Genomic DNA, 41,314 nt, shown 5'->3' with positions numbered 1-41,314 from the left:
CCCCGCCCGCCCGCCCCCCCCCCCCCCCCCCCCCAGCGCCCGCCGCGCGGGGGCCGCCCCCCCCCCGGGCCCCCCCCCCCCTTCCGTATGAGGGGGTTCTACAGGTTGCGAACCGTGTTGATACCGAGCGACATTCCGGCCAGCCCGCGCTGACGGACGGCCAACTTGTCGGCGATGTCCTTGAGTGCGATGGCTGCGGGTGAATCGGGAGCGCTGAGGACGATCGGCGTCCCGGCGTCGCCTGCCTCGCGGACGGACGGATCCAGCGGGATCTGTCCGAGAAGCGGAACCTTGGCGCCGACGGCCTTCGTGAGGCGATCGGAGACGGTCTGCCCGCCGCCTTCGCCGAAGACGTCCATGCGGGTGCCGTCGGGAAGTTCGAGCCACGACATGTTCTCGACGACGCCGGCGACGCGCTGGCGGGTCTGCAGGGCGATGGCGCCCGCTCGCTCGGCGACCTCGGCAGCGGCCTGCTGCGGTGTGGTGACGACCAGGATCTCGGCGCTCGGGATGAGCTGAGCCACCGAGATGGCGATGTCACCGGTGCCGGGCGGCAGATCGAGCAGCAGCACGTCCAGATCGCCCCAGAACACGTCGGCGAGGAACTGCTGGAGTGCGCGGTGAAGCATCGGTCCGCGCCAGACGACAGGAGTGTTGCCCTGGGTGAACTGCGCGATGGAGATCATCTTCACGTCGTGTGCAACCGGCGGCATGATCATGCGCTCGACCTGAGTGGGCTTGGCGTCGGTGCCGAGCATGCGGGGGATCGAGTGACCGTAGATATCCGCGTCGAGTACGCCGACAGACAGTCCGCGCGCGGCCATTGCTGCCGCGAGATTGACTGTCACACTGGACTTTCCGACGCCACCCTTGCCGGAGGCTACGGCGTAGACGCGGGTGAGTGAACCCGGCTGGGCGAACGGGATGACGGGTTCGGCGGAATCGCCGCGAAGCGACTTGCGGAGCTCGGTCCGCTGGGCGTCGTCCATGACGTCGAGTTCGACGCGGATCGCACCGACCCCGGCGACGTCGGCGACGGCCTTGGTGACGCGTTCGGTGATCTCGGTGCGCATCGGGCAGCCGGCGGTCGTGAGATAGATGCCGATGTCGACGCTGTTGTCACTGGAGAGGGAGATCCCCTTGACCATCCCCAGTTCGGTGATGGGTTTGCGGATTTCTGGGTCCAGAACTCGCGCGAGCGCGGAGCGAACGTCGGACTCGGTCAGTACAGACATGACTCCATGGTAAGTCCAGGTAGGTCAGTGGATGCGCGGCAGGTCCGATGCGGCGGGCACGATGCCGGTGGAGTACCCGAGCGACCAGGCCAGAACGTTGGCGACGTAGGCCGCCGAGTTGTTGTAGCGGTGGATCGCGGAGGCAACCTGGGTGACGTCCTGCATGTTGAGCCCGCCGTCGCACAGGTACTTGCCGGTGGTCAGTGCGGAGTCGAAAAGGTTCTGGGGGTCGGCGATTCCGTCACCGTTGCCGTCGCCGGCGTACTGGTTCCAGGTGGACGGGATGAACTGCATCGGGCCGACTGCGCGGTCGTAGACGGTGTCGCCGTCGAGGGCGCCGCCGTCGGTGTCCATGATGACGGCCTGGCCAGGCAGGCTGCCGTTGAGTGGCAGGCCGATCACGGGCTTGTAGAGGTTGCCGTTCGCGTCGGCGTCCTTGCCGTCGTTGGCGTGGCCGGATTCGACGCGGCCGATACCGGCGAGGAGCGTCCAGTGCATGTTGCAGTTGGGCTTCTCGACGGCGAGGATCCGCTCGGCGTTCTGGTAGGCGGCGACGCTCACGCTCGGGATTCCGAGTGCTCCCTCGGCCATGGACGCGGGGAGCGGGGGAGTGGCCTGCACGGGAGCCAGCGGCGCGGGTTCCGGCGCGGGGGCGGGAGCCGGCTCGGCGATTGCTTCGACGGCGGGCAGAATCTGCGCCTGCGGTTCCTGCGTGGCTTGTGCGGCGGTGTCCACCGTTTCGGCGGAGCTGGTGTTGAAGAACGGGACCTTGGGAGCGGCGCCGGCCGTGTTGGCTGCGGTGACGAGTCCGATAGGGATGAGTCCGGTGAGCGCGATGACCGAATTTCGACGGATGTGCGAATCTGTCTTCTTGCTGTGCCGACCCACTGTGTATGCCTCCTGAACCTCCGCGAGGAGGTTTTCCGTTCAACTGACGGAGTCGAGGCTACCTGATTTGTTGCGTTTCCGTTATTCAACCGTGATCTAGAAGGGCAGTTTGGGGCATATGCACTGTTCTTTCGTGATTTTTCGGTTACAGAGCGGGCATGCCGGGCAGGCCCGGGAAGAACGGCACGAATGCCGGAGCCGGGGCCGGAGCGGGCTCCGGTGCGGGTGCGGGTGCCGGTGCGGGCTCCGGCGAGGGGGCGGCGGGCGGAGAGGATTCCGCGGGAGCCGCGTCGGTGGAGGCGGGTGCCGTGGCGGCCACTGCCATGCCCGGGATCGTGCACGGCAGAAGGATGCCGTCCTGCAAGCCGTCGAGGGCTGCGGGGTCCGGAAGGATCACACACATGTCGTCGGGCCAGCGCCATCCCTCGGCCGTCAGAATCGGCCACACGAGACCCCGTGAGGTGAGGACGGGGAGCGGGATTATCGGACCGGGAGCTGCGTTCCGGGCGGCGTTGGGTCCCGGAGCGGGGCTGGTCGGCATGACGCCCGGCGGGATCAGTGCCTGGATCTCGGGTGAGAGTGCAGGCATGTCCGGCAGACCCGGGAAGAGGGGAGTGGTGGTCGGGGTCGGCGTCGTCGACGCTGATTCCTTGTCGCCGGCCGCCGGATCGGTAGCTGCAGCCGCGGCGAGTACGGCCGAAGCGGCGGAGTCTGCCGAGGCGGCGGCGTTGATCGCGGAGCTGCCGGTGTTGATGCCCGAGGTGTACGGCAGCTGACCGGAAGGAATGACACCGTTCTTGTATGCCGTCGACCACATGATCACGTTTGCTGCGTAAGCGGCCGAGTTGTTGTATCGCAGAACAGCTTTGGTCTCCTGGGCGACATCGCGCAGGTTGAGTCCGCCGCTGCAGAGGTACTTCGCTGCCGAGAGTGCCGCATCGAAGACGTTGTTGGGGTCCTTGATTCCGTCCCCGTTGCCGTCGCTGGCATATCCGGCCCAGGTGGCCGGAATGAACTGCATCGGCCCGACGGCGCGGTCGTGAGTGGGGTCGCCGTCGATTGCGCCCTTGTCGGTGTCCCGAATGACCTCGTTGCCTGCCAGCCGTCCGTCGAGGACGGGGCCGAGGATCGGGGTGACCGTCGTACCCACCGAGGTCGTCTTGCCGCCGTTGGCGTGACCGGATTCGATGCGTCCGATGCCGGCCAGAAGATGCCAGGGGATTCCGCATCCCGGTGCCTCGGTCATCATCACCAGCTCCGCGGAGCGGTACGCGTTCAGGACGATCTCGGGGATGCCCAGAGAGGTGAGGACGACGGCCGCAGCGTTGGGCGCTGCCGGGGCGCCGGCGACCGTATCGCTGGGCGGGGCCGATCTTTGCGTTCGGACCGTGCGGGGCGTCGGGAGGAAGTCGACAGAGTCCGGCTGCGCAATCGAGGCGGAGCCCGCCAGTGCGATCGGAACCTGTGACCCTCCGGTCGGTGCGCTTCCGGCAGTGAGGGCCGCTGGACCTGTGACGACGAGCAGTCCCCCCACCAGTGTGGATGCTGCAATCATTCCGCGTACTCGCACGATTCCCCTTTGCTGGCGCTCCCGCTCCGGAGTACCCACCGTGATATCCATATTGCTGTGACTTACGTTACATATCGGTCACGGTGCGTGCAGCAAAACTCAGCGAACGCTCAGCTAGTTGTGACTTTGTTTCGCAGTATTCGAGTCACGGTGCTTCTTCTTCGGGGTCGGTTCGCCGTCGGCAGCAAGGATCGACTTGATCTCCTCGAGCTCCCGTCGCAGGTAGTCGCGGGTGGCAACCTCGCCGACGGCGATACGCAGAGCTGCGAGTTCTCGGGCGAGGAATTCGGTATCCGCCTTGGTTTGCTCGGCGCGTGAGCGGTCCTCCTCGAGCGAGACCCGGTCGCGGTTCTCCTGACGGTTCTGGGCCAGCAGGATCAGCGGCGCCGCGTAGGCGGCCTGGGTGGAGAAGGCCAGGTTGAGCAGGATGAACGGGTACGGGTCCCACTGCAGGGCCACCGCGAACACGTTGATCAGGATCCAGACGATCACGATGATCGTCTGGATTGCGAGATAACGCCCGGTGCCGAGGAAGCGGGCGATGCGTTCACTGACGCGCCCGACAGCTTCGACGTCGAAATCGAGATTGAACCGGCGGCTTCCGCGGGGCGTTTCCAGTCGTTGCCGTGCGGTCGTGCTCGACGCCCGTTCGCTCATCGGAGTAGTTCCTCGTCGTCGGAGTAATCCTCACGCCAGTCTTCCGGCAGGAGGTGATCGAGCACGTCGTCGACCGTCACGGCCCCGATCAGGTGGTTCTCGTCGTCCACGACCGGCCCGCATACCAAGTTGTACGTCGCGAAATACCGGGTGACCGACGCCAACGAGTCGTCCGGGGCCAACCGGGGCATGTCGGTGTCGAGTAGTCCGCCTACCAGGCTGGCGGGAGGCTCGCGGAGAAGCTTCTGCAAGTGGACGCAGCCGAGATACCGCCCGGTCGGAGTCGCCGTCGGCGGACGTACGACGAAGACCATGCTCGACAGCGCCGGGGTCACGTCGTAGTTGCGGGCGCGGGCAAGGGCCTCCGCGACCGTCGTCGAGGCCGTCAGTACCACCGGTTCGGGCGTCATCAGACCACCGGCAGTGTCCGGGGAATGCTCGAGCAGGCGTCGAACAGGTTCGGAATCCTGCGGGTCCATCAACTGAAGCAGTGACTCGGCCTCGGTTTCGGGCAGCTCGCCCAACAGGTCGGCGGCGTCGTCGGGATCCATCGCTTCGAGTAGATCGGCGGCGCGTTCGACTTCCAGGTGCATCAGCAGATCGGTCTGGTCGTCCGCCGGCAGTTCCTGCACGACGTCGGCGAGGCGTTCGTCGTCGAGCGCCACGGCCAGTTCGTGGCGGCGCTTCTCCGGCAGTTCGCGCATGGCGTTGGCCACATCGGCGGGTCGCATGCCTTCGTACTGGAGAAGCAGGTGAGCTACGCCCTGGCCGGGGAGTGAGAGGTCGCTCTGGGTGAGGCCGGCGACGTGCTGCCAGTCGACGATGTGAATCGCCGCGCGTCGACCGAGGCGTCCGCGATGGCCGCGAACCGCGACCTTGGAGACCACCCAGTCTCGCGTCCGCGTCGATTCGATTCCGAGATCGACGACTATCGTGTCGACGCCGTGAAGCTCCTCGAGTTCCGGGTCGTCCACGCGCACATGCGAATCGAGTACCTGCGCCAGAGCGAGCACTTCGCCCGGGCGCTGGTTGAAGCGCCGCAGACTGACGTTGCCGGTGGTGAGGGTGACTGCACTCGGTTCGATTGCTGTCACACGCAACATTGGAACGAAAATGCGTTTGCGCGTGAACATTTCGATCACCAGACCGAGAACGCGGGGTTGCTGGCGTCCGATGCGGACCGTGATGACGACGTCGCGCACACGACCGATCGATTCGCCGTCCGGGCCGAGTACAACCAGGCCGGCAAGCCTGGCTGCAAATACCTTGCCTGCTGCTGCCATGATTGCAAGGCTAATTCGTCCAGCGTCAAAATCTGCAACGGCGCCACCGAAAATCGAGAAGGGCAGTCCGCAATGACTTCACGCAACCGTTCCCGTCGATCGGTATTGGCAGTTCCCGGCAGCAGTCGGAAGATGATCGACAAGGCGAAGGGATTGCCCGCCGACGAGATCTTTCTCGACCTCGAAGATGCGGTGGCGCCGCTGGCGAAGCAGGCGGCCAGGGAGTCGATCGGCGACGCGTTGGCCGAGGACGGGTGGGGCAAACAGGTCAAGGTCGTCCGGGTCAACGACTGGACCACCGAATGGACGTATGCCGACGTCGTGGAGGTGGTGGGCCGCGCCGGAGCGCATCTGGACGCCATTCTGCTGCCCAAGGTTCCCGATGCGAGTCACGTCCAGGCGCTCGATTTGTTGTTGACGCAGGTCGAAAAGGCCAACGGTCTCGAGGTCGGCAGGATCGGGATCGAACCGCAGATCGAGAACGCGATCGGCTTGACCAACATCGACGCGATCGCCACCGCGAGTCCCCGCGTCGAGGCGCTCGTGTTCGGCCCGGCCGACTTCATGGCGAGCTTGAACATGCGAACTCTGGTCGTCGGTGAGCAACCGGACGGCTACGACCGCGGTGACGCGTATCACCACATCCTGATGACCATCTTGATGGCCGCGCGGGCGCACGGCGTCCAGGCCATCGACGGGCCGTACCTGCAGATCCGCGACGTCGAGGCTTTCACTCGGTCGGCTGCGCGAACGGCAGCGCTCGGTTTCGACGGCAAGTGGGTTCTGCACCCCACGCAGATCGAGGCGGCCAACGAGGTGTTCAGTCCGCGCCAATCCGATTACGACCGTGCGGAACTCATCTTGGACGCGTACGCGTTCCACACCTCGGCTGCCGGGGGAGGGCGGGGCGCCGTCATGCTCGGCGACGAGATGATCGACGAGGCGAGTCGCAAGATGGCACTGGTGATTTCGGCCAAGGGTCGCGCCGCGGGGATGGCGCGCACGTCGGAATTCACGCCGCCCGAACACGCCTGACGCTCGCATAGCCGAACGAATCAGGTCTGTAAAGGGCACAATAGGGGGTAGATGTACTTGCGTCATCCGCGTGGATGACGTGCCCGAAAAGAGGAGCGCAGCCAGCCATGTCCAATCCGCTCGGTCAATCGTCGAATGGGTCGCGCCGTGGAGCGTTGCCGACACCGCCTTCGGGATGGCCCATCGGGTCGTACCCCACCTACGCCGAGGCGCAGCGCGCAGTCGATTACCTCTCCGATCAGGAATTCCCGGTTCAGGACGTCACGATCGTCGGCGTGAACCTGATGCAGGTCGAGCGAGTTCTCGGTCGGTTGACGTGGGCCAAGGTGATCGGTGGCGGCATCGTCTCCGGTGCTTGGCTCGGTGTCTTCTTCGGCCTGGTGCTCGGAATCGTCACCGGTGGTTTCCTCGCTCCGCTGATCGCGGGCATCGTGGGCGGCATCATCTTCGGTGTCATCTCCACGACGATTCCGTACGCCGCGACGCGTGGGCAGCGGGACTTCGCCTCGACGATGCAGTTGGTCGCCGGACGTTACGACGTACTGTGTGAGCCCAAGACGGCGGAGTCGGCGCGCGACCTGCTCGCCAAGCTCGCCATCTGACATTCTCGCTCGGGCTGCCAACTTGTGTGATCTCGGTTACTTTATGTACACGCGGGCGAGGTAGTACTCGCTTCCCGTGACCGTTTGCCGGACAAGGAAATAGGTCCCTTCTCCGGCAAAAGTGCCGATGTGTGGTGCGTCGGCCAGCCGTAACGACTGCGCCGTCTCGCCGCCCGAGGAGGACGGCTGTGCAGAACAAGAGATCGCGGGCGGGGCAGAACGAGAGATCGCGGGCGGGACAGAAGAAGAAATTGCGGGCGGGGCTGCTCGGCGCGGCAACATTGTTGTTGGCGCCCTTGCTCAGTGCGTGCGGATCGGACAATGACGACGGCGTGGTGCTGTCCTTCTACACCGCTGCCGACGGCGCCGAGCAGTATGCGGAGGCCGCCGCCAATTGTTCGGCGGCGTCGAACGGCGCGTACCGGGTCGAGCAGAAAACTCTGCCCAAGGGTGCCGACGACCAGCGACTTCAGTTGGCCCGGCGTCTGACCGGCAATGACAAGTCACTCGATCTGATGACGCTCGACGTGGTGTGGACTGCCGAATTCGCCGAAGCGGGATGGGCATTGCCGCTTCCTGACGACGTGGCGGCCGAGGTCAGCAACGGGACGCTCGAGGGTCCGCTGGAGTCGGCGAAGTGGCAGGACCAGCTCTATGCGGCGCCATTGAACACCAACACCCAATTGCTCTGGTATCGAAAGGATTTGATGCCGGACGGGCAACCACCCCAGACCTGGGATCAGATGATCGACATCTCCGAAGGCCTGGCCGCGGAGGGGCGCCCCAGCTGGATCGGTGTGCAGGGCAAGCAGTACGAAGGATTGATGGTCTGGTTCAACACTCTTCTCGCCAGTGCCGGCGGATCGGTGGTGGGGCCGGACGGAACAACCGTGACGGTGGCCGACGGTGATGCTGCCCAGCAGGCGCTGACCGTCATGAAGCGCGTCGCTACCGCCAAGGGTGCGGATCCCTCGATCTCGCAGGGGGATGAAGCGTCGTCGCGACTGGGCATGGAGAGCGGCAAATCTGCCTTCCAGGTCAACTGGCCGTTCGTGCTGCCCGGCATCATGGAGAACGCCGAGAAGGGCGATCTGCCGTACATCGACGACAAGGGCAACGTCACCAGTGAGAACACCGGAAACACGGTGCTCACGGTGAACGGCGAACGGAATTTCCTTGCCGCTCCGTATCCCTCGGTGATCGAGGGTAAGCCGGCCGAGGTCACGATCGGCGGCTTCAACGTGGCGGTGGCCAAGACCAGCCAGCATCCGGACCTCGCGTTCGAGGCGCTCACCTGTCTGCGTAACGAGGAGAATCAGCGCAACAACGCGGTAGCCGGTGGCGTTCCGCCGACTCTCGAGAGCCTGTACGACGACCCGGCGTTCCAGGAGGCGTACCCGGCGTGGCGTGAGGTTCGCGACAGCCTGGACACCGCTTCGGTTCGTCCGGTTTCTCCTGCCTATCAGAGTATTTCGACGCTCATCACTGCCACGCTGAACCCTGTGGGAAACATCGATCCGGAATCGACCGTGAACGATCTTGCCGAGCAGGTACGCAAGGCAGTCAATTCCGAGGGGCTGATTCCGTGACGATCGACAGCGAAAATTCGGGAGCTGCACCAACAGTCGCGACGCCATCGCCGGAGCCGAAGCACTCCGCGAAAACGAAGATGTCCGACGGAAAGGCGGCCGAGCGTCGCCTCGGTCTCTGGCTGGTGGCCCCGGCCGCGATTCTCATGATCGCGGTGACCGCATATCCGGTGGTCTACGCCGTGTGGCTGAGTTTGCAGCGCTACGACCTGCGCTTCCCGGATCAACGAAAGTTCGTGTGGTTCGACAACTACGTGTCGGTGCTGACCGACGGTTACTGGTGGCAAGCGTTCGCGGTGACGACGTCGATCACGGTTGTCTCGGTCGTCATCGAGTTCGTTCTCGGACTGACCATCGCACTGGTGATGCACCGAACGATCGTGGGCAAGGGGCTCGTCCGCACCGTTGTGCTCATCCCGTACGGCATCGTCACCGTTGCGGCGGCATACAGCTGGTACTACGCGTGGACGCCGGGGACCGGCTACCTCGCCAATCTCCTGCCCGACGGCAGTGCGCCGCTCACCGACCAGATCCCGTCGCTCGCGATCATCGTCCTTGCCGAGGTGTGGAAGACGACGCCGTTCATGGCGCTGCTCCTGCTCGCCGGCCTGGCGCTCGTGCCCGACGACCTCCTCAAGGCGGCTCAGGTGGACGGCGCCGGTGCGTGGACCCGGTTGGTACGCATCATCCTTCCGCTGATGAAGCCCGCCATCCTCGTCGCTCTGCTGTTCCGCACACTCGACGCGTTCCGCATCTTCGACAACATCTACGTGCTGACGAAGGGAGCGAACGACACCGGGTCGGTGTCGATTCTGGGTTACGACAATCTGTTCAAGGCATTCAACTTGGGTATCGGATCCGCGATCAGCGTGCTGATCTTCGTGTGTGTGGCAGTGATCGCGTTTATCTTCATCAAACTTTTCGGTGCTTCGGCTCCCGGATCCGATACGGAAGGACGCTGACATGACCGTGACTCCCAGACTCAAGATCAGCTGGTCCGTCGTCAACCTTCTGGTCTTGCTGTACGCGTTGGTTCCCGTCCTGTGGATTGCGAGCCTGTCCTTCAAGCCCGCCGGAACCATCAAGGACGGCAAGTTCATTCCGGAGAAGTGGACCCTGGACAACTACCGAGGAATCTTCGACACCAGCGCCTTCACCAGTGCTCTGATCAACTCCATCGGCATCGGACTCATCTCGACGGTCATCGCCGTGGTGATCGGAACCATGGCTGCTTACGCGATTGCGCGCCTGGATTTTCCGGGCAAGAAGCTGCTGGTGGCTGTTGCCCTGCTGATCGCGATGTTCCCGCAGATTTCATTGGTGAGCCCGCTGTTCGACATCGAACGACGGCTCGGACTCTTCGACACCTGGGCCGGACTCATCCTGCCGTACATCACCTTTGCGTTGCCGTTGGCGATCTACACGCTCTCGGCATTCTTCAAAGAGATTCCTTGGGAACTCGAGAAGGCGGCGCAGATGGACGGCGCGACGCCGGGGCAGGCGTTCCGGAAGGTGGTAGCTCCGCTCGCCGCGCCCGGCATCGTCACGGCGGGCATTCTGGTGTTCATCTTCTGCTGGAACGATCTGTTGTTCGCGATCTCGCTGACGTCGACCGAACGCTCCATCACCGCCCCTGCGGCCATCGCAAACTTCACCGGCGCTTCACAATTCGAGGAGCCCACCGGGTCGATCGCCGCGGCCGCCATGGTCATCACCATTCCGATCATCATCTTTGTTCTGTTCTTCCAACGTCGTATCGTGGCCGGGCTTACTTCCGGCGCAGTGAAGGGATAAGCCTGTGGCCGAGATCGTGCTGGACAAGGTGACCAAGCTGTACCCGGACGGAGCCAAGGCGGTCAGTGATGTCGACATCACCATCGCCGACGGAGAATTCATCATTCTCGTGGGCCCGTCCGGTTGTGGAAAATCCACGACTCTCAACATGATTGCCGGGCTGGAAGACATTTCGACCGGTGAGTTGCGGATCGCGGGTGAACGCGTCAACGAACGCGCCCCCAAGGACCGCGACATCGCGATGGTGTTCCAGTCGTATGCGCTGTATCCGCACATGACGGTGCGTCAGAACATCGCTTTCCCACTGACATTGGCGAAGATGTCCAAGGACGAGATCAACGCCAAGGTCGACGACGCTGCGCGGGTCCTGGACCTCACCCAGCATCTCGATCGCAAACCGGCGAACCTGTCGGGCGGTCAGCGTCAGCGTGTCGCGATGGGACGCGCAATCGTGCGCAGCCCGAAGGCGTTTCTCATGGACGAGCCGCTTTCCAACCTGGACGCCAAACTGCGCGTGCAGATGAGGACGGAGATCGCCCGTCTGCAGCAGCGACTCGGTACGACAACGATTTACGTGACCCACGACCAGACCGAGGCGATGACGCTCGGCGATCGGGTAGTCGTGCTGCGCGGCGGAATCGTGCAACAGATCGGTGCGCCGCAGGAACTCTACGATCGTCCGAACAATCTGTTCGTGGCGGGATTCATCGGGTCCCCGTCCATGAACTTCTTCCCCGGACAGTTGACGGCGGACGGTGTGAGCACGCCGATCGGCGATGTTCGCCTGCCCGCGGCGGCGCAGTCGAAGATCTCGGGCAGCGGTTCGGGCAAGGACGTGGTGGTCGGTATCAGACCGGAGCATTTCGAGGACGTGGCGCTGGTCGATGCAGCGCAGAAGCCGCACGGCGGGACGTTCACCGTCGACGTCGACGTGCTGGAATCGATGGGTTCGGACAAGTACGCGTATTTCCTCGCTGGTGGCCCCGCCGTCAACTCTCGTGAACTCGAGGAACTCGCTGCCGATTCGGGAACGGCCGTCGCTGGTGGAGGTCAACTGGTTGCCAGGCTCTCGTCCGAGTCCACGGTGGCCCAGGGCAGGTCTGTCGATCTCTGGTTCGATCCCGCCAAGATCGCGGTGTTCGACGGCGGTACGGGAGCCAATCTGCTGCTGTGACCTTTACCCGGGCAAGGTGACCGAATACGTCGCGCCCCAGGGGAGCGGTACCTGTTCGGGGCCGGGCGCTGCATCGGCTGGTTCGGGTAGGGGGACCAGGCGGCCGAATTGTTCGTGATGGGTGGAGGCCGGGGTGGCTTGCGCTGTCCCGGCCACCACGGCGATCGGCGCCGCTGCCAGGGCGCCGGCGACGGCAAATCGAGTGGCGATGCGGCGCTTGCTTGCTCGGGTCGAGATCATGAGCACTCCTGCGTGGTTTCGAGGTTCGGTGAATGCTGTGCCATTCACGGTATTGCGGGTTGATTGTGAAATCTCGTGTGCGAAGCTCATTCACAGGGAACTGGGATGGGCGGCACAGGAGGACAGATGAACGAATCCTCGGTACGAACCGAGCACCTGCCCGGCGGCCCGGACCTCGAGCGGATCTTGCGCGAACACGCCTACCGCGGTGCGTACCTCCAACTGACGGTGCGCGGCGCTCTGGTGCTGTTCATCGCCCTGACACTGATCTTCGTCCCGCCGATGAACGACGCGGGATGGTGTTTCGCGATTCTGGGCGCCTATGCCCTCTGGTCGGCAGCCGTGGCGCTGTGGATCCGCAAAGGTGGCACCGGCCCGGTGACGATGATCTGGCTCGGCTTGTTCGTCGACCTCGCCGTGCTCGCAACTCTGACATTGCTGACCGGTCTCGCAGCCGAGCAGAGTTGGACCGCCGACATCTTGAGCAACGGGCTCTTCGTCATTCCGGTTCTTGCGTGTACGCAACTGCGGACGGACGTGTGTGTCGGCGTCGTTGCCTGCACGATCGGGGTGTTCTTCGTTTCCAGTTGGGCAACGATGACTTCGAACTCCGAGCCGTGGCCGTCGATCCTGCTGAGCACCATGGCCTTGGCCGGAGTGGGCGCAGGCGCAATCGGACTGACTCGGATTCAAAGATCACGCGTGTTGACCATCGGGCACCTCGTCGGGCATCGCACCAGCCTTCTGGCCGAACTCATGGGGCTGGAGCAGCGTGAGCGCACAGAACTGTCCGAGCAATTGCACGACGGGGCGCTCCAGTACGTTCTCGCCGCGCGGATGGATCTCGACGAATTGGCAGACAGTGCGGAGCCTGTCGCGTTGGCGCGAGCCGGAAAAGCGCTCGGTGAAGCGACCACGCTGTTGAGATCGTCCGTCTCGGAACTGCATCCCACAGTTCTCGTCCACGTGGGCCTTGCCCGCGCGATCGGGGACCTCGCGCGCTCGGCGCAGGGACGCGGCGGAGTGGTGGTCGACGTCGACACTTCGGGCTGGAACGACGATCTACGCACGTCCGCGGACGAAGTCTTGTTCGGCGCCACCCGAGAGCTTCTGGGCAACGTCGTCAAACATGCCGGCGCGCAGAACGTCCGGATCGAGCTTGCACGACTGGACCACCGTGCGGTGCTCGTGGTCTCGGACGACGGTCGGGGGATCAGCGCCGATCGGATTGCCGAACGACGGGCTGCCGGGCACATCGGACTGCTCTCGCACGAACTGCGGGTTGTTGCCGCGGGTGGCTCGTTCTCGGTCGGACCGGGTGAAGAGTCCGGAACCCTCGCGCGAGTCGAGATACCGTTCGAGATCGTCACCGCCACTGACCACGATCGTTGAGGAGTTGTCGATGGCTGCACTGATCACCGATCGCGAGCTCAACCTGGCGACTCTGGCGCGGCAGTTCCTGCTGCGGAGGGCCGAGGTCAGTGCGTTGGATGCGATCGAGCACCTGGCAGGTCTGCAGGCCCAGGCGCCGAACCCGCCCTACCTGGCGCTGTGGGCGCGGCTGAAGAACTTTGCGGCAGAAGACCTCTCCACCCTTGTCGAGAAGCGCCAGGTGGTGCGGCTTGTTGCCATGCGGGGCACGGTCTTTGCTCTTTCGGCCGCGGATGCGGGTCCCTTCCGGGCCACGGTTCAGACGATCATGGAACGCGATCTCCACACCAACAGCACTCAGCGTGCTGCGCTCACCGGGTTGGATCTCGACGCGCTGGCGCGGGCGGGACGCGAATTGGTAGCGGACGGGCCGCTCACTCAGATGCAGATGAGACCGTTACTGGCAGAGCGCTTTCCCGGCCACGCGGCCGAGGGGCTGGCGCACGGCGTTCGAGGACTTCTGCCGATGGTGCAGGTCCCACCGCGAGGCCTGTGGGGACGATCCGGAGTACCGGCACTGACGACCTTGGAGAATTGGCTTGGCACGGAAGTGAGTTCATCGCCGGATCCGGATGCGATGGTGCTTCGTTATCTGGCGGCCTTCGGGCCCGCGAGTGTGAAAGATGCCCAAGCGTGGTCAGGGCTCACGAGACTCGCCGAAGTCTTCGAGAGGCTACGTCCCGGCTTGATCACCTTTGTCAACGCGAAAGGGGCCGAGGTGTTCGACCTGCCGGACGCGCCACGACCGACCTCCGGAACACCGCCGGTCAGAATCCTTGCTCCGTTCGACAACATCCTGCTCTCGCACGCCGACCGCTCGCGAATCATGGACGAGCAGTACCGAACTCGCGTCTTCACCGTCAACGGCATCATCAAGCCCGCCATCCTGGTGCGCGGAAAGGTGGTGGGATTCGCGACGGTGACGCCGGACAAGGAGACGGTCGAATTGGGCGCGACTCTGTTTGCGCAGCAACCGAAGACCGCGCTCGCATCCATCGAGAAGGAAGCGCGTGCGTTGCTGAAATTCATGCACCCGAAGATCCCGAACCGAGAGGTGCGGTTCGCTGTCGCTACGTAGCGGGCTTGTGCTTTCGCGGTGCTCGATCGCGTAGTTCGGCCACGATCTCGTCGTTCCACATGTGACGCCGCACCAGTCGGTACCGCTCCCGGGCGATCCACAAGTAGGCCTCGGCGTCGGTGTGCTCGGGCAACATGTCGGCACCCCGCAGCATTCGCACGACGGGCAGAAACTCCTCGCCGAACCAGCGGCGGGCGACGGTGTCTCGGCCGAGGAACTCACCCTTCTCCTGCATGAGCCGAAAACCCCACGCCTCCACACACTCACTGAGTTCGGCGTACTCCCACGGGTCGGTGACCTGGACGGCTTCGCGTTGTGAACCCTGCAGCGGAACGCGGGTGAGGAAGAGTCGACGATGATCCTTGATGAGCAGATCAGCGCGCTGAGTGATGCCTTCCGGCGAGATACGCGTGATGATCTCGGTGACGTACGCGTCGATTGTCTTCTGGTGCATCGCACACGCAATGGACACTCGGTGGTGCCCGTCGATCACGAAATGCATGGAGCCGACGCGATACAACTGAACAGGTGGTACCGATTCGCCGCGTCTTTGCGCCACCGCAAGTCGCTCCCAACGAGCGCGCGAGTGAGTGGACGTCGGACGGAAGTACCTGTCGAAATCACCTGTGCGGTCGACACTTCCGACTATTGATTCGATGGTGACGACCTGCAGTCCCAGAGACTTCTCGCCGACCTTGCCCAGAGCTGCGACAACCTCGTCGAACGGCAGGATCGCGTTGACGTCGTCGGGTTCGCGTCGTAGCCAACTGACCAGACGGGCAACGTCGGCACGTCGACGCTGACGAGCGAAGTCGTTTTCCGCGTCGGCTGTGGGAAATCCGGTGTCACGAGCCATGTCGGCGCCTCACGATCGTCGGCGGAGTACCTGGGGAAATCTCCATCAGCGTGAAGCCGACGGTATTGAGCACGATAGTCCGGCCTACCTCCAGATCGAGAGGGGTTCGCCCGTGCGGGTGGATGTGTCCGTGGACCATCACCGTCGGATCGAGGTTGTGAATCAAAGGCGTGAAGCATTCGAACCCTCGATGTGGCCGATCCTCGGCGTCGCCGACACCGCGGGCGGGGCTGTGGGTGAGCAGCACATCCACGCCCGCCCGGCCGCCGGGAAGCCGCGATTGCCAGGCGTTTCGCCAGGTGAGCGAGCGAGCGCGTCGGCTCTGCTGGCGCTCGGACCACTGATTGGGACCCGTGTTGTATCGGATGGAACCGCCGAGGCCGGCGATCCGCAGACCGGCGACGGTCACGATGCGTCCGTCGGCGTTGACTGCGCCGGTCGGCCCTGGCCACTGCGCCGGCATCCCTGCCCGCATCCAACCGGATCTCTTGTTCGAATATCCGGACAGATCGGCGTCGTGGTTGCCGGGAACGAACACGCACGGCGCATTCAGCTGATCGGACAGGTACTCCAGATACGCAAACGGCAGATCGCCTGCGCCGAGGATCACGTCGACTCGGAGTGAACGAACCTGACTGCTCCACAGGAATTCGACAGTCTCGTCGCTGACAGCGAGAACGGAGACCATTTCGACGACGCTACCGCCACCGCGAGGTATCTGCGCTGCGAACCTCGCGGGCACGGTGTTTAGATGGACGAGTGTCAGACAGCGTCGTATCTTCCGTCCGGGCCCATCTCGTCAGCAGCATCGAGGGGCCGGACCCCACCGCGGCCTCAGTGACGTTCCTCGGTGTCGAACCGCTGGACGTGCTGCGTTTCGAATCACCCGACGGCCTGGTCCGCTACATCACACTGGGGTGCTCGCGTCATCCGATGGGCGACCCCAACGAACTGGTCGCAGACCCCACACGCGGACCCCGCGCCGAGTTGGTACTCACGCTGCGCGGTGGCACCGGTGTGGCGTCAGGTGTGGCCAGGACGCTCGCGGTGCTGGCCGCGGCGCCGTCCGTCGAAGGCGTCGTGCTGCTCGAGGACGCACTGTTGGACCTGGGCGAGCCGCTGTGGAAGGACACTGCGTTCACGGCGGTGCTTCTCGGTGACAGCGGGATCGAAGACCTGACGCTGCCGGAGCCGTTCGACCCGGTGCGCTTCCTTGGTGTGGTCCCCCTGACCGGTACCGAAGCCGCCTGGGTGCGTCTGCGCGGCGCGGAGGCACTGAGGGAAGCGTGGACCGAGGCGGGGATCGACATCCGCGATCCGCACCGTTCCGCTGCCTCGCTCTAGCTGCGCTGGCGCTTTGTCCGTCAGATCATTCGGCGTGCACGAGGATGTCCGCCAAGTTCTCGAGACTTACCCGAACCGTTCGTGAAAATGCTTTCGTGACGATCGGGTCGGCCATCTTGCCGAATACTCCTCCCAGGCCGCTTTCGCTGTCGAGTCGGTAGGTGACCCGAGTGCCGTCACCGACTTCTTCGCAGGTCGTGGTCTGCGAGAAGCTGACCGGACTTTCGACGGACGTCGATTTCGACGATCTCGGTGGGTCGTACTCGGTGAATTCGGATGTCCACTCGAGACGCTTGCCCAGGATTCGCGAGACACCGTGCCAGCGGCTTCCCACGCCCATCGGGCCGTCGGTGATCTGTGTGCACTCGACCATCGAATTCTCCCAGTTGGGCCAGTTCTCGGCGACGGCGATGTACTCCCAGACGTCCTTGGGTGGCAACGCGATCTCCACGGATTGCTCGACTGTAGGCATGGTTGCTCCTCCACTTCTCCTTGGATCTGAATTTGCTTGTCGCAAAATGGATTTCGGGAACGGAATGAAAATGCGTACCCATATCCATTGTCCGCCTGCGACGGTGGCAAGTACAGGGAGTCAGCGTGCGAGGTTCACAGCCAGTTGTTGCGACGGAAGAGAAAGAACAAGCCGACACACACCGACGCGATGAGGAACAGGATGGACTGGTAGCCGTACTTGTAACCGAGTTCCGGCATGTTCTCGAAGTTCATCCCGTAGATACCGGCAACGCCGGTCGGCACGGCGGCGATAGCGACCCACGCGGAGATCTTGCGCATGTCGGTGTTTTGCTGCACCGCGATCTTCGCGAGTGCGGCGTCGACCAGCGAACTCAACACCTCGTCGTATTCCGAGATACGTTCGGCCACGATCGTGTGGTGATCTCGTACGTCACGGAAGTATCGCCGGATCTCCTTCGGGACGAGGCCGCCCGCGGGCTGGGTCAGCTGGAGCAGTGGCAATCCGAGTGGAGTGACCGAGCGTCGTAGTTCGACGATTTCACGTTTGAGCAGGTAGATGTGCTCGACGGCAACGGTGTTCCGCGGGTTGAACACCAATTCTTCCATGCTGTCGACGTCCTGTTCGACGAGTTGGATGACGGAGAGATAGCTGTCTACGACGTGGTCGGTGATCGCGTGCAACACCGCGAACGGGCCCATGGTGAGGCGCTCGGGGTTCTGCTCGAGTGACTTGCGCACGCTTGCCAGTTCGGAGTGATCCCCGTGCCGGACGGTCACCACGAAGTCGGGGCCGACGAACACCATGATCTCGCCGGTTTCGACGATCTCGCTCGCCGTCGCGACGGACTCGTGCGGCACGTAGACGACCGTGCGCAGCACCAGGAACATGACGTCGTCGTAGCGTTCGAGTTTCGGGCGCTCGTGTGCATGGACGGCATCCTCGACCATCAGCTCGTGGAGTCCGAAAGTTGCTGCTACATCTTGCATCTGACCTTCGTCGGGAGCGTGCATGCCCACCCAGACGAACGCGTTGTCGCGACTACGAACCTCGGCCAACGCAGCGCGGTGCGTGTACTTGCCCGGCAACCGCACGCCGTCCACGTAGACCGCGCAGTCGACGATCGCGCGGGCTGCCGGAACGGGGATCTTGGGCGCATCGGCTTGCGTCGATTTGCTGTTCGACCAATTCGGCAGTGACGGCATGGTTGGCACGCTCGCTCCTTCTCGGTCTGTAATGCAGTGGAACGGCAGGGGAACGGCACTACAGCGACACCTGATCGAATTGCGCTGCCGCTGCGGCGTAATCGTACGTCAGCTTCCGGCTCGCCCACCGGAGCGCGATGAAGTTGCCGATTGCTGACACACTGGAACAGTGCGAATAGATCTTCACACCCACTCCAACGCATCGGACGGCACCGACACCCCGGCTGCCCTCATGCGCGCCGCAGCCGACGCCGGACTCGACGTCGTCGCCATCACCGATCACGACACGACTTCGGGCTGGGCCGAGGCGGCGCAGGCCTTGCCGGCCGGCGTCAGCCTGGTTCGTGGGATGGAGATGTCGTGCGAAGGTCGAGGTGAGCGTGGTTGGCCGGTCGCTGTACATCTGCTTGCGTACCTGTTCGATCCGACGCACCCCGAATTCGCAAAAGAACGTGAGCGACTGCGCGCCGAACGCGTCGAACGTATCCGGGTGATGACGACCATGATGGCGCGTGACGGTCTGCCCGTCGATCCCGATCAGATCCTCGCCGACGCCGGTCCGTCCGTCGGACGCCCGCACGTCGCAGCGGCCCTGATGCGGGCCGGTGTGGTGTCGAGCATCAGCGAGGCCTTCTCCGACCTGTTGTCCAGTCGAGGACGATACGACGTTCCCAAGTACGACACTCCGCTCGAGTACGCCGTCGAACTGGTGGCAGCCGCCGGGGGAGTGACCGTCCTTGCGCATGGACGGGCCCGTTCGCGCGGCGGATTGCTTGCGCTCGACCACATCCGCGATCTGGCCGATTTGGGTCTCGGGGGCCTCGAAGTCGATCACCCGGACCATCGCAGCGACGATCGTGACGTCCTGCGCCGCCTGGCTGTCGACCTCGGTTTGGCAGTCACCGGATCCTCTGACTACCACGGCGAGAACAAGACGATCGGACTCGGCGACGAGCTCACGGACGAAGCCGAGTTCGACAAACTCGTCTCGGCTGCCACCGGCGTGGAGGTACTGGGGCGCTGATGCTCGACACCACGCTCTACCTCACCGTGTTCATCACGCTGTTCGTGATCATGGACCCGCCCGGAGTCATCCCGGTGTTCTTGTCACTCGTCGGACGTAAAAGCCGTGAAGATCGCAATCGAGCGGCATGGCAGGCCCCCGCCGTCTCCCTGGCGGTCATCTCGGTCTTTGCCATCGGCGGTCAGGCGATCCTCAACTACCTCCACATCGGCATTCCGGCGTTGCAGGGCGCCGGCGGATTGCTGCTGCTTCTCATCGCACTCGAACTGCTGACCGGAAAGGCCTCCAACCGTCCGCAGGGAGCCGACGACGTCAACGTCGCACTCGTTCCTCTGGGAACGCCGATGATGGCCGGTCCCGGTGCGATAGCGGCCGTCATCGTCTTTGTCGCCCAGGCCGACGGTGAAGCGGCGTCGTATCTGGCGATCGCGTTGGCGATTCTGTCCATCCACCTCGTGCTGTTCGTGGTCCTGCGCTTCTCGACCGCACTGATCCGGATACTGGGCGAGGGTGGCATCAGTCTGCTGGCACGCATCGCCGGTCTTCTGCTCGCCGCCATCGCGGTTCAACTCATTGCGGAATCAGTCCGCGGATTCGTCGCGGGAGCGTAAGAGATGACATACGACGACAGGTACGACCGGAACGACAGGTACGAGGACGACTACCAGTACCAGGAATATCAGGACTATCAGTACGAAGACGATTACGACTATCCCGCCGACAAACGACAATGGCTGCTGGTCCGCGCTCTACGCGCCCTGAGCGGCACCGTGGCGGCCGGAATCGTGGTCTTGACACTCGTGATCATCGGTTCGGCATATCTGGGCGGCAACCGCGGATTCCCGGGTCCGGGAACAACGTCGATCACCGCGCACATTGCGGCCTCGGTGGTTGCTCTCGCCGCGCAGATCTGGTGCGACCGCAGGCGGGGTATCGCGGCGGTTGCCGGATCGGTGGTCGTGCTCGTGGTGGCGGGGCTGTTGTTGGTGACGCAGTGGTGGGGATGACTGGGTGGGGATGACACGGTGGGGATGACGGCTCGGTTTCGAGTGTGGTGAGGAATCCGACCGCTTGGAGGATTTGATTGTGATCCGACTCTGGTGGCAAACTGGAGTTACTTCGAGGCGGCGCCACAGCCCGGCCCCGAAGTGCAGGTTTCGTCAGAATTTCTCCGAAACCTAGATTGCATGGATACGCCAGGGCTCACCCGCCCCACACCATGACGCTTCGGATGTATTGCGGCCCACTTTCTCGCGCACGCCGAATGCTCTTCTTCTCAGTAGTCGTTCGCGGAAGAAATGATCTCTGACCGTTGTGAACGTAGTTTCGCAGCGGTCCGAAGGATTACTTCCCAGTAACCCAGCCCCGCTTGAGGCTGGACTAATCAGGAGTGTCATCGTGTCCCTCGTGACTGAAGCCATCAACGTACCCAAGGTCGAGTTGACCGACGAAGAAATCTTTGCCGCTCACGTCGGTGGCAAGCTCTCGGTCGAGACCACAGCACCGCTCGATACGCAGCGGGCCCTCTCGATCGCCTACACGCCGGGTGTTGCTCAGGTGAGCCGCGCCATCGCTGCAGACGAAACCCTCGCCGATCGATACACGTGGACCAACCGACTCGTCGTCGTGGTCAGCGACGGCACCGCGGTTCTCGGACTCGGCGACATCGGCCCTCGCGCGTCGCTGCCCGTCATGGAGGGCAAGTCGGCGCTGTTCAAGAACTTTGCCGGACTGAACTCCATTCCGCTGGTTCTCGACACCAAGGATCCCGACGAGATCGTCGAGACACTCATCCGACTGCGTCCGAGCTTCGGCGCGGTCAACCTCGAGGACATCTCGGCGCCGCGTTGCTTCGAGATCGAGAAGCGCGTCATCGAAGCTCTCGACTGCCCCGTCATGCACGACGATCAGCACGGAACCGCCATCGTGGTCCTCGCGGCACTCAAGGGCGCCGTGAAGGTCCAGAGCCGCGACATCACCACACTCAAGGTCGTCATCTCCGGCGCCGGCGCTGCGGGTGTTGCCTGCGCGAACATCCTGCTTGCCGCCGGAATCAGCGACGTCATCGTGCTGGACTCGAAGGGCATCATCTCGGGTGAGCGCAGCGACCTCAACGACGTGAAGGCAGAACTCGCGGCCCGCACCAATCCCCGTGACCTGCATGGTGGTGCCATCGAGGCTCTCGAAGGTGCTGACGTGTTCCTCGGTGTCTCGGCGGGCAAGATCCCCGAGGAGCTCATCGCTTCGATGGCTCCCGAGTCGATCGTGTTCGCACTCTCCAACCCGGACCCGGAGATTCACCCCGAAACCGCGTCGAAGTACGCGGCGATCGTGGCGACGGGCCGTAGTGATTTCCCGAACCAGATCAACAACGTTCTTGCCTTCCCCGGTGTCTTCAAGGGCGCGCTCGACGCCGGCGCCCGTCGCATCACCGAAGGTATGAAGCTCGCTGCCGCCGAGGCAATCCTGTCGGTGGTCGGCGACGAGTTGGCGGCGGACAAAATCGTCCCCAGCCCACTCGACCCTCGCGTGGCACCCGCAGTAGCGGAAGCCGTCGCGGCCGCAGCGCATGCTGAGGGCGTGACCAGCTAAGAGGGACTACGAAAGCCCCGATCGGAACCCGCACACAAGGTTCCGATCGGGGCTTTTTCGTGTGTACCGAGAGCTACAGACGAGTGAGGTCGGGTGTTCGGCGTAGCCTGCCGGTCCCGGGAACCGATGCCCAGACCACCAGCGCCAGTAAGCCGTCCACGACGAGAGCCACAACCGCGACCAGGATTGCGCCGACGACCACTCGGTCGTACTTGTAGAGCGCGAGACCGTCGAAGATGTACCGGCCGAGGCCGCCGAGGTTGACGTAGGCGGCGACCGTTGCCGTGGCAATCACCTGCAGTGTCGCGTTACGCAGTCCGCCGAGAATCAATGGCAGCGCATTGGGTATCTCGACGCGGAAGAGCACTTGGAGTTCGGTCATACCCATTGCCCGTGCGGCCTCGACGACGCCGCGGTCGACGCTGGCGATTCCGGCGTACGTGCCGGCGAGTAGTGGGGGAATACCAAGAATGACGAGGGCGAGAATCGGCGGCATCACTCCCAGACCCATGAGAAGAACGAGGAAGGTCAGCAGGCCGAGAGTGGGCAGTGACCGCAGTGCGTTGACCAGACTGACGACCACGATCTCACCGCGACGCAGATGGCCGATGAGTAATCCGATGGGCACCGCGATCACAGCCGAAAGTGCCACGGCCAGAACGCTGTACCAGAGGTGCTGGAGGATGCGGGTGCCGATTCCGGTGTCGCCGCTCCAATTTCCGGGATCGACGATGAAGTCCCAGGCCCCGGTGAAGATGCTCATACGGGTTCCCCCTCGGCTGACAGGACGGCGGGAACCTTCGACGAGGTCGACGTTCTGGTCCACGGGGTCAGGAATCGGCCGATCAGATACAGGATCAGATCGAGCGCCAGTGCCAGCACGACGATCGCGACGATGCCCGCAACGATCTGGTCGGGATAGTCGCGGTCGTAGCCTTGTTTGAACAGGACTCCAAGCCCGCCGATTCCGATCAGAGATCCGACTGACACCAGCGAAATATTGGTAACGGCAATAACTCTGATGTTCGCGATCATTACCGGCAGCGCCAATGGCAACTCGACCGTCAGAGCGCGTCGTAGTGGTGTGAAACCGACGGCGGTGGAGGCGTCGATGACGTTGTCCGGCACCGAGTCGAGTGCTTCGGGTACAGCCCGGATGAGCAGTGCCGTCGCATACACGCTGAGTGCGATCACGACGTTGAGAGGATCAAGGGTCTTGAGTCCGAACAACTGGGGGATGGTGACGAACAGCGCGAGCGACGGAATCGTGAACGCAATGCTCGCCAGGGTCAACGTGATTCGGCGCAGCCATCTGACGTTGCGGATCGCTGTTCCGACCGGAACGGCAATCAGGAGACCGATCAGCAAAGGAAGCAGTGCCAGATACAGATGGGTCTTCGAGTAATCCACGACCGTCGAGAAATTGTCGATGAGCCAGCGCATGCCGCTACGACCCGAATCCCTCGGTGAAGGCGACGCGGTTGCGTTCCTCGTCCTCGCGTCGACGCTGATCTGCCAATTTCGCCACGACTTCGGAACCGAGGATCCCGCCGATGACCGCTCCCTCGCCGTCGACGGCAACGCCGATACCGGAAGGCGACGAGATTGCCGCATCGAGTGCTTGGCGGAGATCGCCGCCGGGGGAGAACAGCGAACCACCGGCAGACGTCGACTGAGCAAGGGTTCGTCCCGAGCGCAGGCCTTCGACGCCGGTCACGTCGATCCATCCCTGCGGAGTTCCGTTGTCCGTGACCACGAGAACCCATTCGCCCAATTCGAGACGCAGAGCCTTCAATTCGTTCTCGACGGCCGTGCGTACAGGGTGCAACGGAACCTCGTCGGCAGCGCGGAACGACAATCCCCGATAGCCGCGATCGCGTCCGACGAATCCGGCGACAAAATCCGTTGCCGGTGCGGCCAACACGTCGCGAGGTGCCGCAACCTGCTGAAGCCGCCCGCCGGGACCGAAGACGGCAATGTGATCACCGAGTTTGACTGCCTCGTCGATGTCGTGGGTGACAAAGACGATCGTCTTCTTCAGTTCGCTTTGAAGACGGAGCATTTCGGTCTGCAGATCCTCACGCACCACCGGGTCGACGGCGCTGAAGGGCTCGTCCATCAACAGGATCGGCGGATCGGCAGCCAATGCTCGCGCAACTCCCACACGTTGTTGCTGCCCACCCGAGAGTTGTCCGGGATAGCGGGTGGCAAGGGAGATGTCCAGACCGACTCGTTCGAGTACCCCCAACGCGGCTTTGCGCGCTGCGCGGCGGGACTCACCGCGCAGTACCGGAACTGTTGCGACGTTGTCGATCACGGTGCGATGCGGAAGCAATCCGGCGTTCTGGATGACGTACCCGATGCCGAGACGCAGCTTCACCGCGTCGGTCTGGGCGATGTCACGACCGTCGACGAAGATCTTGCCCGACGTCGGTGTGATCATCCGGTTGATCATGCGCATCGACGTCGTCTTGCCGCACCCGGACGGCCCCACGAACACCGTGAACGACTCGGCCTCGATGGTGAGATCGAGACGGTCGACGGCGGTGGTGCCGTCCGGATACTGCTTGGTGACGCCCTCGAAGGTGATCACGTGACTACGAGACCGGCTTGTCGAGGCCCTGCGCCGTCACCCACGCCTTGGCCGCCGCTGCCGGCTCCGTCTTGGTGTCGCCGGACACCTGGACGTTGAGTGCCAACAACTCTTCGGTGGTGAGCTTGGCGGACACCGCATCGAGGACTGTCTTCAACTTGTCGGAAGACTTCGACGCGCGCAGCACCGGCACCACGTTCTGAGCCGGGAAATTGTTCTTCGGGTCTTCGAGAACCACGAAGTTGTTCTCCGGGATGGAGGCCGACGTCGTGAAGATGTTTGCCGCGGTGATGTCACCGGAGGAGAGAGCCTTCACGGTTGCCGGTCCACCGCCGTCGGCGATCGGAACGAAGTTGGCTGCCGAGATGTCGAGGCCGTAATTGGACTTCAAACCGGGCAATCCGGCTGGACGTTCCTGGAACTCGGCCGGAGCACCGAACTTGACCTCGGCGGAATGCGGAGCCAGATCGGCGATCGTCTTCAGGTTCCACTTGTCAGCGGTTTCCTTCGTGACGACGACGGCGTCCTTGTCCTCGGCGGATGCAGGCGTCGCAATTGCCAATTCCGACCCGAGAGCTGCGGGAAGAGCAGCGAGGACGTCAGCGGAGCTGGTGGCCGTGCTGTCGGGATCCAAGTACTGCAGGAGATTTCCCGTGTAATCCGGAATGACACTGATGGACCCGTCCTTGAGTGCCGGAATGTACGCCTCGCGGCTGCCGACGTTGAACGACGTGGACACATCGAACCCGTTGACACGCAGTGCTTCGGCGTAGATGTTGGCGATCGTCTCGGATTCGGTGAAGTTGGCGGAGCCGACGACGATCGCGTTGGGATCGCTGTTGGAGTCACCGTCGCTGCTACCGCACGCTGTCAGTGCAGTCAGAGAGACAACGGTTGCCGCGGCTACGAGCCAACGGTTGGAACGAAATCGTGAGGTGCGCATGAGCGTCCTTCCGGTTTTTCGGGCGTCCCGTGTTTCGGGCGTCGGAAACCATTCCCTTGTGGCGAAGCCACCCGAGTGACTTCGACGGCGCCGCCACCGAGTGGCTGCGTCAGGACTGGTTACCGCGCATCGCCCGACAAGTGTAACGATAGGTACCGACATGGCACGGTTTTCGATCCATGGGATTGGATGTGAGGATTTCGGTGAAGAGCACACGCACGAAGTATTCGACTGTTGTTGCAGCACTGATGGTCCTGCCGATTCTCAGCGGATGCGCAAACGGTGATTCGGTGGTAGAGGGTGCCGAAGCGGAGTCTCGTGACCAGATCGTGGTGGCTGCTGACGCATCGGTGGAGAGTTCGGTGTTGGCCGAGGTGTATTCGACGGTGCTCTCCTCCTCCGGCCTGTCGGCTCGCGTCGAATCGGTGGGTGGTGGCCGAAACCAATCACTCGAGGCTCTGGACGCAGCGCGAGTCACTTTGGTGCCCGAGTTCACCGGCGCGCTGCTCGATCACTACGACCCGTCATCCCCGGCCCGCAAGGCCGACGACGTCTTCGAAGCCTTGAGTCGCTCTCTGCCGGAGGGTCTTTCGGTCTCCGACTATGCGATGGCCGAAGATCGTGCGGTCCTCGCACTCGACACCGGATACGCACAGTCGTTGGGAGCGAAGACGATAGAAGCCTTTGCTCCTTCGTGTGCCGCGGCGAGGCCGCTCGTCTCCGCGAGATTCGTCGAGGACGGGGCAGTGGAACAGTTGGCCGAGGGCGCCGAGTGTGTCTTCGCCGGTGTCGATCAGGCAACGCCGGCAGACGTACCCGGTGCACAAGTATTCGGAACCACGACGCTGTCGGCGTTGGCACAATCCGATGCCGTCACAGTGCTCGCTGATTCGAATCACGTTCTGGCTGCGCAGAATGTCGTTCCGCTCTTTCGAGCGGGCGCACTGGGAGATTCGGCTGTCAAGGCGCTCAGCGTCGTTGCCGGTGAACTGTCCACCACCGATCTCGCCGCAATGATCGAGCAGGTGCGGACCGGCAAGGCGTCAGCCTCGGAAGTCGCCCGCACCTGGTGGGACACCCGTCAGTGACATGGACGGAGTGGGCCACCCGTCAGTGACTGTTCGAGCCCACTGCTGAACTCGAATCATCCTTGGCACGAATCAGTTTCGATGCGATGAACTGGCCGAGGTCGGAAACGGCGTCTGCTGCTTCCTTCACCAGTGACGCCTGTGCGTGAGCCACGTGCCACAGTCGCGCGTACTCCACCAGGGACACGTCGACGCCGGCAGCGGAGAGCTTGTCGGTGAACGTCATGATCTGCGGGTAGAGGACTTCCTCGGAACCGACGTGAATCCTGGTGGGCGGCAACCCGTCGAGCTTGCCGTGCATCGGCGCGTAGCCAGGATCAGTACGGTCGCCTCCGGCAAGGTAGGCGTCGGCGGCGTCGAAGGACCACGCTGTGTTGACCACCAGGTCGGCCTTTTTGGTGGCACCCCGATCGCCGGGATCGACCCACGGTGAGATCAGTGCAAGCGCGCCGGGGGTCACGCCGTGACGCTCGATCAGACGGATAGCGGTCGCCGCGGCCAGGCCGCCACCGGCCGAATCGCCGGCGATGGCAACGCGGTCTTCCGAATAGTCGAACTCGGTGACCAACTGCATGAAGGCTGAGACCGCGTCGTCGAGAGCGGCGGGATACGGATTCTCCGGCGCGAGACGGTAGTCCAAGGTGAAGACCGCACTGGACGACTCACGGGCGAGATGAGCTGCGAGAGAACGGTGTGTGGACAGCGAACCCAGCGTGTACGCCCCGCCATGCAGGTAGAGAACTGCGGTGGGGCGCTCGGTTGCGCCGACGGTGATCTTCTCTGCCGGTCGGCAAGCCAGCTCCAGCGGGCGCACGACGGCGCCCGCTGGAACCTGCTGTAGCGGTGCCCCGGCCTCGAGCAACAGACGTTGAATCCGATACGGCAGCCGCGAGTTGAAAGCCAGACGGAAGTACGGCTTCAACAAGAATGCGACCACGGGCAGCGGAAGGGTGAACGTGCTCACCGGCAGGGCTCCTGACTCTTTGTGCGAACTGCGCTGTGAAACGAACTGCGCTGTGAAACGAACTCAGCTGGACTTGGGCATCATTCGGCCGGCGACGATCGCGACGATGCGCTGGTAGCCCGATCCTACGAGGCGAACCCAGGCGTCGAGTGCGATTGCGTCCATCCCGATGAGAACTCGCGGCTTGCTCTTCCGAACACCGTTGACGATCGTCTTGGCGGCGTCCTCCGGTGTGGTGCGCGCGAGCTTGCGGTCGAAGAACTCGGAGAAGACCGCAAGATCTTCACCCGGGCCTGCGGTGGCGTTGCGTGCGATGGCGGTCTTGATTCCGCCCGGGTGCACACAGGTCACCTTCACCGGGTGCTTGGCGATCAGCATTTCCTGGCGAAGCGACTCGGTGAAACCGCGAACGGCGAACTTGGCCGAGTTGTATGCGCTCTGACCCGGCATCGACAGCAGACCGAAGAGGCTCGACACGTTCACGATGTGCCCGTCGCCGGAGGCGATGACGTGGGGGAGGAATGCCTTGGTGCCGTTGACAACTCCCCAGAAGTCGACGTCCATGACACGTTCGAAGTCCTTGAATTCGGACTTCTCGAAAGTGCCGTGGTAGGCGATTCCGGCGTTGTTGTAGATCTGGTTGACCTTGCCGAAGTGGGCGACAACCGCGTCGGCGTACTCGAGAACCGCTTCGCGCTGGGTGACGTCGAGATGGTCCGACTTCACCTCGGCGCCGATGGCTTCCACCAGACGCGTTGTCTCGGCGAGCCCGATGGTGTCCACGTCGGAGATCGCCAACTTGGCGCCCTGGCCGGCCAGGTTCAGTGCTAGTGCGCGACCGATGCCCGATCCCGCTCCGGTGATGACTACGACCTTGCCTGCAAAATCACTCATTGTGCTACTGCCTTCTCGTCGTCGAGGTCGATCTGTGAAGTGGTCGCGGTGCCGACGGCGCCGAGATCCGAGGTGGCGACGCTGCGGTATGCCGCGAGGTCGAAATGCTTGGTGGCATTGCGGAACTGGAAGGTGAAGCCAGGCCACAGGGTGGTGTTGTTTCCGTGCTTGTCCATGTACCAGCTGGCGCAACCGCCGTTGTTCCACACGCTCTTGGACATAGCTGCCTGCAGGTCCTTGTTGTACTTGTCCTGCTTGTCCTTGCGCACCTCGATGGTGCCGATGTCGTACTTGTCGATGGTGGCGATCGCGTCGACCAGGTAGTTGATCTGCGACTCGATCATGAAGACCATCGACGAATGTCCGAGGCCGGTGTTGGGTCCGACGAGGAAGAACATGTTGGGGAAGTTGGCAACTGCCGCGCCCTTGTATCCCTGCATGCCGGTCTCTTCGAAGACCTCGGCGAGCGAGCGTCCGTCCTTGCCGAAGATTCCCGCGAAGGTGGGGGAGTCGGTGACGTGGAATCCGGTCGCCACGACGATGGCATCGATCTCACGCGTGGTGCCGGTCTTCGAGACGATCCCGTTGGCGGTGACCTCCTCGATGCCTTCGGTCACCAGGTCGACATTGTCCTGGGCGAGGGTGGGGAAGTAGTTGTTCGAGATCAGCATGCGCTTGCAGCCGATCTGGAAGTTGGGCATGACCTTCTTGCGAAGATCCTTGTCCTTGATCTGGGCCTTCAGGTGACGCTCGGCGGCGAACTGCAGCGGCTTCATGAAGACCGGCGCCTTGGCCAGGCCGACGACCTGCGTCTCTCGCATCCAGTAGATACCGGTGCGGCACAACTTCTGGAAGCCGGGGAGGTACTTGAACGCGAGGTGCTCGATCTTGGTGTACTCGCGGTCTGCGCGGGGCAGGATCCACGGCGCCGTGCGCTGGTACACGTCGAGATGCGAGACCTTCTTGCCGATGGCCGGCACGATCTGGATGGCCGAGGCGCCGGTTCCGATGACGGCCACACGCTTGCCGGTCAGATCGGCGTCGTGGTTCCAACGCGAGGAGTGGAAGATCTCGCCCTTGAAGCCGTCGATGCCCTTGATGTCCGGAAGTGAAGGCTCACACAATGCGCCGACGGCCGAGACGACGATCTTTGCGACGAATTCGCCCTTGTTGGTGCTGACGTGCCACCGAGCAGACGCCTCGTCCCAGCGTGCGGAGAGAACGTCGCAGTCGAAGATGTGCTTGTCGAGCACCTTGTGGCGGTTGGCCACCGACTGGATGTACTTGTAGATCTCGGGCTGAGTGGAGAAGGAGCGCGTCCACTCCGGATTGAGTGCAAAAGAGTACGAGTACAAATGCGACGGCACGTCACACGCGGCGCCCGGGTAGCTGTTGTCACGCCAGGTCCCGCCGACGTCGTTGCCGCGCTCGAGAACGACGTAGTCCGTGATGCCGGCCTGTGCCAGTTTGATCGCCGCACCGAGACCGGCGAAACCACTGCCGATGATCAGTGTGCCGACGTGGCGAGTATCCGCGGCAGGTGCTGAGGTATCTGTAACTGGAAGACTCATGTAGGGAACGATATGCCTTTATTGAGTCACGGTCAATAGCTTATTGACGAATATTCAGTAGTCTATTGGGCATGGACGCAGTAAAGCGAACGCGGCTCGACCCTGCGCAACGCCGAGCGCAACTCATCGACCTCGGGGCGCGGATGCTGGCCGAACGGCCGCTCGAACAGATTTCCGTCGAGGACATCGCCGATCAGGCTGGTGTCTCGCGGGGGCTTCTGTTCCACTACTTCGCGTCGAAAAGCGAGTTCCATCTGGCGATCGTCCGACACAGCAGTGAACAGATGCTCCAGCGCACCGAACCGAGCGAGTCGGACGATCCGATGCTCACCCTCCGCTCGGTGCTGGCGTCGTACGTCGACTACGTGACCGAGAACCGCAATACCTACGTCTCGCTGCTCCGGGGGACCGCCAGCGGGGATCCGCAGATGCGTGAGGTGTTCGAGCAGACTCGCGACATCATGGCCAAGAGAACCCTCGATCAGCTCCCGAAGATCGGCCTGACTCGAACACCTCAGGTGGAGTTGGCCGTTCGCGGTTGGATCGCGTTTGTCGAGGAAGCCACCATCAGTTGGCTCCGAGCGCCCGCCATCGCCCGCGAGGAACTGATCGACCTGACGGTTCAGTCGTTACCTGCGTTGGCACTGGCCGCCGTCGGCTTCGATGCCGGGCCCGATCTGGGTCTGCTGCAATCGAATTGACGTGAACGCAGAAAGGCCGGGCCCCACACTCCTTGCGGAATGTGGGGCCCGGCCCTTGTCAAATTACTGAGATCAGTTGGTCGGCAGGAACGCCTCGTCCAAGATCTCCTGCTGCTCCACCGCGTGGACCTTGCTCGATCCCGAAGAGGGAGCGGACATCGGACGACGCGAGATGCGCTTGATACCGGTCAAGGTCTCCGGCAGAAGGTCCGGCAGAGCCAGCCCGAGGAACGGCCACGCACCCTGGTTTGCGGGCTCTTCCTGGACCCAACGGAACTGATCCGCATTCGGGTAACGGTCCAGGGTCTCCTTGAGGCGACGCTTCGGCACGGGGTAGAGCTGCTCCATGCGCACGATGGCGATGTCGTCTCGCTCGTCCTTGTGCTTCTTCGCCAGGAGTTCCCAGTACAGCTTGCCGCTGACCAGCAGAACCCGCTTGACCGATTCGCGTGCGCTTTCGCCGCTCTCGTATGCCGGCTCCTCGAAGACCGAACGGAACTTGCCCGTCGTGAAGTCCTCGACGTTGCTGACGGCAGCCTTGTTACGCAGCATCGACTTGGGCGTGAAAACCACCAGCGGACGGCGGATGCCGTCGAGGTGATGGCGACGCAGCAGGTGGAAGTAGCTGGCCGGAGTCGACGGAACCGCAACGGTCATCGAGCCTTCTGCACACAGCTGAAGGAAACGCTCGATGCGACCGGAGGTGTGGTCCGGACCCTGACCCTCGTGACCGTGCGGCAGGAGCAGCACGACGTCGGAGAGCTGACCCCACTTGGCCTCACCCGAAGAGATGAACTCGTCGATGATGGTCTGCGCGCCGTTGACGAAGTCACCGAACTGCGCTTCCCACAGGACCAGAGCGTCGGGGTTACCGACCGAGTAGCCGTACTCGAAGCCCAGACCTGCGTACTCGGTGAGTGCGGAGTCGTAGACCATGAACTTGCCGCCGTTTTCGGCGTCGGCAGCGATCTTGGCGATCGGGCTGTACTCGTTGCCGGTCTTGCGGTCGATGAGGACCGAGTGACGCTGCGTGAACGTTCCTCGCTTGGAGTCCTGACCCGCGAGGCGGATCAAGGCACCCTGCTCGGCCAACGAGCCGAACGCAAGCAATTCTGCGAACGCCCAGTCGACATGTCCCTCACGGGCCATCTCGCGGCGCTTCTCGGCAACCGGCTTGACGCGCGGGTGAACGGTGAAGCCGTCGGGGACGTTGACGAACGCATCACCGATGCGCTCGAGGACCTCGGGAGCGACAGCCGTGGTCAGGCGAGCCGGGGGAGTCTGGTCGAGTTCGACGGACTCGGACGGTTCGGGCTGGAACTTCTCGAGTTCACGGACCTCGTTGAAGACCCGTTCGAGCTGGCCCTGGTAGTCGCGAAGTGCGTCTTCGGCTTCCTTGAGCGAGATGTCACCGCGGCCGATAAGGGACTCGGTGTAGCTCTTACGAACGCTGCGCTTGGTGTCGATGACGTCGTACATGGCCGGCTGGGTCATCGACGGGTCGTCGCCCTCGTTGTGACCGCGACGGCGGTAGCAGATGAGGTCGATGACAACGTCCTTGCCGAACTTCTCACGGAAGTCGACGGCCAGCTGAGCAACCCAGACGCAAGCCTCGGGGTCGTCGCCGTTGACGTGGAAGACCGGTGCGGCGATCATCTTCGCGACGTCGGTGCAGTACTCGGACGAGCGTGAATGTTCCGGAGCGGTGGTGAAGCCGACCTGGTTGTTCACAACGATGTGCACGGTGCCACCGGTGCGGTAACCGCGAAGCAGCGAGAGGTTGAGCGTCTCGGCGACAACGCCCTGACCGGCGAATGCAGCGTCACCGTGCAGCATGAGCGGCAGGACGGTGAAGCCTTCTTCACCCTTGTCGAGGATGTCCTGCTTGGCGCGGACCAGGCCTTCGAGAACCGGGTCGACGGCCTCGAGGTGCGACGGGTTTGCGGTCAAGGAGACAGCGATGTCGTTGTCACCGAACATCTGGATGTACGTTCCGCTGGCACCCAAGTGGTACTTCACGTCGCCGGAGCCGTGAGCGGCTGCCGGGTTCATGTTGCCCTCGAACTCCGTGAAGATCTTGGAGTACGGCTTGCCGACGATGTTGGCAAGCACGTTGAGACGGCCACGGTGCGGCATGCCGATGACGACCTCGTCGAGCTGGTGCTCGGCGGCCTGGTCGATCACGGCGTCCATCATCGGGATGACGGCTTCGGCGCCTTCGAGCGAGAAGCGCTTCTGGCCGACGTACTTGGTCTGCAGGAACGTCTCGAAGGCCTCGGCGGCGTTGAGCTTGCTCAGGATGTACTTCTGCTGAGCGACCGAAGGCTTGGCGTGATGGCCCTCGACGCGGTCCTGGATCCACTGACGCTGATCCGTCTCGAGGATGTGCGTGTACTCGACGCCGACGTGGCGGCAGTACGCGTCGCGCAGCACGCTCAACACGTCGCGCAGCTTCATCTTCTCTTGGCCGTGGAAGCCGCCGACCTTGAACTCACGGTCCAGATCCCACAGCGTCAGGCCGTGGCTGATGACGTCGAGGTCGGGGTGGCTGTGGAACTTGTCCTTGACGAACTGCAACGGGTCCGTGTCGGCCATGAGGTGGCCGCGGTCACGGTATGCAGCGATCAGTTCGAGAACGCGGGTGTTCTTGTCGACAGCGCCTTCCGGCACGTCCTTGCGCCACCGCACCGGCTCGTACGGGTTGCCGAGCGCGTGGAAGATCTCGTCGTAGAACTCGTCGCTGATCAGCAGGTTGTGGATCGTGCGCAGGAAATCGCCCGACTCGGCACCCTGGATGATGCGGTGATCGTAGGTCGAGGTGAGAGTCATCAACTTGCCGACGCCCATCTCGGCCAGCTTCTCGTCGCTGGCGCCCTGGAACTCGGCGGGGTATTCCATCGCGCCGGCACCGATGATGGCGCCCTGGCCCTTCATCAGGCGAGGAACGGAGTGAACCGTGCCGATACCGCCCGGGTTGGTCAGCGAAATGGTGACGCCGGTGAAGTCTTCGCCGGTGAGCTTGCCTTCACGGGCGCGTCGGACGATGTCCTCGTATGCCGCGTGGAACTGGACGAAGTTCATCGACTCGGTGTTCCGGATGGCGGCAACTACCAGTGAGCGGTTGCCGTCCTTTCCGGGAAGGTCGATCGCGAGTCCGAGATTGGTGTGCTCGGGCGTGACCGCGTTCGGCTTGCCGTCGATTTCGGCGAAGTGCCGGTTCATGTTGGGGAACGCGTTGACTGCCTGGACGATCGCGTAACCCAAGAGGTGGGTGAACGAGATCTTGCCGCCGCGGGTACGCGCGAGGTGGTTGTTGATGACGATGCGGTTGTCGAACATCAGCTTCGCGGGGATGGCACGCACGCTGGTTGCAGTCGGGATCTCGAGCGAGAGCGACATGTTCTTGACGACTGCGGCTGCGGCGCCGCGGAGAACCTTGGTTTCCTCGGCTCCGCCGGCAGGGGCGGGCTTCGCAGTAGCGGCCGCGGGCTTGGCTGCTGCGGGCTGGGCCGGGGCGGCCTTGGCGGCGGGCGCTGCCGTCTTCGCGGGGGCCGGAGCGGCAGCCTTGGCAGCCGGCGCAGGAGGTGCGGTCTTGGGGGCGGGAGGCGTGGCCTTGGGAGCAGCAGGCGGAGCTACAACAGCGGCGGGTGCAGCCGCGTTGCCGTTCGAGGCAGTCCCGTTTCCACCTCCCGTGTTCGCCGAGTCCGGCGAGTAATCGGTCAAGAATTCGTGCCAACTGGGATCCACGGACGACGGATCGTCCTGGAAGCGTTGGTACATCTCGTCAACCAGCCACTGGTTCTGTCCGAATTGGGATGTAGAACTGCTGCTCACGGCAGGTGTTCGCCTCGTTTCTATTTCGGTACCCGATCAGAGCGCCTATATACATGAGATTAGCCCGAGCGTGTGACGAGCAATTGTGCGGCACACAATTTGTGAGCTGTCTCACGGAAGTCCGTGATCTTGCGATCGCGCACTACCTCTCGGCGGTACAAATCCGTGCCGACTGTCACGCGACGGGGTTGCCTTCGATGACAGTTCTCGACGTCAGATTATTCCCCTCACGCGCCTGCGATGCATCCCAGAGTCCCGAGTAGTGACCACCGGCATACCGCAGAACATCGTGCGGGCCGTATTCAACGATACGTCCCCGGTCAACTACGACAACGAGGTCCGCTCGGGCAGCTGTCGCGAGGCGGTGAGCTACGACGACGGAAGTCCGTTTCCGGGTGACCGACCGACTTGCTTCGAGCACCATTCGTTCGGTCGCGGGATCGAGCGTCGCGGTCGCCTCGTCGAGGAGCAGAAGGTCCGGGTCGACGAGTTCGGCACGGGCCAATGCGATCAGTTGGCGTTGGCCCGCCGAGAGCCCCTGGCCGCGCTCGCCGACGGGATGATTCATGCCTCCACGCATGTCGGCTATCGAATTCAGTGCGCCGACGGAACGTGCCGCTTCCTCGATCTCCGCGTGCGACGCCGACGGCCTGCCGTACGCGATGTTGTCGGCGACCGTGCCGGTGAAGAGATGGGCTTCTTGTGGGACCACGCCGAGGCGACGTCGGTACTGCGAGAGGTGGAAGTTCCGGATGTCGGTTCCGTCCACGTCGACCGATCCGGACGTCGGGTCGTAGAAGCGGGCGAGCAACTTCACGACCGTCGACTTCCCGGCACCGGTTCGGCCGACCAGAGCGACGGTCGTGCCCGGCGGGATTTGCAGATCGAAATCGGAGAGGGCGTCGACGTCCGCACCCGAGTACCGGAACCCGACCCCGTCGAGATGGACGGCGCCGTCGAGTCGTCCGGAGATCGCGATCAAATCCTCGCTGTCGGCAGTCTCGATCGAACTGCGAGTGCGTAGTAGGTCGCCGATTCGTTGCAATCCGACGTTTGCCTGTTGGTAACCATCGAACACTTGTGAGAGTTGCTGAATCGGTCCGAACAGCAGACCGAGGTAGAGCACGAAAGCGATCAGTACGCCGGGCGAAGTCGATCCGTTGGCGATCTGGTGCGCACCGACGAACACGACCGCGGCCAACGCGAGGTCGGACAGGAACGAAATGAAAGGGAAGTAGATCGAAATGGCTCGCTGCGACCGCATCCGCGATCGGCGGTAGCTCTCGGAGCGTTCTGCGAACCTACGCGCAGCACCTTCTTCGCGGCGGTAGGCCTGAGCCGCTCGCAGACCGGCGATGTTCTCCTGGAAGTCGGCATTGACGAGCGAGATCCGTTCGCGGGACTGGCTGTAGGCAACCGAGGAGATCTTGCGGAAGACCACGGTCGCGACCACGAGCGGTGGGATGACGGCCAGCGCCACCAGGCCGAGCGTCACGTCGGTCGCCAGGAGGGCGATCGAAATTCCGCCGACGGTCAGGACGCTCACGATCGCCGTTGACATACCGGTTTGGATGAACGACGAGAGCGCGTCGACGTCGGTGGTCATACGCGTCATGATGCGGCCGGACAATTCCCGTTCGTAGTAGTCCAGACCCAGGCGCTGCAAGTGTGCATAGCTGCGGACGCGGAGCCCGAACAGCACGCGTTCACCGGCTCGGGCCGTGAGCACCGTCATGACCGCCACGATGACCCAGTCTGCGGCGACCAGGAGCGCGCCGAACGCCGTCGCGATCCAGAGTGTGGTGCTGTCTGCGGTCACGACTCCGTGGTCGATCGCATATCTGACGAGGGAGGGAAATGCGATCGCCGCGGCGGAGTCCAGGGCAAGGCACACGACAACCGCCAGTAGAACCCAGCGGACCGGCCTCAAGATCTGTCGGAGTGAGAACTGTGGATTCGATTCGCGCAGGCTCTCAGGAGCAATTCCGGGGTCTTCGCGTGCGGGTGGGAGAGCGTCGACTGCTGCCCGCAGAGACGGAGTCACCGCGATTCCGCTGAGCGCTCCGGCCATCGGTCCGCCGGCACTCTGCGCCGAAGCGGTAGTGCTGTCGGCTTCGGATTCCGGAGCCTGCGGCCACAGCTGCTCGGCTGTGGGCTCGCGGCGTTGATGTCCGAAAGCGTCAGGGCCGGCCTCGTCGATTTCGGCGGATAGTTCCGGCGGCGAGGAGAACAGGGCGCGAAAGAGCGGACATCGCGCTTCCAGCTCGTCCACGGTTCCGGAGTCGATGATCCGTCCGCCGTCGAGAACCGCGACGCGATCTGCCAGCGTCAAGGTGGATCGCCGGTGCGCGAGGATCAGCGTGGTTTGCCGTCGTCTGGCCCGGAACGCGTCGAAGATCGCAGCCTCGGTTGCCGCATCGACCGCGGAGGTGGCGTCGTCGAGGACCAAAATCCGCGGGTCGACGAGGAGGGCTCGGGCAAGCGCGATGCGCTGACGCTGGCCGCCCGACAGCGTCAGACCTCGTTCACCGACAACGGTGTCGTATCCGTCCGGGAGTGCCTCGATGAAGGTGTCTGCCTGTGCCAATGCAGCTGCGGCGCGGATGTCCTCGTCGGAGGCGTCCTCGCGCCCCAGTGCGATGTTGGCGGCGATGGTGTCCGAGAACAGGAAAGGTTCGTCGAAGACCAGGCTGACGGCGGCACGAAGCTGTTCTGTGCGCAGTTCGCCGATGGGGAACGTCTCGCCCGCGGTATCGACGGTCACTACACCCGAAGTCGGGGCGTAGAACCGGGGGAGAAGCAAGGACAACGCGGTCTTGCCCGACGCGGCCGGCCCCACGACGGCGACGGTCTCGCCCGGTTCTATGCGGAGGTTCAGCCCGGTCAGGACGTCGCGTTCGGTGTCGAATCCGAATGCCACGTCGTCGAAGGTGACTCCGAGAGGACCGTCGGGCAAGTCCACCGGATGGTCTGGATCGGCGATGTCCGGCTGAGCGTTGATGACGTCGTAGACACGCTCTACAGCGGCGCGCGCCAGCTGCGCCATGACGATGACCGACGACAGAGTTCGGGTGACTCCGGTCATCGTCACGATGTAGGTGGCGAACGCGAGAAACGTTCCCACGGTGATCTTGTCGTGCAGTGCGAGATACCCGCCGAGAGCGATCACTCCCACCTGCCCGAGCTGGGGCAAGGCGGCCATGGTCGGCGCGAATTTCGCGTTCAACCACGCGGCGCGAAGACGCTCCGAATACAACGTGCGGCTGTGCTTTTCGAGTTGGTCGACGGCTCGTTGTTCCTGCCCGAATCCCTTGACGACGCGCACGCCCGTGACGGTTTCCTCGACATGTTGGGCGAGGTCGGCGGCCCGCTGCTGCGCGGACCATGTTGCGGCGAAAAGCATCGGTCGCATCAGGAACACCACCAGCCCTACTGCGGGGATGACGGCGACAGCGACGAGAGTCAACAGCGGCGAGAGCCACGCCATGATGCCGATCGCGAGCACGAATTGCAGGAGCGCACCCGCGGACATCGGCACCATCGCGAGCAAACCCTGGACGAGTTGTAAATCGGTGATGGACCGGGATACCACCTGGCCTGTGCGGATCTGATCCTGCCCGCGTCCGTCGAGGCGTTGCAGCGAGCCGAGCAAGGCGAGCCGCAAGTCGTGTTGAACATCGAGCGAGAGTCGGCCGGCAAGCATCCGTCGGCCGTACTGGCACGCGAAGCGCACGACCGCGAGCAGCGCGATCGCCAGCGCGACGAACCCGATCACCTTGCCTGGGTTCTCCTGGCTTGCGGCGTCGAGCGCATAGCGGGTCAGAAGAGGAAACGAGATGTCGATCGCCGAGGCGATGACCGTAACGAGTAGCGCGCCGATCGCAACTCTTCGGTGCAACCAGCATGCGTGGGCCAAGCGGCGGATCCAGCCCGGAGCTCGATCGACCTCTCCAGCTACCGGACTGTCCGTGTTGATCGTGTTCATCGAGATCCACGGTAGACCCGGCCCCAGACAGCCTTTTCAGGTGATGTCGCGGGTTCTGGTCCGCAGCCAACCGAGCCCGCAGAACAGAACCACCCAAGCTGCCAGCATCATCGGGCCGCTCGGCCAGGACGCGAACGCGTCGACGTCGATCGACGGGGCCGCATTGATGATCGTGCCGATCGTGGCCGACACCGGAAGCGCGGCCCCGATCCCACCGAGATCCATCGCGAGCAGCACTGCGCGGACGATCCATTCACCGAAGACGAACCACAGGATGACCGAGAGGGCACCGGCCATCGACGAACCGGTGAGCAGTGCCACCCCGGCGCCGAGCAGCGCCCACAGAGCGCACGCCAGAATGCCTGCGGCGCAGATGGCGAAGAGATCGGTGGTGAAGCTGAAGTCCCGGCCGAAGAGCAACATCGCGCCGATGCTGACTACTTCGACAGCCAACGCGTAGCCGACGGCAAAGACCGCGACGACCGCAAGTTTTGCGCCGAGAACTCCGTCACGGCCGCGAGCTGTGAGGAACGTCGTGGTGAGAGTTTTGTAGCCGAATTCGGATCCGGCGGTGAGTGCTCCGAAGACAGCCGCGAACACCAGGACAAGCGTGTTGGAGACACCGAGGCTGACGCCGGTGGACACGACATCGACGTCGAAGGTGGTGTCTGCCGAATCGGCCACGACTTCGACGAACGTCCTGGTGGAGGCAGCAATCAGCACGGCCACGACGACCGGTGCGATGGCCAGTGCCCACCAGTAGCGCAGGGTGAGAACTTTGAGTGTCTCCGCGCGCACGAGCGTGGTCATCGGTGTCCTCCGGAAGGTCCGTATGCGGCAGGGCCGTAATAACCCGGGCCCGAACCGGGACCGGGTGGGCGGTGGTATCCGACCTGGGGGACGGCATATTGCGGCGTTGTCATGGCCAGGAACAGTTGCTCGAGATCTGCGCCTTCGGTTGCGACACCGAAGATCGTGACTCCGGCGGCGGATGCCACCGGTGGCAGTACCGACGTGTCGGTGCCGCCCACGGCGAGCCGTCCGTCCTGGGTGATCTGGGCGTCGATGATTCCGCGAGCGGCCAATGCCGTGGCGAGGAGCGCTGGGTTGGAACACGAGACGAGCAGTCGACTGCGCTGCGAGCGGCGAAGTTCGTCCATGGTCCCTTGGTAGACGAGTGAGCCGGCGCTGACGATGACCACGCTGTCGACGGTCGCTTCCACTTCACGAAGCGCGTGACTCGAGATCAGAACCGTTCGGCCGGAACCGGCGAAGGTCTGCAGGAACTGACGAAGCCACGCCATGCCCTCGGGGTCGAGTCCGTTCGCGGGTTCGTCGAGCACGAGGATCTCGGGATCACCGAGCATCGCGGTGGCAAGGATCAGGCGTTGGCGCATCCCGAGCGAGAAGGTGCCGGTCTTGTGGGCTCCGACCGATCTCAGACCGACCATGTCCAGCACCTGCGCCGCGCGCTGAGTCGGCATGCCGATAGCGGCCGCGTAGATCTCGAGGTGTCCGAGGGCCGTTCGTTTCGGATGGAGACTGCCGACGTCGAGTACTGCGCCGACGGTCCGAGCCGGGTTGGGCAGCAAACGCATCGGGGTGCCGTTGATCGTGGCCGATCCCGACGTCGGTGACACCAGTCCGAGGAGCATCCGCAACGTGGTCGTCTTGCCCGAACCGTTCGGACCGAGAAACCCGGTGATCGAGCCCGCCTGAACGTCGAAGCTCAGGTCGTTGACCGCGCGCGCCGCCTTGAACGTCTTCGTCAACCCACGAATCTCGATGGGGGCAGAGAAGGATCCCATTGCGGTGTTCGTCAATGCTGCTCCCGGGTCGGCGGCGAATACGTGATGCGAGCCTACGGCCCGGACAGCTATCTGCGGATGGCCCGGCGTGTCTCCGTCTGGGGAAGCACTGCGGCATCGTCGGCAGGCATCACGATCAGGTGGTCGGTCCACCTGGCCGGTGCCGGTCCGAAGGCTTCGCGCGCATTCTTGACGACGCCCTTGCCGATTGCACGGTTGCCCGCACCGCCGATGACCGCACCGATTCCGGCCGGAACGAGCTTGCCGAGGATCAGTGCGCTGCGCTTCGCGGCGTACTTGGTCACGAATTTCCGCACGAGGGTGCTGTTCATTCCCCTCATCGTGGGTCCGGGAATCTTGCTCGTGATTGCCGTTCCCCAATTCTTGGCTGTGATTCCGGTGGCCTTCTGCACGATCTCCATACCGGATTCGCCGAGGGCGACTGCCAGGACCAGGGCACGTCGTTGCTGGTGATCCTGTACGGAGATTCCATGCACTGACGCAATTGCCAACGTCAGCAGCGCTGACGCCTCGAGGAAGAAAGCCGATTCCGCACCGACGGCAGCGATGGACGCGACCGTTCCGACGCCCGGCACGGCGGCGGTGGCGCCGACGGCACTGCCGCTTCCGGTCACGGCGAGAATGAACATCTTCTCCATCCGCTCGACGATCTGAGCAGGTGACTCGTCGGGGTGGGCCTTACGGACATGGTTGACGTATTTGGCCACTGCGGGCGCTTGCAGGCGGCTTCCGTTGTCGAGAACGGAAACGAGGACCTTCTCGATACGCCCGCTGTCGTTGTTCGTCGACTTGCTCATTGCTGCCCCTCCACAGTTGTCCTCCTCTGAAGCGAGGTGGACCGTA

37 protein-coding genes are annotated in these 41,314 nt (G+C 63.6%); 15 read left to right on the top strand and 22 right to left on the bottom strand.

The window, feature by feature from the left end; genetic code table 11:
• Positions 1–98 precede the first annotated feature (98 nt).
• The 5 genes from M1L53_RS27605 to M1L53_RS27585 form a co-directional block, all read right to left on the bottom strand.
• Positions 99–1,235 carry an Mrp/NBP35 family ATP-binding protein gene (locus tag M1L53_RS27605; protein WP_003945178.1) on the bottom strand — a complete coding sequence of 379 codons (1,137 nt, stop codon included), beginning with the start codon at positions 1,233–1,235 and terminating at the stop codon, positions 99–101.
• A 24-nt stretch (positions 1,236–1,259) separates the two neighbouring features.
• Entirely contained in the window at positions 1,260–2,123 is an 864-nt protein-coding gene (locus tag M1L53_RS27600; protein WP_003945171.1) for a lytic transglycosylase domain-containing protein, read from the bottom strand.
• A gap of 145 nt (positions 2,124–2,268) precedes the next feature.
• The gene (locus M1L53_RS27595; RefSeq protein WP_232319017.1) at positions 2,269–3,732 is read right to left on the bottom strand and encodes a lytic transglycosylase domain-containing protein; all 1,464 of its coding nucleotides are present in this window, start codon (positions 3,730–3,732) and stop codon (positions 2,269–2,271) included.
• A 75-nt stretch (positions 3,733–3,807) separates the two neighbouring features.
• The gene (locus tag M1L53_RS27590; RefSeq protein WP_003945067.1) at positions 3,808–4,350 is read right to left on the bottom strand and encodes a DUF1003 domain-containing protein; all 543 of its coding nucleotides are present in this window, start codon (positions 4,348–4,350) and stop codon (positions 3,808–3,810) included.
• The gene (locus M1L53_RS27585; RefSeq protein ID WP_003945077.1) at positions 4,347–5,633 is read right to left on the bottom strand and encodes a magnesium transporter MgtE N-terminal domain-containing protein; all 1,287 of its coding nucleotides are present in this window, start codon (positions 5,631–5,633) and stop codon (positions 4,347–4,349) included. Before M1L53_RS27585 ends, M1L53_RS27590 begins: the two co-directional genes overlap by 4 nt.
• Positions 5,634–5,705: 72 nt before the next feature.
• Between M1L53_RS27585 and M1L53_RS27580 the strand changes: the two genes are divergently transcribed.
• The 6 genes from M1L53_RS27580 to M1L53_RS27555 all read left to right on the top strand — a co-directional run bounded on the left by M1L53_RS27580 (position 5,706) and on the right by M1L53_RS27555 (position 11,827).
• On the top strand, positions 5,706–6,668 hold the full coding sequence (locus M1L53_RS27580) for a CoA ester lyase (RefSeq protein ID WP_054187358.1): 963 nt from the start codon (positions 5,706–5,708) through the stop codon (positions 6,666–6,668).
• A 107-nt stretch (positions 6,669–6,775) separates the two neighbouring features.
• Positions 6,776–7,270 carry a general stress protein gene (locus tag M1L53_RS27575; protein ID WP_003945065.1) on the top strand — a complete coding sequence of 165 codons (495 nt, stop codon included), beginning with the start codon at positions 6,776–6,778 and terminating at the stop codon, positions 7,268–7,270.
• Positions 7,271–7,521: 251 nt separating this feature from the next.
• Complete coding sequence (locus M1L53_RS27570; RefSeq protein WP_037131899.1) at positions 7,522–8,859, top strand: ABC transporter substrate-binding protein; 1,338 nt, start codon at positions 7,522–7,524, stop codon at positions 8,857–8,859.
• A gap of 80 nt (positions 8,860–8,939) precedes the next feature.
• On the top strand, positions 8,940–9,821 hold the full coding sequence (locus M1L53_RS27565; protein WP_044480569.1) for a carbohydrate ABC transporter permease: 882 nt from the start codon (positions 8,940–8,942) through the stop codon (positions 9,819–9,821).
• A 1-nt stretch (position 9,822) separates the two neighbouring features.
• Positions 9,823–10,653, top strand: coding sequence for a carbohydrate ABC transporter permease (locus M1L53_RS27560; RefSeq protein WP_003945075.1), 831 nt, complete (start codon positions 9,823–9,825; stop codon positions 10,651–10,653).
• A gap of 4 nt (positions 10,654–10,657) precedes the next feature.
• On the top strand, positions 10,658–11,827 hold the full coding sequence (locus M1L53_RS27555; RefSeq protein ID WP_003945069.1) for an ABC transporter ATP-binding protein: 1,170 nt from the start codon (positions 10,658–10,660) through the stop codon (positions 11,825–11,827).
• 3 nt (positions 11,828–11,830) lie between these two features.
• Here the strand turns inward: M1L53_RS27555 and M1L53_RS27550 are convergent, their stop codons facing one another.
• On the bottom strand, positions 11,831–12,067 hold the full coding sequence (locus tag M1L53_RS27550; RefSeq protein ID WP_207624637.1) for a hypothetical protein: 237 nt from the start codon (positions 12,065–12,067) through the stop codon (positions 11,831–11,833).
• A gap of 126 nt (positions 12,068–12,193) precedes the next feature.
• On the opposite strand from M1L53_RS27550, the gene M1L53_RS27545 reads away from it, so the two are divergent.
• Positions 12,194–13,459: a sensor histidine kinase gene (locus M1L53_RS27545; RefSeq protein WP_054187364.1), complete on the top strand. Its 1,266-nt coding sequence runs from the start codon at positions 12,194–12,196 to the stop codon at positions 13,457–13,459.
• A 10-nt stretch (positions 13,460–13,469) separates the two neighbouring features.
• Positions 13,470–14,576, top strand: a complete 1,107-nt coding sequence (locus tag M1L53_RS27540) for a winged helix DNA-binding domain-containing protein (RefSeq protein ID WP_054187355.1) — start codon at positions 13,470–13,472, stop codon at positions 14,574–14,576.
• On the opposite strand, the gene M1L53_RS27535 is transcribed toward M1L53_RS27540, so the two are convergent.
• Positions 14,569–15,432: a hypothetical protein gene (locus tag M1L53_RS27535; protein ID WP_003945080.1), complete on the bottom strand. Its 864-nt coding sequence runs from the start codon at positions 15,430–15,432 to the stop codon at positions 14,569–14,571. The two genes, M1L53_RS27540 and M1L53_RS27535, sit on opposite strands and share 8 nt — an antisense overlap.
• Positions 15,422–16,120: a metallophosphoesterase gene (locus M1L53_RS27530; protein ID WP_007736115.1), complete on the bottom strand. Its 699-nt coding sequence runs from the start codon at positions 16,118–16,120 to the stop codon at positions 15,422–15,424. Before M1L53_RS27530 ends, M1L53_RS27535 begins: the two co-directional genes overlap by 11 nt.
• 71 nt (positions 16,121–16,191) lie before the next feature.
• On the opposite strand from M1L53_RS27530, the gene M1L53_RS27525 reads away from it, so the two are divergent.
• Positions 16,192–16,776 (top strand): suppressor of fused domain protein, encoded by a 585-nt coding sequence (locus tag M1L53_RS27525; protein WP_054187354.1) that lies wholly within the window; start codon positions 16,192–16,194, stop codon positions 16,774–16,776.
• A 25-nt stretch (positions 16,777–16,801) separates the two neighbouring features.
• On the opposite strand, the gene M1L53_RS27520 is transcribed toward M1L53_RS27525, so the two are convergent.
• Entirely contained in the window at positions 16,802–17,248 is a 447-nt protein-coding gene (locus M1L53_RS27520; protein ID WP_054187353.1) for an SRPBCC family protein, read from the bottom strand.
• Positions 17,249–17,382: 134 nt separating this feature from the next.
• The gene (locus M1L53_RS27515) at positions 17,383–18,453 is read right to left on the bottom strand and encodes a magnesium and cobalt transport protein CorA (RefSeq protein WP_261949321.1); all 1,071 of its coding nucleotides are present in this window, start codon (positions 18,451–18,453) and stop codon (positions 17,383–17,385) included.
• A gap of 169 nt (positions 18,454–18,622) precedes the next feature.
• On the opposite strand from M1L53_RS27515, the gene M1L53_RS27510 reads away from it, so the two are divergent.
• From M1L53_RS27510 to M1L53_RS27495, 4 genes are all read left to right on the top strand, one after another.
• Positions 18,623–19,477 (top strand): PHP domain-containing protein, encoded by an 855-nt coding sequence (locus M1L53_RS27510; RefSeq protein WP_042923377.1) that lies wholly within the window; start codon positions 18,623–18,625, stop codon positions 19,475–19,477.
• Entirely contained in the window at positions 19,474–20,088 is a 615-nt protein-coding gene (locus M1L53_RS27505) for a MarC family protein (RefSeq protein ID WP_164490628.1), read from the top strand. The genes M1L53_RS27510 and M1L53_RS27505 overlap by 4 nt, the downstream gene beginning before the upstream one ends.
• A gap of 3 nt (positions 20,089–20,091) precedes the next feature.
• A complete protein-coding gene (locus M1L53_RS27500; RefSeq protein WP_007736120.1) occupies positions 20,092–20,484 on the top strand; it encodes a hypothetical protein in 393 nt (130 codons plus the stop codon).
• 391 nt (positions 20,485–20,875) lie between these two features.
• The gene (locus M1L53_RS27495; RefSeq protein WP_003945072.1) at positions 20,876–22,069 is read left to right on the top strand and encodes an NADP-dependent malic enzyme; all 1,194 of its coding nucleotides are present in this window, start codon (positions 20,876–20,878) and stop codon (positions 22,067–22,069) included.
• Positions 22,070–22,142: 73 nt separating this feature from the next.
• Here the strand turns inward: M1L53_RS27495 and M1L53_RS27490 are convergent, their stop codons facing one another.
• From M1L53_RS27490 to M1L53_RS27475, 4 genes are read right to left on the bottom strand one after another with little or no spacing between them, the layout of a single operon-like run.
• Positions 22,143–22,832: an ABC transporter permease gene (locus M1L53_RS27490; RefSeq protein ID WP_003945081.1), complete on the bottom strand. Its 690-nt coding sequence runs from the start codon at positions 22,830–22,832 to the stop codon at positions 22,143–22,145.
• Positions 22,829–23,512 (bottom strand): ABC transporter permease, encoded by a 684-nt coding sequence (locus M1L53_RS27485; protein WP_054187352.1) that lies wholly within the window; start codon positions 23,510–23,512, stop codon positions 22,829–22,831. Before M1L53_RS27485 ends, M1L53_RS27490 begins: the two co-directional genes overlap by 4 nt.
• A 4-nt stretch (positions 23,513–23,516) precedes the next feature.
• Complete coding sequence (locus M1L53_RS27480; protein WP_003945084.1) at positions 23,517–24,662, bottom strand: ABC transporter ATP-binding protein; 1,146 nt, start codon at positions 24,660–24,662, stop codon at positions 23,517–23,519.
• 4 nt (positions 24,663–24,666) lie between these two features.
• On the bottom strand, positions 24,667–25,605 hold the full coding sequence (locus tag M1L53_RS27475; protein ID WP_003945094.1) for an ABC transporter substrate-binding protein: 939 nt from the start codon (positions 25,603–25,605) through the stop codon (positions 24,667–24,669).
• A 203-nt stretch (positions 25,606–25,808) separates the two neighbouring features.
• On the opposite strand from M1L53_RS27475, the gene M1L53_RS27470 reads away from it, so the two are divergent.
• Positions 25,809–26,693, top strand: coding sequence for an ABC transporter substrate-binding protein (locus M1L53_RS27470; protein WP_030536932.1), 885 nt, complete (start codon positions 25,809–25,811; stop codon positions 26,691–26,693).
• A 22-nt stretch (positions 26,694–26,715) separates the two neighbouring features.
• Here M1L53_RS27470 and M1L53_RS27465 read toward each other — a convergent pair whose 3' ends face one another.
• The 3 genes from M1L53_RS27465 to M1L53_RS27455 all read right to left on the bottom strand — a co-directional run bounded on the left by M1L53_RS27465 (position 26,716) and on the right by M1L53_RS27455 (position 30,122).
• A complete protein-coding gene (locus tag M1L53_RS27465) occupies positions 26,716–27,657 on the bottom strand; it encodes an alpha/beta hydrolase fold domain-containing protein (protein WP_007736126.1) in 942 nt (313 codons plus the stop codon).
• A 63-nt stretch (positions 27,658–27,720) separates the two neighbouring features.
• Positions 27,721–28,551 carry an SDR family oxidoreductase gene (locus tag M1L53_RS27460; protein ID WP_007736128.1) on the bottom strand — a complete coding sequence of 277 codons (831 nt, stop codon included), beginning with the start codon at positions 28,549–28,551 and terminating at the stop codon, positions 27,721–27,723.
• Positions 28,548–30,122, bottom strand: coding sequence for an NAD(P)/FAD-dependent oxidoreductase (locus tag M1L53_RS27455; RefSeq protein ID WP_003945071.1), 1,575 nt, complete (start codon positions 30,120–30,122; stop codon positions 28,548–28,550). The genes M1L53_RS27460 and M1L53_RS27455 overlap by 4 nt, the downstream gene beginning before the upstream one ends.
• A 71-nt stretch (positions 30,123–30,193) precedes the next feature.
• Here M1L53_RS27455 and M1L53_RS27450 point away from each other — a divergent pair, with 71 nt between their 5' ends.
• Positions 30,194–30,823 (top strand): TetR/AcrR family transcriptional regulator, encoded by a 630-nt coding sequence (locus tag M1L53_RS27450; protein ID WP_054187351.1) that lies wholly within the window; start codon positions 30,194–30,196, stop codon positions 30,821–30,823.
• A gap of 72 nt (positions 30,824–30,895) precedes the next feature.
• Here the strand turns inward: M1L53_RS27450 and M1L53_RS27445 are convergent, their stop codons facing one another.
• The 5 genes from M1L53_RS27445 to M1L53_RS27425 all read right to left on the bottom strand — a co-directional run bounded on the left by M1L53_RS27445 (position 30,896) and on the right by M1L53_RS27425 (position 41,268).
• Positions 30,896–34,657: a multifunctional oxoglutarate decarboxylase/oxoglutarate dehydrogenase thiamine pyrophosphate-binding subunit/dihydrolipoyllysine-residue succinyltransferase subunit gene (locus M1L53_RS27445; protein ID WP_047268983.1), complete on the bottom strand. Its 3,762-nt coding sequence runs from the start codon at positions 34,655–34,657 to the stop codon at positions 30,896–30,898.
• Between the two features lie 175 nt (positions 34,658–34,832).
• Positions 34,833–38,642, bottom strand: a complete 3,810-nt coding sequence (locus M1L53_RS27440) for an ABC transporter ATP-binding protein (RefSeq protein ID WP_054187350.1) — start codon at positions 38,640–38,642, stop codon at positions 34,833–34,835.
• Between the two features lie 36 nt (positions 38,643–38,678).
• Positions 38,679–39,452 carry an ABC transporter permease gene (locus tag M1L53_RS27435; RefSeq protein ID WP_054187349.1) on the bottom strand — a complete coding sequence of 258 codons (774 nt, stop codon included), beginning with the start codon at positions 39,450–39,452 and terminating at the stop codon, positions 38,679–38,681.
• The gene (locus tag M1L53_RS27430; RefSeq protein WP_030536929.1) at positions 39,449–40,450 is read right to left on the bottom strand and encodes an ABC transporter ATP-binding protein; all 1,002 of its coding nucleotides are present in this window, start codon (positions 40,448–40,450) and stop codon (positions 39,449–39,451) included. The genes M1L53_RS27435 and M1L53_RS27430 overlap by 4 nt, the downstream gene beginning before the upstream one ends.
• A gap of 68 nt (positions 40,451–40,518) precedes the next feature.
• Positions 40,519–41,268: a hypothetical protein gene (locus M1L53_RS27425; protein WP_003945111.1), complete on the bottom strand. Its 750-nt coding sequence runs from the start codon at positions 41,266–41,268 to the stop codon at positions 40,519–40,521.
• Positions 41,269–41,314 lie beyond the last annotated feature (46 nt).

It is taken from the genome of Rhodococcus sp. T9N (assembly GCF_024436645.1).
Lineage (GTDB): Bacteria > Actinomycetota > Actinomycetes > Mycobacteriales > Mycobacteriaceae > Rhodococcus_F > Rhodococcus_F qingshengii.
The sequence above is the reverse complement of the archived record's forward strand: the minus strand, read 5'-3'. Positions and strand labels throughout refer to the sequence as shown.

What these genes read in the sequence shown, in the direction of transcription:
- M1L53_RS27460 (WP_007736128.1), bottom strand. Translation starts at nt 28,551, where the DNA reads ATGAGTGATTTTGCAGGCAAGGTCGTAGTCATCACCGGAGCGGGATCG.
- M1L53_RS27490 (WP_003945081.1), bottom strand. Translation starts at nt 22,832, where the DNA reads ATGAGCATCTTCACCGGGGCCTGGGACTTCATCGTCGATCCCGGAAAT.
- M1L53_RS27430 (WP_030536929.1), bottom strand. Translation starts at nt 40,450, where the DNA reads ATGGGATCCTTCTCTGCCCCCATCGAGATTCGTGGGTTGACGAAGACG.
- M1L53_RS27550 (WP_207624637.1), bottom strand. Translation starts at nt 12,067, where the DNA reads ATGATCTCGACCCGAGCAAGCAAGCGCCGCATCGCCACTCGATTTGCC.
- M1L53_RS27580 (WP_054187358.1), top strand. Translation starts at nt 5,706, where the DNA reads ATGACTTCACGCAACCGTTCCCGTCGATCGGTATTGGCAGTTCCCGGC.
- M1L53_RS27575 (WP_003945065.1), top strand. Translation starts at nt 6,776, where the DNA reads ATGTCCAATCCGCTCGGTCAATCGTCGAATGGGTCGCGCCGTGGAGCG.
- M1L53_RS27475 (WP_003945094.1), bottom strand. Translation starts at nt 25,605, where the DNA reads ATGCGCACCTCACGATTTCGTTCCAACCGTTGGCTCGTAGCCGCGGCA.
- M1L53_RS27450 (WP_054187351.1), top strand. Translation starts at nt 30,194, where the DNA reads ATGGACGCAGTAAAGCGAACGCGGCTCGACCCTGCGCAACGCCGAGCG.
- M1L53_RS27485 (WP_054187352.1), bottom strand. Translation starts at nt 23,512, where the DNA reads ATGCGCTGGCTCATCGACAATTTCTCGACGGTCGTGGATTACTCGAAG.
- M1L53_RS27540 (WP_054187355.1), top strand. Translation starts at nt 13,470, where the DNA reads ATGGCTGCACTGATCACCGATCGCGAGCTCAACCTGGCGACTCTGGCG.
- M1L53_RS27530 (WP_007736115.1), bottom strand. Translation starts at nt 16,120, where the DNA reads ATGGTCTCCGTTCTCGCTGTCAGCGACGAGACTGTCGAATTCCTGTGG.
- M1L53_RS27435 (WP_054187349.1), bottom strand. Translation starts at nt 39,452, where the DNA reads ATGACCACGCTCGTGCGCGCGGAGACACTCAAAGTTCTCACCCTGCGC.
- M1L53_RS27515 (WP_261949321.1), bottom strand. Translation starts at nt 18,453, where the DNA reads ATGCCGTCACTGCCGAATTGGTCGAACAGCAAATCGACGCAAGCCGAT.
- M1L53_RS27565 (WP_044480569.1), top strand. Translation starts at nt 8,940, where the DNA reads ATGTCCGACGGAAAGGCGGCCGAGCGTCGCCTCGGTCTCTGGCTGGTG.
- M1L53_RS27585 (WP_003945077.1), bottom strand. Translation starts at nt 5,633, where the DNA reads ATGGCAGCAGCAGGCAAGGTATTTGCAGCCAGGCTTGCCGGCCTGGTT.
- M1L53_RS27590 (WP_003945067.1), bottom strand. Translation starts at nt 4,350, where the DNA reads ATGAGCGAACGGGCGTCGAGCACGACCGCACGGCAACGACTGGAAACG.
- M1L53_RS27605 (WP_003945178.1), bottom strand. Translation starts at nt 1,235, where the DNA reads ATGTCTGTACTGACCGAGTCCGACGTTCGCTCCGCGCTCGCGCGAGTT.
- M1L53_RS27520 (WP_054187353.1), bottom strand. Translation starts at nt 17,248, where the DNA reads ATGCCTACAGTCGAGCAATCCGTGGAGATCGCGTTGCCACCCAAGGAC.
- M1L53_RS27440 (WP_054187350.1), bottom strand. Translation starts at nt 38,642, where the DNA reads ATGAACACGATCAACACGGACAGTCCGGTAGCTGGAGAGGTCGATCGA.
- M1L53_RS27455 (WP_003945071.1), bottom strand. Translation starts at nt 30,122, where the DNA reads ATGAGTCTTCCAGTTACAGATACCTCAGCACCTGCCGCGGATACTCGC.
- M1L53_RS27545 (WP_054187364.1), top strand. Translation starts at nt 12,194, where the DNA reads ATGAACGAATCCTCGGTACGAACCGAGCACCTGCCCGGCGGCCCGGAC.
- M1L53_RS27500 (WP_007736120.1), top strand. Translation starts at nt 20,092, where the DNA reads ATGACATACGACGACAGGTACGACCGGAACGACAGGTACGAGGACGAC.
- M1L53_RS27425 (WP_003945111.1), bottom strand. Translation starts at nt 41,268, where the DNA reads ATGAGCAAGTCGACGAACAACGACAGCGGGCGTATCGAGAAGGTCCTC.
- M1L53_RS27535 (WP_003945080.1), bottom strand. Translation starts at nt 15,432, where the DNA reads ATGGCTCGTGACACCGGATTTCCCACAGCCGACGCGGAAAACGACTTC.
- M1L53_RS27560 (WP_003945075.1), top strand. Translation starts at nt 9,823, where the DNA reads ATGACCGTGACTCCCAGACTCAAGATCAGCTGGTCCGTCGTCAACCTT.